The 40,904-nt window shown below is 70.1% G+C and carries 31 protein-coding genes; 25 read left to right on the top strand and 6 right to left on the bottom strand.

The window, feature by feature from the left end; all coding sequences use genetic code 11:
• Window positions 1-211 precede the first annotated feature (211 nt).
• On the bottom strand, window positions 212-694 hold the full coding sequence (locus ACZ5PB_RS41515; protein ID WP_468698741.1) for a MarR family winged helix-turn-helix transcriptional regulator: 483 nt from the start codon (window positions 692-694) through the stop codon (window positions 212-214).
• A 163-nt stretch (window positions 695-857) separates the two neighbouring features.
• Between ACZ5PB_RS41515 and ACZ5PB_RS41510 the strand changes: the two genes are divergently transcribed.
• The gene (locus tag ACZ5PB_RS41510; protein ID WP_468698740.1) at window positions 858-1,679 is read left to right on the top strand and encodes a lysozyme; all 822 of its coding nucleotides are present in this window, start codon (window positions 858-860) and stop codon (window positions 1,677-1,679) included.
• A gap of 100 nt (window positions 1,680-1,779) precedes the next feature.
• Here ACZ5PB_RS41510 and ACZ5PB_RS41505 read toward each other — a convergent pair whose 3' ends face one another.
• Complete coding sequence (locus tag ACZ5PB_RS41505; RefSeq protein WP_468698738.1) at window positions 1,780-4,653, bottom strand: M4 family metallopeptidase; 2,874 nt, start codon at window positions 4,651-4,653, stop codon at window positions 1,780-1,782.
• Window positions 4,654-4,817: 164 nt separating this feature from the next.
• On the opposite strand from ACZ5PB_RS41505, the gene ACZ5PB_RS41500 reads away from it, so the two are divergent.
• Together ACZ5PB_RS41500 and ACZ5PB_RS41495 are read left to right on the top strand one after the other, a co-directional pair.
• A complete protein-coding gene (locus tag ACZ5PB_RS41500; RefSeq protein WP_468698737.1) occupies window positions 4,818-5,825 on the top strand; it encodes a TrmB family transcriptional regulator in 1,008 nt (335 codons plus the stop codon).
• Window positions 5,826-5,947: 122 nt separating this feature from the next.
• Entirely contained in the window at window positions 5,948-6,337 is a 390-nt protein-coding gene (locus tag ACZ5PB_RS41495) for a VOC family protein (protein WP_468698734.1), read from the top strand.
• Between the two features lie 116 nt (window positions 6,338-6,453).
• Here the strand turns inward: ACZ5PB_RS41495 and ACZ5PB_RS41490 are convergent, their stop codons facing one another.
• A complete protein-coding gene (locus ACZ5PB_RS41490; RefSeq protein WP_468698733.1) occupies window positions 6,454-7,341 on the bottom strand; it encodes a TIGR03619 family F420-dependent LLM class oxidoreductase in 888 nt (295 codons plus the stop codon).
• Window positions 7,342-7,511: 170 nt separating this feature from the next.
• Entirely contained in the window at window positions 7,512-9,920 is a 2,409-nt protein-coding gene (gene lon / locus ACZ5PB_RS41485; RefSeq protein WP_468698731.1) for an endopeptidase La, read from the bottom strand.
• 181 nt (window positions 9,921-10,101) lie between these two features.
• Here lon and ACZ5PB_RS41480 point away from each other — a divergent pair, with 181 nt between their 5' ends.
• From ACZ5PB_RS41480 to ACZ5PB_RS41460, 5 genes are all read left to right on the top strand, one after another.
• Window positions 10,102-10,773 (top strand): GNAT family N-acetyltransferase, encoded by a 672-nt coding sequence (locus ACZ5PB_RS41480; RefSeq protein WP_468698728.1) that lies wholly within the window; start codon window positions 10,102-10,104, stop codon window positions 10,771-10,773.
• Window positions 10,774-10,940: 167 nt separating this feature from the next.
• Window positions 10,941-11,381: a hypothetical protein gene (locus tag ACZ5PB_RS41475; protein ID WP_468698726.1), complete on the top strand. Its 441-nt coding sequence runs from the start codon at window positions 10,941-10,943 to the stop codon at window positions 11,379-11,381.
• Between the two features lie 291 nt (window positions 11,382-11,672).
• Complete coding sequence (locus ACZ5PB_RS41470) at window positions 11,673-13,106, top strand: family 2B encapsulin nanocompartment shell protein (protein WP_468698725.1); 1,434 nt, start codon at window positions 11,673-11,675, stop codon at window positions 13,104-13,106.
• Window positions 13,107-13,164: 58 nt separating this feature from the next.
• Window positions 13,165-14,361: a family 2 encapsulin nanocompartment cargo protein terpene cyclase gene (locus ACZ5PB_RS41465; protein ID WP_468698724.1), complete on the top strand. Its 1,197-nt coding sequence runs from the start codon at window positions 13,165-13,167 to the stop codon at window positions 14,359-14,361.
• A 44-nt stretch (window positions 14,362-14,405) separates the two neighbouring features.
• Window positions 14,406-15,290: a geranyl diphosphate 2-C-methyltransferase gene (locus ACZ5PB_RS41460; protein ID WP_468698723.1), complete on the top strand. Its 885-nt coding sequence runs from the start codon at window positions 14,406-14,408 to the stop codon at window positions 15,288-15,290.
• 85 nt (window positions 15,291-15,375) lie between these two features.
• On the opposite strand, the gene ACZ5PB_RS41455 is transcribed toward ACZ5PB_RS41460, so the two are convergent.
• The gene (locus ACZ5PB_RS41455; RefSeq protein WP_468698722.1) at window positions 15,376-16,146 is read right to left on the bottom strand and encodes a rhomboid-like protein; all 771 of its coding nucleotides are present in this window, start codon (window positions 16,144-16,146) and stop codon (window positions 15,376-15,378) included.
• A 304-nt stretch (window positions 16,147-16,450) separates the two neighbouring features.
• Here ACZ5PB_RS41455 and ACZ5PB_RS41450 point away from each other — a divergent pair, with 304 nt between their 5' ends.
• From ACZ5PB_RS41450 to ACZ5PB_RS41430, 5 genes are all read left to right on the top strand, one after another.
• Window positions 16,451-17,062 (top strand): RNA polymerase sigma factor, encoded by a 612-nt coding sequence (locus ACZ5PB_RS41450; RefSeq protein ID WP_468698721.1) that lies wholly within the window; start codon window positions 16,451-16,453, stop codon window positions 17,060-17,062.
• A complete protein-coding gene (locus ACZ5PB_RS41445) occupies window positions 17,059-17,964 on the top strand; it encodes a zf-HC2 domain-containing protein (RefSeq protein WP_468698720.1) in 906 nt (301 codons plus the stop codon). The genes ACZ5PB_RS41450 and ACZ5PB_RS41445 overlap by 4 nt, the downstream gene beginning before the upstream one ends.
• A gap of 80 nt (window positions 17,965-18,044) precedes the next feature.
• The gene (locus ACZ5PB_RS41440) at window positions 18,045-18,818 is read left to right on the top strand and encodes an ABC transporter ATP-binding protein (RefSeq protein ID WP_468698746.1); all 774 of its coding nucleotides are present in this window, start codon (window positions 18,045-18,047) and stop codon (window positions 18,816-18,818) included.
• A complete protein-coding gene (locus ACZ5PB_RS41435) occupies window positions 18,815-20,173 on the top strand; it encodes a hypothetical protein (RefSeq protein WP_468698719.1) in 1,359 nt (452 codons plus the stop codon). Before ACZ5PB_RS41440 ends, ACZ5PB_RS41435 begins: the two co-directional genes overlap by 4 nt.
• Complete coding sequence (locus ACZ5PB_RS41430; RefSeq protein WP_468698718.1) at window positions 20,170-20,784, top strand: hypothetical protein; 615 nt, start codon at window positions 20,170-20,172, stop codon at window positions 20,782-20,784. Before ACZ5PB_RS41435 ends, ACZ5PB_RS41430 begins: the two co-directional genes overlap by 4 nt.
• A gap of 53 nt (window positions 20,785-20,837) precedes the next feature.
• Here ACZ5PB_RS41430 and ACZ5PB_RS41425 read toward each other — a convergent pair whose 3' ends face one another.
• A complete protein-coding gene (locus ACZ5PB_RS41425; protein ID WP_468698717.1) occupies window positions 20,838-21,437 on the bottom strand; it encodes a TetR/AcrR family transcriptional regulator in 600 nt (199 codons plus the stop codon).
• A 174-nt stretch (window positions 21,438-21,611) separates the two neighbouring features.
• On the opposite strand from ACZ5PB_RS41425, the gene ACZ5PB_RS41420 reads away from it, so the two are divergent.
• The 12 genes from ACZ5PB_RS41420 to ACZ5PB_RS41365 form a co-directional block, all read left to right on the top strand.
• Window positions 21,612-22,190, top strand: a complete 579-nt coding sequence (locus tag ACZ5PB_RS41420) for an MFS transporter (RefSeq protein WP_468698716.1) — start codon at window positions 21,612-21,614, stop codon at window positions 22,188-22,190.
• Between the two features lie 91 nt (window positions 22,191-22,281).
• Window positions 22,282-24,030 (top strand): glycoside hydrolase family 3 protein, encoded by a 1,749-nt coding sequence (locus ACZ5PB_RS41415; RefSeq protein ID WP_468698714.1) that lies wholly within the window; start codon window positions 22,282-22,284, stop codon window positions 24,028-24,030.
• Window positions 24,031-24,350: 320 nt separating this feature from the next.
• The gene (gene surE, locus ACZ5PB_RS41410; RefSeq protein WP_468698712.1) at window positions 24,351-25,490 is read left to right on the top strand and encodes a 5'/3'-nucleotidase SurE; all 1,140 of its coding nucleotides are present in this window, start codon (window positions 24,351-24,353) and stop codon (window positions 25,488-25,490) included.
• A 407-nt stretch (window positions 25,491-25,897) separates the two neighbouring features.
• Window positions 25,898-26,635 (top strand): response regulator transcription factor, encoded by a 738-nt coding sequence (locus ACZ5PB_RS41405; RefSeq protein ID WP_362418308.1) that lies wholly within the window; start codon window positions 25,898-25,900, stop codon window positions 26,633-26,635.
• A 179-nt stretch (window positions 26,636-26,814) separates the two neighbouring features.
• Window positions 26,815-27,870 (top strand): HAMP domain-containing sensor histidine kinase, encoded by a 1,056-nt coding sequence (locus tag ACZ5PB_RS41400; RefSeq protein ID WP_468698743.1) that lies wholly within the window; start codon window positions 26,815-26,817, stop codon window positions 27,868-27,870.
• Window positions 27,871-28,161: 291 nt separating this feature from the next.
• A complete protein-coding gene (locus ACZ5PB_RS41395) occupies window positions 28,162-32,067 on the top strand; it encodes a multifunctional oxoglutarate decarboxylase/oxoglutarate dehydrogenase thiamine pyrophosphate-binding subunit/dihydrolipoyllysine-residue succinyltransferase subunit (RefSeq protein ID WP_468698710.1) in 3,906 nt (1,301 codons plus the stop codon).
• 176 nt (window positions 32,068-32,243) lie between these two features.
• The gene (locus tag ACZ5PB_RS41390) at window positions 32,244-33,179 is read left to right on the top strand and encodes an LAETG motif-containing sortase-dependent surface protein (RefSeq protein ID WP_468698709.1); all 936 of its coding nucleotides are present in this window, start codon (window positions 32,244-32,246) and stop codon (window positions 33,177-33,179) included.
• A 690-nt stretch (window positions 33,180-33,869) separates the two neighbouring features.
• Window positions 33,870-34,403 carry a hypothetical protein gene (locus tag ACZ5PB_RS41385; RefSeq protein WP_468698707.1) on the top strand — a complete coding sequence of 178 codons (534 nt, stop codon included), beginning with the start codon at window positions 33,870-33,872 and terminating at the stop codon, window positions 34,401-34,403.
• A 274-nt stretch (window positions 34,404-34,677) separates the two neighbouring features.
• Window positions 34,678-38,208 (top strand): ALF repeat-containing protein, encoded by a 3,531-nt coding sequence (locus ACZ5PB_RS41380; RefSeq protein WP_468698706.1) that lies wholly within the window; start codon window positions 34,678-34,680, stop codon window positions 38,206-38,208.
• A 104-nt stretch (window positions 38,209-38,312) separates the two neighbouring features.
• Window positions 38,313-38,624: a hypothetical protein gene (locus tag ACZ5PB_RS41375; RefSeq protein ID WP_468698705.1), complete on the top strand. Its 312-nt coding sequence runs from the start codon at window positions 38,313-38,315 to the stop codon at window positions 38,622-38,624.
• Between the two features lie 112 nt (window positions 38,625-38,736).
• Entirely contained in the window at window positions 38,737-40,269 is a 1,533-nt protein-coding gene (locus tag ACZ5PB_RS41370; RefSeq protein WP_468698703.1) for an FG-GAP-like repeat-containing protein, read from the top strand.
• 227 nt (window positions 40,270-40,496) lie between these two features.
• The coding region (locus tag ACZ5PB_RS41365) for an acyltransferase family protein (RefSeq protein WP_468698702.1) at window positions 40,497-40,904 on the top strand (408 nt) is incomplete at its 3' end.

Raw genomic sequence — 40,904 nt, 5'->3', positions numbered from 1 at the left:
GAGGGTTCGGCTCCGCCGGGGGCCGCCCCCTTGCCCGCCCGTTCCGCCCCCGGGGGGCGGCCCCGCCGCCCAAGGGGGCGGGGCAACGGGTGGGGCGGGCCCGCCGCCCAGAGGGGGACGGGGCGGGCCGCCGCCTAGGAGGGTGGGGGCGGGGGTGGGGCCGCCGGGCGAGGGGGGTCGGCACGTGGGGCCGCCGGGCGAGGGGGCGGGGTTAGGTTTCGGGTTGGGTGTTTAGTTGGTGGAGTAGGCGGGCTAGTTCGGCTACTTCGGAGCGGTCCCAGTTGGAGAGTTTGCGGACGTAGGTGGCTCGGCGGGCGTCGCGGACCCGGCGGAAGCGGGCCCGGCCCTCTTCGGTGAGCAGTACGAGGGAGGCGCGGCCGTCGGCGGGGTCGGGCTCGCGGGCGACCAGGCCCAGTTCCTCCAGGGCGCGCAGCTGGCGGCTCATGGTGGCCTTGCCGACGCCGAACCAGGCCGCGAGTTCCGTCGCCCGCAGCCGGTCCGCCTCGTCCAGCCGTACCAGAAGGCCGTACGCGGCGGGCTCCAGGTCCGGGTGGACCTCACGGGCCAGGACGCCCGAGGACGCCCGCGCCCGGCGCAGGAAGAGCGCCAACTCCCGCTCCAGCGCGAGGAATTCCTGATCCACCCGTACATCTCCTGTCGTCCTGGACGTCAACCGCCGACCCGCCCTGGCCATTCCTGAAACTTTCAGCAAGGGACATCGCCGCAGCTCGTCCAGTATTTCGCAGGTGTGGACCAATGTCGGCACAGAGACCCTCTTCCGCCACTCGGGTCTACGTGCGTAGCTTCTCTTCGGCAAGGCAACCACAGTCGCTTTGTCGATCTTTCGGAGGCACGCAATGCACGTGCTCAGAGCAAGATCCCGCACTCTCGCCGTGACCGCCGCCGTGGCGGGCGCGGTCGCGCTGACCCTCGGCGCCGCGCCCGCTCCCGCCGCCGGCCCCGGCACTCCCCCGCCCGGCTCCGCGCACATGGGCATGGGTGTCGTCGAGCACGACGGACAGGGCCCGCTGCCGCCCGGCGCGCCCCGCGCGGTCCAGACCGAGGGCGTGGACGTCTCCAGCCACCAGGGCAACGTCAACTGGGCGTCGCTGTGGAGCAGCGGGGTGAAGTGGGCCTACACGAAGGCCACCGAGGGGACCTCGTACAAGAACCCCTACTTCGCGCAGCAGTACAACGGCGCGTACAACGTCGGGATGATCCGGGGGGCCTACCACTTCGCCCTGCCCGACAACTCCAGCGGCGCCACCCAGGCCAACTACTTCGCGAGCAACGGCGGCGGCTGGTCGCGCGACGGGCGGACCCTGCCGGGCGCGCTGGACATCGAGTGGAATCCGTACGGGGCACAGTGCTTCGGCAAGTCGCAGTCGCAGATGGTCGCCTGGATCAGGGACTTCCTGAACACCTACAAGGCGCGCACCGGCCGCGACGCCGTCATCTACACCGCGACCAGCTGGTGGAAGACCTGCACCGGCAACTACGGGGGCTTCGGCGCGAGCAACCCGCTGTGGGTGGCCCGCTACAACAGCACGGTCGGGGAACTCCCGGCCGGCTGGGGCACGTACACGATGTGGCAGTACACGTCGACGGGCCCGATCGTCGGCGACCACAACAGGTTCAACGGTGCCCTGGACCGGGTCCGCGCACTCGCCAACGGCTGAGCACGTGAAGGACCCCCGGCGCACGGGCGCCGGGGGTCCGGTTCGCGGTGTCTCACGGTGTGTTCACGGAGTAGTCCGTCACGCCGTCACCCGCAAGGTGTCAGCAGCGGCCGGCCGCACGGTCCCGTACCACCAGGTCCGTGTTGCTGGTCGTGCCGTCGATCCAGACGACGCGCTTGCCGGTGTCGGCCGACGCGTAGGACTGGTCGCCGCGGTTGCAGGACATCCGCTCGCCCTCACGGGCGCCGGAGGTCTCGAACTGCCACAGCTTCGGCAGCGTCTCGTTGCGGTACTGGGTGTCGGGCTCCTGGGAGTTGACCGTGACGGCGTCCTCGGAGGCGGTCAGGTCGAAGGCGTACAGGGCCTTGGCACCGCTCTCGGGGCTGAGGTCGAGCAGCTTGGTGCCGTCGAGGTTGGCGCGGCGCACGGCCATCGGACCGTACGCGACCTCGTCGACGAGCCAGGAGACGTGGGTCTTGGAGATGCCGGTCTGGCCGAGGCTCTCGACGGCCGCCTTCTGCGGCAGGACGTTGGTCTTCTTGGTCCTGGTGTCCAGGACCTCGACGTCCAGCTTGTACTCGCCGTTCACCGGCCACAGCTTGGCGTACGCGACCTTGCCGTCCTTGACGGAGGGCAGGGCCGAGGAGAGGTGGTAGCGACCGCCGTCGACGTACGCCTGCTCGTTGGTCTTGAGGTTCTTGTACGCGGCGTGCCGCCCGCCGAACGGGTCGTTCTCCTCCCAGACGACGACGTCGCCGTCGATGCGCAGCCCCTGGAGGCCGGTGTAGGAGGACCACACCTTCTTGATCGGGCCGCCCGCGACCGGGCGGACCAGGACGTCGATGCTGGTGGTGCCGTAGGCCGCCCAGACGACGTTCTTGCCGTCGGTCGCCGGGTAGACGTGGAACCGGCCGTCGTTCGGGCTGACCAGCTTGGATCCGCCCTTTCCGTCGGTGCGGCCCGTGTAGACGGAGTACGGCTCGGAGCCGTCGTCGTTGGACTTCGACACGGCGTACTGGCCGCCGCCCGCGCCCGCCCCGGTGCCCGAGGTGTTGAGCTTGCCGAGCAGGGTGTCGGAGTCGAGACCCATCGCGTCCTCCCAGCCCGGGATGATGCCGTGGGCGTTGAAGGAGCGCTTGATGACGTTCTGCTGCTTCGCTGTCGCGCCCAGGTCCTTGGCGGCGGCGATGACCGCGTTGCGGCCCTCGGTGAAGCCGTCCAGCGGGGTCAGGTACTCGGCGAGCGCCTTGTAGACGACGGCGTCGGTGAAGTCCTTGTCGAGGTCCTGGCGGATGTCCCACAGGGCGCCCGAGAAGATCGTCGAGTTGAGGTGCACACCGCCGTTGTCGACGTTGTACGCGACGCCGAGGAAGTCCTTGGAGGTGGTGCGGCCGTCGTTCATGTCGCGCAGCGCGCACTCGCCCTTGGGCAGGGTGCGGCAGAGGTCCTCGCCGACGAGCCCGGAGTCCGGGTCGTCCATGGCGGTGCCGGAGACGTTGGTGTCGATGGCGTTGCCGAAGTAGTCGGCGAGACCCTCGTTGAGGGCGCCGGACTGGCCGACGTACACCAGGTTGGCGGTGTTCTCGACGACGCCGTGGGTCATCTCGTGGCCGACCACGTCGACGTCGGAGGCGAGCGGCTTGTACTCGTCGTCGCCGACGCCGTACACCATCTTCTGCCCGTCCCAGAAGGCGTTGACCCACGGCTGGCCGCCGTTGGTCACGCCCACCAGGGAGTTGATGGCCATGCCGCGGCCGTCGAGGCTGTCGCGGTTGTGCTTGGTCCTGTAGTAGTCGTAGACCTGGGTGCCGGCCCACTGGGCGTCGATGGCGCCCGCGTCGGTGGCGTCCTTGCCGAACTCCTGGACCGGGGAGCCGAACTCCTTGATGCCGGACGGCCACTTGCCCGCCGCGTCCTCGGCCTCCACGCCCCGGGCGTCCCAGGTGGTAATGGAGTTCTTGCTGGTGCTCTCCATCCGGACGTAGTCCCTGAGCGTGTACTCCTTGCGGGAGGAGTCGAAGTACAGGTTCAGGTCGACCTTGGTGCCGTCGGTCTTGACGCCGGTGCCGGTGGCGTCACCCGGGCCGAGGGCGCCGGCGGCCTTCTGTGCGGCCTTCTGGCCCTTCAGTCCCTTGGGCGCGGAGCCCTTGGCGGCCTTGTTGCCGAAGGTCTTGATGCTGCTGTACTGGAGGACCGGGAAACCGGCCTTGGCGTCGATGTAGACCTGGCGCAGCACGGGCTCGCCGGTCACCGGGTGGTTGCCCTTGACCGTGACCTGTCGGGTCAGGACGCCCTTGCCCTGCGGGAGGACGACGAGCTTTCCGGCGGTGCCGGTGAGCGCGGTGGCGGCCGGGGACTTCTGCCCCTCGGCCTTGCGCAGGTCCTTCTTGCTGAGGTTCTTGCCGTTCAGCTCGCGGCCCACGGCGGCGACGGCGCGCTCGACGGCGGTCTTCTCGGAGACCGTGGCGGTGGTGGGCGCCGCCAGCTCGGTGAAGTACTTGCCGGAGGTGCCGACGACGGAACGCTTGCCGTCCTTGTTCTGCATGCGGACGACGTACTCGCCGCCGAGGACGTCGAGTCCCTTGTACTTCTGCTGGAGGCGGACGGTCTCGGTGCCGCCCTTGCCGGACTGCGCGGAGACGGCCTTGAGGTTGGCGCCCGGGTTGCCGATGCGGTAGCGGCTCTGCTTTTCGGCCAAGTGCCCGACGGCCGCGGAAGCGGCGCTGCCGGTCGCTTTGGCGGGCTCGTTGATGCCGTCGACCAGGGCGGGGGTCGCGGTGTCGGTGCCCGGGATCACCTCGGCGGCGGGCGCCGCGGGTGCGGCCGGGACGGCTGCCTGGGCTGCGGGTACGACGCCGGCGAGCAGGGCTGCCGCGCCGATCAGGGCGGCAACTCCCTTGCCGCCCCTGGATATACCGGTGGTTGTGCCGGAGCCGGTGGCGGTGTTGTCGCCGTCCTGTCTTGCTGCACGCACTCGGGTCTTGTGCACGCTTTCCCTCCCACGGTACGGACGCTCTTCGGGCCTGTTGGGCAGGGCCATGCAAGTCGTTGTGTGTTCAAGTCGGCAATGTTTCCCGTGTGTTCAGATGTGGACACGCACACTTGTGTGCATGCTGTGGTCACGAAAGAATCCGGCCCATGATCGAGGGGGAAGAACTGCACAGCCTCGGCCTGGGGGAGGTCGAGGGACGTGTCTACGAGGCGCTTTTGAAGGAATGCGCCGACAGCACAAGGGACTTGGCGGATGTACTGGAACTCCCCGTTCCACGGATCGAAGAGGCACTGACCAGCCTCGAAGAGTCCGGCTTCACCGTTTCGGCCCAGGACGGCACCCCGCACCCCGCCGCCCCGGCCGCCGCCATCCGCACATTGATCCACCGCCGTCAAGCGGAACTCCACATCCGGTCAGCGGAGTTGGAGCGGCTGATGATGTCGGCAGACCGCATCGCGGGCCGGCTCACCGCGAAATCTCCGTCCGCCTCGGAGGGCGGCATCGAGATCGTGACGGGCCCGCGCCAGATCGGCGAGCGGGCGGAGTCGCTGCTCGCCTCGGCCGAACACGAGGTGGTGATCCTGGACCGTCCTCCGTACGCGAAGACCGACGCGGCCGACCCGCAGCGCCCACCGGCCCTGGACATCGAGGCCCTGCTCGACCGGGGGATCACGGTGCGCGCGGTGATAGACCGCGAGGGCCTGTCGTACCCGGGCCGGATGCACTCACTGGCCGCCCTGGCGGAGCGCGGGCTGCGCGCCAGGGTCACGACGGGCGTCCCGACCAAGCTGATCGGCGTGGACCGCCGGGTCACCCTGCTCCCGCCCACGGAGTCCGCCGACCCGACCGCCTCCGCACTCGTGGTGGGCGACGCCCTGCTCCGCAACGCCCTGCTGCCGCTCTTCGAGACGGTCTGGGACCGCTCCATCCCGCTGAGCGGTACGACCGAGCCGCCGGCCGACCCCGTACCCGGCCAACAGCGGGAACTTCTCGGCCTGTTGGCGGCCGGACTGAAGGACGAGGCGATAGCCCGCCGCCTCGGCGTCCACGTCCACACGGCCCGGCGCCGGATCTCCCGGCTGCTGGAGGCACTGAACGCGGAGACCCGCTTCCAGGCGGGCGCGCAGGCGGCCACGAGGGGGTGGCTGGCGTGACGCACGACACCCTGGACGGACCACGGACGCATCACCTACGGTCTGCTTGACGGCATCGCGTGTCGGCCACCGGCAGGGTGGGACATGGAGGTAGCCCGAAAGTGACCTTTACGGAGGCCACCATGGCTGTACAGCTCAACCACACGATCGTCCTCTCCCGGAACTCACGGGAAGCCGCCGACTTCCTGGCGGAGATCTACGGACTGGAAGCCGGAGCCCAGTGGGGCCCCTTCATCCCGGTCGAACTCTCCAACGGCGTGACCCTGGACTACGCGCAGCTCCCGCCGGAGCAGGAAGTCGTGCCGCAGCACTACGCCTTCCTGGTGTCGGAGGAGGAGTTCGACGGCATCTACGCACGGGTGCGGGCGAAGGGCCTGAAGTACTGGGGGGATCCGCACGGCAAGATGCCGATGGAGATCAACCACAACGACGGCGGCCGGGGAATGTACTTCGAGGACCCGTCGGGGCACTACCTGGAGGCCATCACCAGGCCTTACGGAAGCGGTAGCTGACCCACTTCATGCGCTGACACCGGGGAGCCCCGCAACTCGTGACGAGTTGCGGGGCTCCCCGCTTCGTACGGGCCCTTCGTGCGGGCCCTTCGTGCGGGCCCTGCGGCCTCGGGCGGTCAGCCCGCCAGGACCAAGTCCCGTATCTTCGCGCCCAGTTCGAGCGCCTCGGCGGGCTCGCGGACCGCCTGCTGGAGTTCGACGAAGGCGCCGTCCGCACCCCAGGCCCGGACGGCACGGAGCTTGGCGGCGACCTCCTCCGCCGACTGGTCCGGTGTCACGTTGACGCGGATCTGCTGGCGCAGCGCGTCGGGGTCCCGGCCCGCCTCCTCGGCCGCCCCGCGCGCCATCCCCCACAGCGCGGCATGCGCCTCGTCCGGGAGGAACACGCCCGCCCAGCCCGCCGCCCTGCGGCCGATCCGGCGCATCGCCGCCGGGGTGAAGCCGCCGAGGAGCACCGGCGGGCCGCCCGGCTGGACCGGGCGAAGGTCCACGTGGGAGAGCGGAACGGTCCACTCAGCGCCCTGGTGCTCGAAGGGGTTCCGGGTCCAGATCGCGGCCAGCAGGTCGAGGATCTCGTCCAGGTGCTTGCCGCGCTTGGTCCACTCCGCGTTGACCGAGGTGTACTCGTCGCGCAGCCAGCCGACGCCGAAGCCCGGCTCCAGGCGGCCGCCGCTGAGCCGGTCGAGCGAGGTGAGGCTGCGGGCCAGCAGCAGCGGCGGGTACCAGGGGGCGTTGAGCGTGCTGGTGCCAAGGCGGGGGCGGGTGGTGGCGGTGGCCGCGACCGTGAGGACCGTGAGCGGGTCCAGGAAGTTGGTGTACTCGCGGGGGTACGGGTTCTCGGGCGTGTGGCCCGGGTAGACGTCGCTCGGCTCGACCGGGGTGAGGGCGCGGTCGCCCACCCAGAAGGAGTCGAAGCCGATCTGCTCGGCGTCGCGGGCGAACGAGGCGATGAGTTCGGCGCGGGCGTGGCTGCCGTACTGGGGCAGGGCAATTCCGATGTCCATGCCATCTATCCTCGGCCCGCCCCCGCCCGCGACGCGCGGGGCCCGCACGGTGACGCGCGCCACATGCGCGTGCGCGGCAGGGGCCGTACGGGAGCAACTCCCGTACGGCCCCTGCCTTCTGACGCGGCGGCTGGTACTGCCCGGCCGCCGGTGTCACGCGACTGACGGTGTTACGCGGCGACCTTCTCCGCCGCCCCCACCCGTGCCGGAGCCAGCGCGATCTCCAGTACCTGGCGGACGTCCGTCACCGGGTGCACCTCCAGCTTTTCGAGGATCTCGGCCGGGACGTCGTCCAGGTCGGGCTCGTTCCGCTTGGGGATGACCACCGTGGTGGTACCGGCCCGGTGGGCGGCGAGCAGCTTCTGCTTCAGGCCGCCGATCGGGAGCACCCGGCCGGTCAGGGAGACCTCGCCGGTCATGGCCACGTCCGTGCGGACCAGGCGGCCCGAGAGGAGCGAGGCCAGGGCCGTCGTCATGGTGATGCCGGCGCTCGGGCCGTCCTTGGGGACCGCGCCCGCCGGGAAGTGGATGTGGACTCCCCGGTCCTTCAGGTCGGCGACCGGCAGCTCCAGTTCGGCGCCGTGCGAGCGCAGGAAGGAGAGCGCGATCTGCGCGGACTCCTTCATCACGTCGCCCAGCTGACCGGTGAGGGTCAGGCCCGCGCCGCCCGTCTCCGCGTCGGCGAGGGACGCCTCGACGAAGAGGACGTCGCCGCCCGCTCCGGTGACGGCGAGCCCGGTCGCCACACCCGGCACCGCCGTGCGCCGCTCCGCCGGGTCCTGGGCGGACTCCGGGACGTGGTGCGGGCGGCCGATCAGATCCCGCAGGTCGTCCGCTCCAATCGCGAACGGCAGCTCGCGGTCGCCGAGTTCGTGCTGTGCGGCCACCTTGCGCAGCAGCCTGGCGACCGCGCGCTCCAGGTTCCGTACGCCCGCCTCCCTGGTGTACTCGCCCGCCAGCTTGCGCAGCGCGGACTCCTCCAGGGTGACCTCGCCCTCCGCCAGGCCGGCCCGGTCGAGCTGGCGCGGCAGGAGGTGGTCACGGGCGATGACGACCTTCTCGTCCTCGGTGTAGCCGTCGAGGCGGACCAGCTCCATGCGGTCGAGCAGGGCCTCCGGGATGGCTTCCAGGACGTTGGCCGTGGCGAGGAAGACCACGTCGGAGAGGTCGAGTTCGACCTCCAGGTAGTGGTCGCGGAAGGTGTGGTTCTGGGCCGGGTCGAGGACTTCGAGGAGTGCCGCGGCGGGGTCGCCGCGGAAGTCGGAGCCGACCTTGTCGATCTCGTCGAGGAGGACGACCGGGTTCATCGACCCGGCCTCCTTGATGGCGCGGACGATACGGCCCGGGAGTGCGCCGACGTACGTACGCCGGTGGCCCCGGATCTCCGCCTCGTCGCGTACGCCGCCGAGCGCGACCCGGACGAACTTGCGGCCCATCGCGTGGGCCACGGACTCGCCGAGCGAGGTCTTGCCGACGCCGGGCGGGCCGACCAGGGCCAGCACCGCGCCGCCGCGACGGCCGCCGACGACCCCCAGGCCCCGGTCCGCACGGCGCTTGCGCACCGCCAGGTACTCGGTGATGCGCTCCTTGACGTCGTCCAGGCCCGCGTGCTCGGCGTCCAGGATCTCCTTGGCGCCCTTGATGTCGTACTGGTCCTCGGTGGTCTCGTTCCAGGGGAGTTCCAGGACGGTGTCCAGCCAGGTGCGGATCCACGACCCTTCCGGGGACTGGTCGCTGGAGCGCTCCAGCTTCTCGACCTCCTTGAGGGCGGCCTCGCGCACCTTCTCGGGCAGGTCGGCGGCCTCGACGCGGGCCCGGTAGTCGTCGGACTCCTCGCCCTCGGCCTCGCCGTTCAGGTCCCGCAGCTCCTTGCGCACGGCGTCGAGCTGCTTGCGCAGCAGGAACTCGCGCTGCTGCTTGTCCACACCCTCCTGGACGTCCTTGGCGATGGTCTCGGCGACGTCCTGCTCGGCGAGGTGCTCGCTGAGGGCGGCCAGCGCCAGGCGCAGCCGGGCCACCGGGTCGGCGGTCTCCAGGAGCTCCACCTTCTGGGCGGTGGTGAGGAAGGGCGAGTAGCCGGAGTTGTCGGCGAGCGCGGAGACGCCCTCGATCTGCTGGACGCGGTCCACGACCTGCCAGGCGCCGCGCTTCTTCAGCCAGGTGGTGGCGAGCGCCTTGTACTCCTTGACCAGCTCGGCGACCGCGCCGGGCAGCGGGTCGGGGTCGGCCTCGTCGACGCGGACGCCCTCCACCCACAGGGCGGCGCCGGGTCCTGTCGTACCCGCGCCGATCTTCACTCGGCCGCGGGCCCTGATGAGGGCGCCGGGGTCGCCGTCGGAGAGACGGCCGACCTGCTCGACGGTGCCGAGCACGCCGGTACCGGCGTACGTCCCGTCGACGCGTGGAACAAGGAGTACCTGTGGCTTGCTGCTACTGGAATGCGCGGCGGCCTGTGCGGCCTCCACCGCGGCGCGTACGTCGGTGTCGGACAGGTCCAGCGGCACCACCATTCCGGGCAGCACGACCTCGTCGTCGAGCGGCAGCACGGGCAGGGTGAGCGGTGTGGACGTCGATGCCATGATCTCCCCTAGGGCAGTGAAGTTGAGCTATACCGACTCAATGCATCTGAGCCCTCTGGTGTTCCCGAAGCCCCCCTGGTTCGTGTTCGCTCTGAGCGATCAGGCATCGACGGCACCCCACCTCGCCGGATGTAATAGCCCCTATCAATAAGAGACCATTACTCGCGCAGGGGGAACCACCATGGCTTTCGCCACCACCACCGATGCCGTCCGCGCCTGGACCGACGGCTGGGCCCTCTCGCGCGGGGCGGCGGACCCGGTGCCGCAGCCGTGGGGCGTGACCATCGACATCGGGCTGCCGAAGGCGGTCACCCGGCACGTCCTCTTCGACCGGTACGCCTCGGACGAGGCCACGGTCCGCAAGCTGCTGCGCACGGACACCGCGCCCGGCACCTGGATCAAGTTCGTGGAACCGCCGGAGGCCGTCGCCCCGTGGCTGGTCGACGGCTGGGAGTACGACACCCCCGGCCACCTCATGACCCTCCCGCTCACCCCCGACATGGCCGCCCCCGACCTCCCGACCGGCTTCACCCGCCGCAGCTGGACCCGGGCGGGGCTGACCCGGGTGGTGGTGCTCGCCGCCGACGGCGGTCTCGGGGTGCGCGGCCAGGTCGCGGTGACCGGCCGCACCGCCGTCATCGACCAGGTGGAGACCAATCCGGTGCACCGCCGCAAGGGCCTGGGCACGCTGGTCATGCGCACCCTCCAGGCGTACGCGGCCGAGCAGGGCGCCCGGGACTGTGTGCTCGGCGCGACGGACGACGGCCACGCGCTCTACTCGACGCTGGGGTGGCAGACCCTGTCCCCGCTGACGGGCGTCTTCCGTTCGGTCCCGGAACCTGATTCCCACTGACCCCGTCACACCCGTGAGCAGCGGTACGACCGACAGCACACGACGGGAGCATCATGCGACGCGGTGGGGCAGTAGCGGCAGCAGTTCTGTGCGGGACTCTTGTGGTGGCGGGGTGCGGCGCGAGCGGGACCCCCGTGGGGGGCGAGTCGCCCGGCCCCGGCACGTCGGTGTCACCCACTGACGGCGGTGGTACGCCGTCGGCGCCGGCCACCACCCCGCCTCCCGCCACTCCCCCGCCCGCCACCACAGCTCCGCCCACCGACTCCGTCCCGCCCAAGGGCAAGCGCCTCGTCGCCGCCACCACCAGCGGCGGCATCGACGGCCGGCACCGCAGCGTGCTGGTGAACGACGACGGCACGTACACCACCCTCGACCGGAAGAAGCCGCCGAAGAAGGGCCGGATGAGCTCCGCCCAGCTCGCCGAACTCCGGTCGGCACTCGCCGAGTCGGACTTCGGTTCGCTCCCCCGGGTCTCGGCCGCCAAGCCCCCGGTGGCGGACGGGATCATGACGGCGGTGGTCTACGAGGGGCACGAGGTCGCCACGGACGGGATGAAGAAGGTCCCGAAGCTGGACCGGGTCATCGCGGCCCTGCCGGGCCTCAACTGACCACTGGACGATGGCCCTTCAGGGGCCCCGGGGGCTCGGCGACCCGGGCCCCCGGCGGCGCCCGGCGGGCCCCCGGCGGACCCCCGGCGGGGGCCTCTCCATGTACCGCCCATTAGTCGGATAAACCTGATGCGCAGCAAGATCGCTGCATCGAATTAACTCAACGGCCTTTCCGGGCGAGCCAGGCACACCCGCGCTTAGCGTTCCGGTGGATCTGGCCCGTGGATCCAGCACGTCCCGTCCGGTCCGCCGGACGGATTCCCCTGCGATCCGCCGAGGAGTAGTCCCCCGATGACCGTTGAGACCGGTGAGACCGGCCCGGAAGCACCGCAGGCAGCACGGACGGCGCTGCCCCCGCAGTCCAGCCTGAGCACCGCTGCCGCCCGCAAGCTGGCGCACACGGCCAAGTCCGCACCGCAGATGCAGGAGATCACCTCGCGGTGGCTGCTGCGGATGCTTCCGTGGGTGGAGACCACGGGCGGCACCTACCGGGTGAACCGCCGGCTCAACTACACGGTGGGCGACGGCAGCATCGAGTTCGTCCAGGACGGTGCCGACGTCCGCGTCATCCCCCGCGAGCTGGGCGAACTCGCCCTGCTGCGCGGCTTCGACGACGAGGCGGTGCTCGGCGCGCTCGCCGACCGGTGCGTCCAGCGCGACTTCCGCGCCGGTGACGTACTGGCCGAACGGGGCGCCCCCGCCGAGCACATCCAGCTGATCGCGCACGGCCGGATCGCCCGTACCTCTGTGGGCAAGTACGGCGACGAGACCACCGTCGCGGTGCTCGCCGACGGCGCCCACTTCGGCGAACACGCGCTGCGCGGCACCGATCCCACCTGGGACGCGACCGCCACCGCCGAGACCTCCGGCACCCTGCTCACCCTGTCCCGCGCCGACTTCGACGCCGTACGGGACTCCTCGCAGGCCCTCCGCGACCACCTCGCCGGGTTCGACGAGCGCGCGCGGCAGCCGCAGACCCGGCACGGCGAGGCCGAGATCGCGATGTCCGCCGGGCACGTCGGCGAGGCCCTGATCCCCGGCGCCTTCGTCGACTACGAGCTCCGGCCGCGCGAGTACGAACTCTCGGTCGCCCAGACGATCCTGCGCGTCCACTCCCGCGTCGCGGACCTCTACAACGGTCCGATGAACCAGACCGAGGAGCAACTCAGGCTCACCATCGAGGCGTTGCGCGAGCGCCAGGAGCACGAGCTGATCAACAACCGGGAGTTCGGCCTCCTGCACAACGCCAGCTTCAAGCAGCGCATCGAGACCCACTCCGGCCCGCCCACCCCGGACGACCTCGACGACCTGCTCTGCCGCCGCCGCGGCACCAGGCTGTTCCTCGCCCATCCCCTGACGATCGCCGCCATCGGCCGGGGGTTCAACGCGTACGGCCTCTACCCGGACCACGTGGACCTCGGCGGCCAGCAGGTCCCGGCCTGGCGCGGGGTGCCGATCCTGCCCTGCAACAAGATCCCGATCAGCAAGGAGGGCACCAGCTCGATCCTCGCGATGCGTACGGGTGAGGAGAACCAGGGCGTCATCGGCCTGCGCCAGACGGGCCTGCCGGAGGAGTACGAACCGGGCCTGTCGGTCCGCTTCATGGGCATGAGCGAGCAGTCGATCATCTCGTACCTGGTGACCACGTACTACTCGGCCGCGGTCCTGCTGCCCGACGCACTGGGCGTGCTGGAGAACGTGCAGATCGTCCGCCGCCGCGGCTGAGCACGTACGGCCAGGCCAGAGCCACCTCCAACTCATCGAGTGCGCGAAGGAGTTACGCATGCCCGACTCCGGGCTGTCACCACTGTCGGCCCCGCCTGCCCCACCGCCGACCCCCTCGCCGAACCCCGCGCTGGACCGCCTCCTGCGCGGCCCCAGCGGCCTCGGCACGGCGGGCCTGCGCCTGGGAGGCGGTCTCCCCGAGGCACGCCCCGAGCAACTCCCCGTCCCCTCGGACACGGACACGGCCCCCGCACCGCAGGACGGCCCGCCCCCCGAGGGCGCCCCCATCCCCGGCCTCTACCACCACCCCGTACCGCCCCCCGACCAGGCCCGCGTCGAGGAGGTCAGCCGCCGGATCAAGCGGTGGGCGGTGGACGAGGTCCAGGCGTACCCGCCGGAGTGGGAGGACCAGTTCGACGGCTTCTCCGTCGGCCGCTACATGGTGGCCTGCCACCCGGACGCCCCCACCGTCGACCACCTGATGATCGCCACCCGCCTGATGGTCGCGGAGAACGCGGTCGACGACTGCTACTGCGAGGACCACGGCGGCTCCCCCATCGGCCTCGGCAGCCGCCTCCTGCTCGCCCACACCACGCTCGACCCGGTCCACACGACGAAGGAGTACGAGCCCCCATGGACCCAGTCGCTCGCTTCGGACCCGCCCCGCCGCGCCTACCACTCGGCCATGACGTACTTCCGCCAACAGGCGAGCGCCTCGCAGGCCGACCGGTACCGGCACGACATGGCGCGGCTGCACATGGGCTACCTCGCCGAGGCCGCGTGGGCGGAGACGGACCACGTGCCCGAGGTGTGGGAGTACCTGGCGATGCGCCAGTTCAACAACTTCCGCCCCTGCCCCACCATCACCGACACCGTCGGCGGTTACGAACTCCCGGCCGACCTGCACTCGCGGCCGGACACCCAGCGGGTCATCGCGCTCGCCGGCAATGCCACCACCCTCGTCAACGACCTCTACTCCTACACCAAGGAGCTCGCCAGCCCCGGGGTCCACCTCAACCTCCCCGTGGTGCTCGCCGAACGGGAGGGCCTGTCCGAACGGGACGCCTACCTGAAGGCGATCGAGGTCCACAACGAACTCATGCACGCCTTCGAGGCCGAGGCCGCCGAACTGGCCGCCGCCTGCCCCGTCCCGAGCCTGCTCCGCTTCCTGCGCGGCGTGGCCGTATGGGTCGACGGCAACCACTACTGGCACCAGACCAACACGTTCCGCTACAGCCTGCCGGACTTCTGGTAACCCGCCCCACCCCCCTTCTTTTCCTGCAAGGAGCACACACCACTGTGACCAGCACCGACCTCGCCAACGGCACGGCCGCCTCGCTCTCCGTCCCCGGCCCTTCCTCCCCGTACCAGGGCGACATCGCCCGCTACTGGGACCAGGAAGCCAGGCCCGTCAACCTCCGCCTCGGCGACGTCGACGGGCTGTACCACCACCACTACGGGATCGGCGACGTCGACCACGCCGCTCTCGGGAACACCGAGGACAGTTCGTACGAGAAGCGGCTGATCGCCGAGCTGCACCGGCTGGAGTCGGCCCAGACCGACGTCCTCCTGGACCACCTCGGCGACCTGGGCCCGGCGGACACGGTCGTGGACGCGGGCTGCGGGCGCGGCGGCTCCTCGGTCATGGCCCACCAGCGCTTCGGCTGCCGCGCGGAGGGCGTCACCCTCTCCGCCAAGCAGGCCGAGTTCGCCAACCGGCGGGCCCGCGAACTGGGCATCGACAGCCACGTCCGCGCCCAGGTGTGCAACATGCTCGACACCCCCTTCGGCAAGGGCACCGCCGCCGCCTCGTGGAACAACGAGTCGAGCATGTACGTGGACCTCGACGACCTCTTCGCCGAGCACTCCCGCATCCTCAAGCCGGGCGGCCGCTACGTCACCATCACCGGCTGCTGGAACCCGCGCTACGGCCAGCCCTCCAAGTGGGTCTCCCAGATCAACGCGCACTTCGAGTGCAACATCCACTCCCGCCGCGAGTACCTCAAGGCCATGGCCGACAACCGCCTGGTGCCCCAGACCATCGTCGACCTGACCCCCGAGACCCTCCCCTACTGGGAGCTCCGCGCCACGTCGTCGCTGGTCACCGGCATCGAGGACGCCTTCATCAACTCGTACAAGGACGGCTCCTTCCAGTACGTCTTGATCGCGGCCGACCGGGTCTGACGCACCGGACCCCGCCCCGACCGACGCAAAAGTGCCGCCCGGAGAACCCTCCGGGCGGCACACGCACGTATTCGAGCCATTCCCCTCACAGATAGGACGGCGCCGCCAGCCGCTCCTTCCAGCCTCGTACGAGCGGCCAGGTCGCCAGCCCGAGACCGAGCGCCAGCGGGTGCCCGAGCGCGGTCAGCGGATCGGCGTACGCCACCAGGTCCTGGAGCAGTACGAGTCCCACGCCCCCGAGCAGCCCCCACCGCAGCCACGGCAGCCGCAGCACCCCGGCCAGCGCACCCACGCACGCCATCAGCCCGAAGCTGATGCCGAAGTCGAGCCGGTGCAGGGAGGTTTCGGGCAGGAGGCCCGCCCAGACGGCGATGCCGACGGGAAGTTCGGTGGCCAGCGAAGCCACCACGTGCCCGAAGGCGAACACCCCGGCGGTGCGGAGCCCCCCGATGCGCCGCTCCAGCGCGGTGAGCACGACGAGGAACCCGATGGCGTACGGCGACGCCAGCCCGCCGGCCACCCAGAGCGCGCTGCCGACGAGGGAGAACACGGGGGTGCTGGTGAGGTGCGCGACATCGGTGCTGCTGGCCCGGAGCAACGCGTTGACCGCCGCCGCGTCGCCGAGCTGCGCGTAGAGCGAGGTGGCGACGAGGACGAGCGCGTAACAGAAGGTGAAGGGGGTGCCGGTGGGGGTGGGCAGCAGATGCCAGAGATGCCACCGCCTGCCTTCGCCGGAACCACACCGGCCGGGCACGACAACGGCCGACGCCGCCGACTCGGCGGCTGGCTCGGCCACCGGCCCGGCCACCTGCCCGCCCGCCCGGTCCTTCGACTGACCCACGGGCTGCTTCGTCATCTGTACGCGGTGCACTGCGTGAGGCCCCATTCCCCCGGGCAGCGCCCCCGAGGGGCACGCGGCCGGAATCGTCAAGCCACGCCCGTGTCCCTCGGCCGCGTCTCTCGCGTTCGCTTGCTGCTTCTGCAACGGCAATGGCAACTACCACTGCTGCTTCTACAGACAACGCTTACTTTCTGCCCCGATATCCCTTCACGTCTATGACTCACCTCACATTGCCACCTCTTAAGGCAACCTTCATCTCCCCCATCACGTCCCCCCGCTTCGCGTGAACCGCCGGAGGGCCGTCGAACGATAGAGGGGCGTGAGACTGTTGCGCCCCACGAGGGGAGACCGGGCGGCCGACCAGGAGCCCGCCGACGACGCGGCACTGCTGCGCGCCGTCGCACGCGGCGACGCCACCGCACTCGGCGCGCTCCACGACCGGCACGCGGGCTGGCTGCACGCACGGCTGACCCGGCGGTGTCCCGACCCCGAGACTGTGCGGGACGTCCTCCAGGACACCTTCGTCACCGTCTGGCAGTCCGCCGCCTCCCACCGGGGCGGCGAGGCGGGCGGCTGGCTGTGGGTGATCGCGGCACGCCGGCTGGTGGACGCCCAGCGGGTACGGGCCAGAACCGATCGCGCGGACAGGGCCGAGACCGCGCCCGCCGCGTCCTCCCCCTCGGCCGAGGAACACGTCCTGGCGGGGCTGGAGTTCGGGGAGGTCGGCACCGCGCTGGAGCGGATCTCGCCCGAGCTGCGCGAAGTGCTGCGCGCGACCGTGATCGACGGGCTCACCACCCGGGAGGCGTCCCGGCTGCTCGGCATACCGGAGGGCACCGTCAAGACCCGCGCCCTGCGCGCCCGCCGCGAACTCCGGGCCGCCCTGGCTCAACTCTCCGTCGAACAACACCCGTTGGGAGGAACCGCATGAGCTTCCAGCAGCACGCCGCCTGGCATGTGAGCGAAGCACTGGCCGCCCGGTACGCCAGCGGCAGTGCCACGGAGCCGGACGCCTGGTCGTTGGAGAAGCACGTCGAGGCGTGCGGCTCGTGCGCGGCCAGGGTGTCCCAGGCGGTACGGGCGGGGGCCGCGGGGCCGCAGCTGGCCGCGGGGCGGGAGGAGCTGCTGAGGCTGGTGGGGGCAGCTCCCGCCTCCCCCGCCGAGGCCCCTTCGCCCGCCGCCCCCGCTCCCTCCCTCCGCGTCCGTCAGCTGCTCTGGGCGCTCGGGCCCGCGCTCCGGGCCGGCTGGGTGGTGGCCGTGACGGCCGTCGGGCTCGGGGCCGTACTCCTCGCCTACGGCGGCGGGCAGGCGTCCGCGCGGCCGCTGCTGCTCGCCGTGGCGCCGCTGGTGCCACTGGCCGGGGTCGCCCTCTCGTACGGCAGGCACGCCGACGTCCTGCACGAGATCAACGCATCCACTCCGGGCGGGGGGTTGCGGCTGCTGCTCCTGCGGGCGGCCTGCGCGCTCGGGCTGAGCGTGCCGCTGCTGACCGCCGCCGGGGCCGTACTGCCCGATGCGGTGGGCGTGCCCGGGGCCGCCGCCTGGCTGCTGCCGGGGCTGGTGCTGACCCTGACCGCGCTCGCCCTCGGCAGCTGGATCGGGTGCCGGTACGCCGCCGGGGCCGTCGGCTGCGGGTGGGCGCTGGCCGTGACGGCCCCTGCACTCGGCGGGGCGGACGGCCTCGGCGGCGGCACGGCGTACGGGCTGCCGGTGTACGTCGTCCCGTACGTCGGCGACTTCGCGGCGCAGGCGGGCTGGGCCGTCGCCGCCGTGGCGTGCGCGGGGCTTCTCGCCGTGCGCCGGACCTTCTTCGACCGAATGGAGCGAGCGTGAACAGCGGCATCCTCCCGGGCGTACCGGAACGCGACGGCGCACCGGAACGCGACAGGGCAGCGGGACCCGACGGGGCAGCGGTGGCAGGGCTGACCGTGCGGCACCGGCGCACCCTCGCCCTGGACTCCGTCGACCTGGACTTCGGACCCGGAGTGCACGGGCTGCTCGGCCCGAACGGCGCGGGCAAGACCTCGCTGATCCGGATCCTGGCGACCGTGTCCGCACCCTCCTCCGGCGGGGTCCGCCTCCTGGGCCGCGATGTCTCCGGGCACCGGGAGCGGGCGGCGGTGCGGCGGCGGCTCGGCTATCTGCCGCAGGAGTTCGGGTACTACCCGGGGTTCACGGTGCGGGAGTTCGTCGCGTACGTGGCGTGGCTGAAGGAGATGCCGGGCGGGCGGGTGGCGGGGGCCGTCGAGCGGGCCGTGGACCGGGTCGGGCTCGGCGACCGGATCGACGCGAAGGTGAAGTCGCTGTCGGGCGGGATGGTGCGGCGGGTCGGCATCGCCCAGGCGCTGGTGAACGAGCCGGACCTGCTGCTGCTCGACGAACCGACCGCCGGTCTCGATCCGGAGCAGCGCTTCGAATTCCGAGCGTTGCTCCGGGAAGTGGGCACTGCTTCCACTGTGATCGTCTCGACCCATCTGGTCGAGGACGTGGCGACCGCGTGCACCCGGGTCACCCTGCTGGACGCGGGCCGCGTCGCCTACCGGGGCACCCCGGACGAGCTGAGTGCCCTGGGCCGCGACACCGCGGACCCCGACGCCACCGCGGCATCACTGGGCGACAGCCCCCTCGAACGCGGCTACACCAGCACCCTGCGCGGCCACCGTCGGCAACTGGAGGCCCGCCGATGAGCCCGGCCACCACCGCCTCCGCTCCGCCCACCGAGCCGGCCCCCGCCCCCGTATCCGTATCCGTATCCGCATCTGTCTCCGTCTCCCCCTTCCTCGCCGAACTCCGCCGTGGCCTCGCCCCCTGGGCCGGTCTCGCCGTCGCCGTACTCCTCCTGTCCGTGATGGCGGCCAAGAGTGCCCGGTGGCAGGGGAGTTGGTCCGAGACCCAGGTGTTGCTGCGGATCGCCGCCGCGCTCATCGCCGTCCCGCTGGTGCTCGCCGCCGGGTGCTGGCACGGTGGCCGCGAGCGGCGGCGCCGTACCGTCGAGCTGTTCGCGTCCGTGCCGCGCGGGCGCGCCTCGCGCACGGTGACCGCCGTCGGGCCGCTGATGCTGTGGACGGCGGCCGGTTACCTGGTCGCGCACGGCCTCGCCCTGCTGGCCTGTCTGCCGTACGCCCACTACGGGCAGCCCCTCGTGTCGTACGCACTGGCCGACGCGGTGCTGGTGGCGGCGGCGACCGGCCTGGGGTTCGTCGTCGGCCGTCTGTCGCCCTGGCGGCCGACCGCCCCGCTGCTCGCCCTGTGCGCGTACGCCGGGCTGGCTCTCCCGAACTACCTCAACACCGACGATTCGAGCCTGCATTTCCTGAGCCCCGCCCTGCGCGACTTCGCCGACTGGACCCCCGTGTGGTGGCAGGCCCCGGTGGACGCCCTGTGGACCGGCGCCCTGGCCGCCACCGCCCTGGTCGGCTACGCGGCCCGGCGCCGGTACCTGGCCGTCGTCCCCCTCGCCGTGGCGGTCGCGGCGGGCACCCTGATCTCCCAGCACGGGATCCGCATGTGGCACCAGCCGCCGCCCCGGACGGCCTCCTCCTGCACCGAGGTCGTCGACCGGCAGGTCTGCGTGGAATCCCGCGACCAGACACTCCTGCCCGAGATACGGGCCGCGTTGCACGGAACCTTCGAAAAGCTGGAGGGCGTACCGGGGGTGCCTGCCCGGTACGTGCCCGGGGACGTGGAGGCACGGCCGGGTGAGGGGGTACTGCCGTCGCTGATGTTGGGGTGGACGGTGGTCCGGGGCAAGATCGCGGACCCCGAGGAGTACGCCAGCATCATCCTGGTAGAGCTGCTCAACCCGCCGAGCAACTGCTCGGCCGAGGACCCGCCCGCCGAGTGGGAACGGCTCCAGCTGGCCGGCGACGTCGCCCGGCACTGGCTGGCCCCGCTGAACGCCGATGCCTCACAGCCCGCCGACCGACCCGACGCGCACGACCGCTTCGCCGCCCTGCCGGAGGCCGCGCGGAAGGCCTGGCTGGCCGAGTACATCGCCGCCGTCCGCAGCTGCGACATCACGAAGGTACCGGTGGCGCCATGAGCCACCACTCCCTCAATCCCCTTGTGCTGTACGGGCGTTCGCGCACCCTCCCCGGGGCCCTGGCCCTGTTCGCCGTCACCGCCGGGCTCGCGGCATGGGCGGCCGCCGGGATCGAGGCGAGCGAGTGGTTCGACCACCGGGGGCGGGTGCCCGTGGTGGTGCTGGCCCCGATGTGTGCCGCCGCAGTGCTCGGGCCGACCCTGTTCAGCCACAGCGCGGAGCTGGACCGGACCGCCGCCCTGCGCGGGCCGGTACTGCGCCTGGCGCACCTGCTGGGTCTGACCGTCCTCGCGGCGGCCCTGCTCGCGGCGGCGGTGCCGGGGCACCCCGAGGCGTTCGGCGCCCCGGCCATGGTGCGCAACGTGCTCGGCGCCACCGGTGTCGCGGCGGCGGGCGCCGTCGTGCTGGGCGCGCGGCTCAGCTGGCTGCCGGTACTCGCGTACGGGAGCGCCGCCTACCTGGCCGCGCCGCGCACCACGGGCGGTCTCGCCGCCGTCGCCATGTGGCCGGTGCAGCCGGGGCCCGAGGCGGGGGCGTGGGTGACGGCGGGGGCGGCGTTCGCGCTCGGGTCCGGGTGGTACGTGTGGAGGGGCGCCCGTACGGAGACCTGACCCCGGGGGCTCCTGGGGAACCCCCGAGGAGCCCCAGCTCCCGGAACCCCGCCCTACGGCATCTTCAGCCCCGTCCCCCGCACCGTGATGTGCCGCAGCGTCCGGTCCATGTACGCGCGCAGCCGTTCCGGCATGTCGAAGGCGGACTCGTCCAGGGCCCACTGGAACTGGAGGCCGTCCATCACCGCGATCTGCTCCTGGGCGAAGGCCCGTACGTCGATGTCCGGGCGGACCTCGCCCCGGGCGATGCCCGCCTCCAGCACGCCGACCGTGTGCGCGAGGACGCGTTCGTAGCGGCCCCGGAAGTAGGGGTGGGCGGGGTGGCCCTGGTTGCCCGCCTCGCCGACCAGGACGTTGAACATGCGGACCAGGCCGGGGCGGCGGGTGTTGGACTCGGCCAGCCGGACCACCGCCTCCATTCCCTCGGCCACCGTGGCCGGCTCGGTGGCGAAGAGCTGTTCCATGTCGTGGTGCTCGCTCTGCGCGAGGACGGACAGCAGGAGGTCCTCCTTGCTGCGGAAGTGGTGCAGCAGCCCGCCCTGTGTGATCTCGCAGTCGTGGGCGATGCGGGCCATCGAGGAGGCGTGGAAGCCCCACTTCGCGAAGTGTTCGATGGCGGTGTCGAGGATCTGTCTGCGCCGCGCCTCGCCCACCGCATAGCTACCCCGACCTGCGCTTTTTCGGGTCGCTCGGCCCGTGCTCGCTGACATGGGGCCACCCTAGGACGGTCCGGCAGGCGGGGCCGAACGGTGTGATCCACGCAACACTGCGGAAACCTAGTGGGTGCTCGGTTTTCGCGTTTAGCCTGTGCCTGCGGGTCGGCACCGATGCCGACAGCACCCCTTCCCCCGGAGTTCACGATGGTCAGCGACCACACCGAGACGGCGCACGGCGCGTCAGTTACACGTGTCACTGACGTCGGTGACTCCCCTCGCTCCCTCGTCGCCGGACTCGCCCTGGCCCAGCTCGGGCTGTATCTGACCGTACTCACGCCGGTGATCGTGACCCTCGCCCTGCGCATCGCCCAGCTGGTGCCGGAGAGCGAGCGCGGGGCGAGCCTCGGTCTGGTGCTCTCGGTCGGGGCCGTGCTCGCGATGATCGGCAATCCGCTCTTCGGCGCCCTGTCCGACCGCACCGCCGACCGCTTCGGCCGCCGCAGGCCCTGGCTGCTCGGCGGGATGACGGTGGCGCTGGGCGGGCTGGCCGTGGTCGCGCTCGGGGACTCCGTACTCGTTCTCACCCTCGGCTGGGCCGTGGCCCAGCTCGGCTGCAACGCGGCGCTCTGCGCCCTCGCCTCCTGCCTGCCGGACCTGGTGTACGCCACCGGGACCGCCATCGACCGATTCGGCGGGATCCGCGCGGCGGGCGGCGCGGTCGTGTCCCGGTTCATCAGGTCCGCCGCCTGACCCCCGCGTCCCTTCCGTGGCCCCCGTGCCCTCCATTCCCCTTCTCCCTCGGGCCAGTTCATTCCCCTTACACCTCCCAGGAGCATCGACCGTGCACCCGTACCAGGACCCCAGCCTCACCGCCGACCAGCGCGTCGACGACCTCCTCCCCCGTATGACGCTGGAGGAGAAGGCCGGCCAGATGTTCCACGACATGCTGATGATGAACGCGGACGGCACGCTGGTCACCGAGACCGACGGGTCGATGCTCCCGTACACCACCCCGGAGATGATCGAGGGCAAGCACCTCACCCACTTCAACCTCCTGGGCACCTACGGCCCCCGCGAGATGGCGCTGTGGGCCAACGCCGTGCAGGAGATGGCGGCCCGCACCCGCCTGGGCATCCCGGTCACCCTCTCCACCGACCCCCGCCACTCCTTCACCGACAACGTCGGCGCCTCCTTCAACGCCGGTGCCTTCTCCGCCTGGCCCGAGCCGCTGGGCCTGGCCGCGATCAACGACCCCGCACTGGTCGAGGAGTTCGCGGACACGGTGCGCCGCGAGTACCTGGCGGTCGGCTTCCGGGTCGCCCTGCACCCGCAGATCGACCTCGCCACCGAGCCCCGCTGGTCCCGCCAGAACGGCACCTTCGGCTCGGACGCCACCGTCACCGGCGAGCTGGTCCAGGCGTACGTACGGGGTCTCCAGGGCAAGCAGCTCGGCCCGGACTCGGTCGCCACCATGGTCAAGCACTTCCCCGGCGGCGGCCCGCAGAAGGACGGCGAGGACCCGCACTTCGCGCACGGCAAGGAGCAGGTGTACCCGGGCGGCATGCGCGAGTACCACCTGGCGCCGTTCAAGGCGGCCATCGCCGCCGGTGCGTCGCAGATGATGCCGTACTACGGGCAGCCGGTCGGCACCGACTGGGAAGAGGTCGGCTTCGGCTTCAACAAGGGCGTCGTCCAAGGCCTGTTGCGGGACGAGCTGGGCTTCGAGGGCATCGTCTGCACCGACTGGGGCCTGCTCACCGAGGCCAACATCTTCGGCGAGCCGCACCCGGCGCGCGCCTGGGGCGTCGAGCACCTGTCGCGTCCGGAGCTGGCCGCGAAGTCGATCGAGGCGGGCTGCGACCAGTTCGGCGGCGAGGCCTGCCCCGAGGTGATCGTGGAGCTGGTGCGCTCGGGGCGGATCGACGAGGAGCGGATCGACGTGTCCGTACGTCGCATCCTGCGCGAGAAGTTCGTGCTCGGGCTCTTCGACCGCCGGTACGTGGACGTGGACCTGGCCGCCGAGACGGTCGGCCGCGCCGACTTCAAGGCCGCCGGTGACGCCGCGCAGCGCCGCTCGCTGACCGTGCTGACCAACCGCGAGCTGACCCTGCCCCTGTCCGGAAGGCCGAAGCTGTACGTCGAGAACGTGGACGCGGCGGTGGCCGCCGGGTACGGCGAGGTCGTGGCCGATCCGGCGGATGCGGACTTCGCGGTGCTGCGGCTGCGCACGCCCTACGAGGAGCGGGCCAACAAGTTCGAGTCGTTCTTCCACTCGGGCACGCTCGCCTTCGAGGGCGCCGAACTGGCCCGGATCCTCGGCCTGTTGGACTCCGTACCGACCCTCGTCGGCATCAATCTGGAGCGGGCCGCCGTCATCCCCGAGATCGCGGAGCACGCCGCCGCGCTGATCGCGGACTTCGGGGCGAGCGACGCGGCCCTGCTGGACGTGGCCTTCGGGCGGGCGAAGGCACAGGGGCGGCTGCCGTTCGAGCTGCCGCGCTCGATGGCCGCCGTCGAGGCCGCCCGCCCGGACGTGCCGAACGACACCGAGAACCCGGTCTTCCCTTACGGCCACGGCCTGGAGATCTGACCGGACGCTTCTCCCCCATCTCCCCCATCTCCCCCAGACCGCGCGGGGTTCCTGAATCAGCCCCGCGCAGGGCCCGTCACCTACGAGACGGGCCCGAGGTCCGGGACCCGCCTGTGGGGGGCCGGGTCCCGGACCGCTGTTCCCTCACGCACGGTCGTGGACCGTGCGCGTCGCCCGCCACGCCACCGCCCCGGCCGGCTCGGCCGTCCCGGCCGCACTTTCCGCGTGAGTACGTCCGCGGGGGCCGCGGGCCGGGGCTCGATTCCGTACGCCTCCGTACATCCGCTCCGTACACCTGCCTGGAAAGGGACCGCCATCCCATGCGTTCCGCACATCGCAATCTCCTCGCACTGACCACCGCCGGTCTCGTGGTCGCCGGCCTCGGCACCACGGGGTACGTCACCTCGGCCCCGGACACCGCACCCGTCGCGTCCGCCGCTTCCGTCGCGTCCGCGAGCGCCGCCTCCGCCAAGCACCCCGCCAAGCCCGCCAAGCCCCTCGCCGGAATGCGCGTCCTCATCTCCAACGACGACGGCATGCAGGCCGCCAAGCCCTCGAACTCCGACGGCCTCGGCCTCTACGAGCTGCGCCGCGCCATGTGCGCGGCCGGTGCCGACGTCGTCGTCATGGCCCCCTGGCAGGTCCAGTCCGGCAAGGGCACCGCCGTCACCAACGGCGGCGTACTCACCACCCAGCAGCGCACCCGGCTGCCCCAGGGTTACGAGAAGGACTGCGCGGGCACCCCGTCCGGCTCGCCCGTCTTCGGGGTCTGCGTCGCCGACGGGCCGTGCGGCAAGGACACCCCGTCCGCCACTCCGGCCGACACCGTGAAGCTGGCGCTGCGCGGCGGGCTGAAGGCCAAGGCGGGCTGGACCGAGGACCCGGACGTCGTGCTCACCGGCATCAACTCCGGCCCCAACGTCGCCGCGAGCGTGAACGACTCCGGCACCGTGGGCGCGGCCGTGGCCGCGATCGACCAGGAGGTCCCGGCGGTCGCGTTCAGCGCCGAGGGCGACGCGACGAACACCCACTTCCCGGTCCAGACGTACCGCAGGACCGCCGAGTTCGGGGCGAAGTTCCTCGCCGGGATGCGGCAGCACCGGCTGCTCACCGGCAAGTTCGCGCTCAAGGTCGACCACCCCGACACCACCAACGGCGAGCGCACCCAGGCCCCGGTCTGGACCCGCGTCGGCAACGGTGCGGCCGTCTTCCACGACTACGAGCGCAAGAACGGCGGCGACAGCTTCGACATCACCCTCGGCCTCTGCGGGGGCAAGCCGCAGACCGGCGGCGAGTGCGACGAGTCCCGCAAGGACGCCGACCAGACGTGGCTGCTGGAGCGGAACCACATCACCGTCGCGCCGATCACCTGGGACCGCACGTACGGCACCTCCGTCGACGGCCGCCGCGAGCTGCGCGAGCTGGAGAACTACGTGCGCTACGGAACCCCGCGCGCCTGACGGACGTCCGACCGACGGCCGGGCGAAACGTCCGTGTGCGGGGCCGGCGGCCCCCGGCCCCGCACACGCGGCCCCCACCCACGAGACAACATTCACAAGTCCTTCACTCATGGCCGTACAACCATGCCCCGGGTGAACTACGCGTCACTCTCGCAACACAGCGGGACACCTTGCCTACGCAACGTCTACCTCCTTGCGCAGAGGGCGAGTTGTAGCGCCAGGACTTACGAAGAGTCATTGCGGAATGTCGTATTCAGCGAGATTCGGGCGAAGAGAGACGACTTGCCCGGCGAGTGGTGATCGGTCCCCCGCCCCGGCGTTCGCACCGCGTAGCCGGGGGCTGGTCAGTGCCCGTACGCTGCTCATCTGACCGCGAGATCTTACGAACGCACTCCAGGGGCGGGGCGATGGAGCAGACACACACCAGCCACAACGGACTCGCGGCCACGCCCGGTGCACAGCGCCGGGTACTGGTCGTCGAGGACGACTCCACGATCGTGGACAACATCGCGGCCCGGCTGCGGGCCGAGGGCTTCCAGGTGCAGACGGCCGGCGACGGCCCCGCTGCCGTGGACACGGCCGAGGCCTGGCAGCCGGACCTGATGGTCCTCGACATCATGCTGCCCGGCTTCGACGGTCTTGAGGTCTGCCGCCGGGTGCAGGCGCAGCGGCCGGTCCCGGTCCTGATGCTCACCGCCCGCGACGACGAGACCGACATGCTGGTCGGGCTCGGGGTCGGCGCGGACGACTACATGACGAAACCGTTCTCCATGCGGGAGCTGGCGGCCCGGGTGCACGTACTGCTGCGCCGGGTCGAGCGGGCGACGATCGCCGCGGCCACTCCGCGCAGCGGCATCCTGCGCCTCGGCGAGCTGGAGATCGACCACGCACAGCGCAGGGTCCGGGTGCACGGCGAGGACGTGCACCTCACCCCCACCGAGTTCGACCTCCTGGTCTGTCTGGCGAACACCCCGCGCGCGGTGCTCTCCCGCGAGCAGCTCCTCGCCGAGGTGTGGGACTGGGCGGACGCCTCGGGCACCCGCACCGTCGACAGCCACATCAAGGCACTGCGCCGGAAGATCGGCGCGGAGCGCATCCGCACCGTCCACGGCGTGGGGTACGCGCTGGAGACACCGGCGCCGTGAGCAGTGCGGTCGGGACCCAGCGAGGGCCGTCGCGGCGCCGGGTACCCGGGCAGCGGCGGGAGCCTTCGCGGCCCGCCCGCAGATGCGGCGACTGCGGGCAGCGGGTCCGCCGCCCGCTGACGGAGCGCGTCCTCGCGCACCGGCTGCTGAGCCGTCCCCTGCACAAGGGGCTCTCCGTGCTGCGGCCCTTCACGATCCGGGCGAAGCTCATCGCGCTGGTGGTCGTGTCCGTGGCGCTCACCACGGGGCTGGTCATGGTGGCGCTGGCCACCAAGACGGAGCTGCGCTTCATCACCGTCTTCTCGATCATCGCGTCGATGCTGATCACCCAGTTCGTGGCGCACAACCTCACGAAACCGCTGGACGAGATGCGGGACGTGGCCGCCGCCATGGCGGCGGGCGACTACACGGGGCGGGTCGGCGGCGAGGGCCGCCGCGACGAGCTGGGGGGCCTGGCCACCACCCTCAACCGCATGGCCCAGGAGCTCCAGGCCGTCGACCAGAACCGCAAGGAACTGGTCGCCAATGTCTCCCACGAGCTGCGCACCCCGATCGCCGCGCTGCGTGCCGTACTGGAGAACGTGGTGGACGGCGTGGTCGCCGCCGACCCGGAGACCATGCGTACGGCGCTGAAGCAGACCGAGCGCCTCGGCGGCCTGGTGGAGACCCTGCTCGACCTGGCCAGGCTGGACAACGGCGTCGTACCGCTGAAGGCGTACCGGTTCGAGGTCTGGCCGTACCTCTCGGGCGTGCTGAAGGAGGCCAATCTGGCCGCCGCGCAGCGCGGTCTGGTCTCCGGGTCCGGGCACCACACGCGCAAGGACGTCCATCTGCACCTGGACGTCTCGCCGCCCGAGCTGACCGCGCACGCGGACCAGGAGCGGCTGCACCAGGTCGTCGCCAACCTGATCGACAACGCGGTCAAGCACAGCCCTCCGCACGGCCGGGTGACGGTGATCGCGCGGCGCGGGGAGCTGCCGGAGTCGCTGGAGCTGGAAGTCCTCGACGAGGGTCCCGGTATACCCAAGTCGGAGTGGCACCGCGTTTTCGAACGCTTCAATCAGGGGAAGGCGCCTGCCAAGCCCTCGTCCGGCAGTGACGGCGGTACCGGTCTCGGTCTCGCCATCGCGCGCTGGGCGGTCGATCTGCACGGCGGTCACATCGGCGTGGCCGAATCAGAACGCGGTTGCCGGATTCAGGTCAGCCTTCCGGGGATCAGCGGCCCGCGCGGTTGACGTAGGGTTCGAACCAGAAACGGACGTTCTGCGTCCGTCCTGCCAGGATGCGGGGGCAAAGGCCGCGTCCTCGGCCGGATGCACCTGGCCCGGGGTCTCCCGTCATACGTGGTTGACGGGCGTCCACAGCGGAACCGCGCTTGTTTCCCGCCATTTCGTGCGTCGAAACCAGCTCTCCGATGTGACTTACGCGACGGATACCCCGCCCGGTCTGCATCTCGCGGCCGGGGAGGCGTAGCCTTTATTTCCGCTGTCCACCACCTTGCGAAGCGGAAGAGGGCGGTTAACGCCGTGTCGTCTCAGTCCCCCAGTAGCTCAAGTCTCTCGTCGACCGACCAGGACGGGCAGGGGAAGAACCCTGCCGCCGCCTTCGGTCCCAATGAGTGGCTCGTCGACGAGATCTACCAGCAGTACCTCCAGGACCCCAGTTCCGTCGACCGCGCCTGGTGGGACTTCTTCGCCGACTACAAGCCGGGCGCGGGTGCCTCCGGCGGTACGGGTGAGAAGTCGGCCGCGAGCGGGGGTACGGGCGAGACGCCCGGCTCCGCCCAGGCCGCCCCCACAGCGCCCGCCGCCGCACCGGCCGCGTCCGCGCAGGCCGCCGCACCCGCACAGCCCGCCCCGGGCACCCCGGCGGTTTCGGCGCAGCCCGCGGGCGCGCCGGCCACTCCCGCCGCCCGGACCGAGTCGGCTCCGGCAGCCTCCCCGGCGCCGGCCGCCGCCGCCCCGGCATCCGCCCCCGCCAAGCCCGCCGCTCAGGCATCCGCTCCCGCTCAGAAGGCCGCACCTGTGAAGCCCGCTCCCGCCGCCGAGGCGTCCACTGCCCCGGCCGGCCCGGAGTTCGTCACCCTGCGCGGTCCCTCCGCCGCCGTCGCGAAGAACATGAACGCTTCGCTTGAGGTCCCCACGGCCACGTCCGTGCGCGCGGTCCCGGTGAAGCTGCTCTTCGACAACCGCATCGTCATCAACAACCACCTGAAGCGTGCCCGGGGCGGGAAGATCTCCTTCACCCACCTCATCGGCTTCGCGATGGTGCAGGCCATCAAGGCCATGCCGTCGATGAACTACTCCTTCGCGATGAAGGACGGCAAGCCGACCCTGGTGAAGCCGGAGCACATCAACTTCGGTCTCGCGATCGACCTGGTGAAGCCCAACGGCGACCGCCAGCTCGTCGTCGCCGGCATCAAGAAGGCCGAGACGCTCGACTTCTTCGAGTTCTGGCAGGCGTACGAGGACATCGTCCGCCGCGCCCGCGACGGCAAGCTCGGCATGGACGACTTCACCGGTGTCACGGTCTCGCTGACCAACCCCGGTGGCCTCGGCACCGTCCACTCGGTCCCGCGTCTGATGCCCGGCCAGGCCGTCATCATGGGCGTCGGCTCGATGGACTACCCGGCGGAGTTCCAGGGCACCTCGCAGGACACCCTGAACAAGCTGGGCATCTCCAAGGTGATGACCCTCACCTCCACATACGACCACCGGGTGATCCAGGGCGCCGCCTCCGGCGAGTTCCTGCGCAACGTCGCGAACCTGCTGCTCGGCGAAAACGACTTCTACGACGAGATCTTCAAGGCGCTGCGCATCCCCTACGAGCCGGTCCGCTGGCTCAAGGACATCGACGCCAGCCACGACGACGACGTCACCAAGGCCGCCCGCGTCTTCGAGCTGATCCACTCCTACCGGGTGCGCGGCCACGTCATGGCCGACACCGACCCGCTGGAGTACAAGCAGCGCAAGCACCCCGACCTCGACATCAACGAGCACGGGCTGACGCTGTGGGACCTGGAGCGCGAGTTCGCCGTCGGCGGCTTCGCCTCCAAGTCGATGATGAAGCTCCGCGACATCCTCGGCGTGCTCCGTGACTCGTACTGCCGCACCACCGGCATCGAGTTCATGCACATCCAGGACCCGAAGCAGCGCAAGTGGATCCAGGACCGCGTCGAGCGCCCGCACTCCAAGCCGGAGCGCGAGGAGCAGCTGCGCATCCTCCGCCGCCTGAACGCGGCCGAGGCCTTCGAGACGTTCCTGCAGACCAAGTACGTCGGCCAGAAGCGCTTCTCCCTCGAAGGCGGCGAGTCGGTCATCCCGCTGCTCGACGCCGTCATCGACAGCGCCGCCGAGTCGCGCCTCGACGAGGTCGTCATCGGCATGGCCCACCGCGGCCGCCTCAACGTCCTGGCGAACATCGTGGGCAAGTCGTACGCCCAGATCTTCCGCGAGTTCGAGGGCAACCTCGACCCGACGTCGATGCACGGCTCCGGCGACGTGAAGTACCACCTGGGCGCCCAGGGCACCTTCACCGGTCTGGACGGTGAGCAGATCAAGGTCTCGCTCGCCGCGAACCCGTCCCACCTGGAGACGGTCGACCCGATCATCGAGGGCATCGCCCGCGCCAAGCAGGACATCATCAACAAGGGCGGTACGGACTTCACGGTCCTGCCCCTCGCGCTGCACGGCGACGCGGCCTTCGCGGGCCAGGGCGTGGTGGCCGAGACCCTGAACATGTCGCAGCTGCGCGGCTACCGCACCGGCGGCACGATCCACATCGTGATCAACAACCAGGTCGGCTTCACCGCCTCGCCGGAATCGGCCCGCTCCTCCATGTACGCCACCGACGTGGCCCGCATGATCGAGGCGCCGATCTTCCACGTGAACGGTGACGACCCGGAGGCCGTGGTCCGCGTGGCCCGCCTGGCCTTCGAGTTCCGCCAGACGTTCAACAAGGACGTCGTCATCGACCTGATCTGCTACCGCCGCCGCGGGCACAACGAGACGGACAACCCGTCCTTCACCAACCCGCAGATGTACACCCTGATCGACAAGAAGCGCTCGGTGCGCAAGCTCTACACCGAGTCCCTGATCGGTCGCGGCGACATCACCCTCGAAGAGGCGGAGCAGGCGCTCCAGGACTTCCAGGGGCAGCTGGAGAAGGTGTTCGCGGAGGTCCGCGAGGCCACCCAGGCACCGGCGGCCATGCCCGTCCCGCAGCCCGAGGCGGCCTTCCCGGTCTCCCTGGACACCGCGATCTCCCAGGAGGTCGTCAAGCGGATCGCCTCCTCGCAGGTCAACATCCCCGACAACGTCACCGTGCACCCGCGCCTCATGCCGCAGATGCAGCGCCGGATGGCGATGATCGAGGACGGCACCATCGACTGGGGCATGGGCGAGACCCTCGCCATCGGTTCGCTCCTCATGGAGGGCACCCCGGTCCGCCTCTCCGGCCAGGACTCCCGCCGGGGCACCTTCGGCCAGCGCCACGCGGTCCTGGTCGACCAGCACACCGGCGAGGACTACACCCCGCTCAACTACCTCTCCGACGAGCAGGCCCGCTACAACGTCTACGACTCCCTCCTCTCGGAGTACGCGGTCATGGGCTTCGAGTACGGCTACTCGCTGGCCCGCCCCGAGGCGCTCGTCCTCTGGGAGGCCCAGTTCGGTGACTTCGTCAACGGCGCCCAGTCCGTCGTCGACGAGTACATCTCGGCGGCCGAGCAGAAGTGGGGCCAGCACTCGGGCGTCACCCTGCTCCTCCCGCACGGTTACGAGGGCCAGGGCCCGGACCACTCGTCCGCCCGCATCGAGCGCTTCCTCCAGCTGTGCGCCCAGGACAACATGACGGTCGCCATGCCGACCCTCCCGTCCAACTACTTCCACCTCCTGCGCTGGCAGGTCCACAACCCGCACCACAAGCCGCTCATCGTCTTCACCCCGAAGTCGATGCTGCGTCTGAAGGCGGCGGCGTCGAAGGCCGAGGAGTTCACGACGGGCGGCTTCCGTCCCGTCATCGGCGACGACTCGGTGGAGGCCTCGGCCGTCCGCAAGGTCGTCTTCTGCTCCGGCAAGGTCTACTACGACCTGGAGGCCGAGCGGATCAAGCGCGGCTCCACGGACACCGCGATCATCCGCGTCGAGCGCCTGTACCCCCTCCCGGGTGCCGAGCTCCAGGCGGAGATCGCCAAGTACCCGAACGCCGAGAAGTACCTGTGGACGCAGGAGGAGCCGGCGAACCAGGGCGCCTGGCCCTTCATCGCCCTCAACCTCATCGACCACCTCGACCTGGCCGTCGGCGCGGACATCCCGCACGGCGAGCGACTGCGCCGCATCTCGCGTCCGCACTCCTCCTCCCCGGCGGTCGGCTCGGCCAAGCGCCACCAGGCGGAGCAGCAGGCCCTCGTCAACGAGGTCTTCGACGCCTAGTCACTGACTCCGGTACGTGCATGAGGGCCCGGCCCCGCGAGAAGTCCTCGCGGGGCCGGGCCCTCTTCGCTTGCCGTCCACCAACTTGGGGGCGAAGTAAGGGGAATGTGAAGCTCCACCTATGATCATGCGGCTGACCAGTTAGTTCCTGCCGTACGACCAACTCGGGGAATCGCATGAAGCGCACGCGCATATCCACTCTCGTCGCCTCCGCCGTCATCGCACCGGCCGTCCTGCTCACCTCTCCGGCATTCGCCGCCGACGCCGAGGTGCCCACCGTCTCCGCGCCCTCCGCGACCTCCGCACAGCAGGCGGAGGACGACCGGATCGAGATCCTGCGCCTGATGGCCGCCAAGGACGCGGGCCGGGGCCTCAAGGAGGCGGGCAGCAAGGCGATCGACGAAGGCCCGGCCGCCATGCGGAAGTTCCTGGAGGAGGGCCAGTTCCAGGCCCGCATCGTCGACAACCGGGTACGGACCGTCCAGATCGCCAGCGTCGGCGGCCGGGGCGTGAAGGAGGCCGCCAGGAAGGCCCTTGAGGGCACGCCCGAGGACGTCCAGGCGTTCCTCGACAAGGGCCAGTACGAAGCCCGCATCACCGACAACCGCGTGCTGACCGGCCAGATCCACAGCACCGGCGGCCCGCACGTGAAGGAAGCCGCCAAGAAGGCCCTCAAGGGCACGCCCGAGGACGTCCAGGCGTTCCTCGACAAGGGCCAGCACGAAGCCCGCAAGCTGGACGAGGCAGACGCCGCAGGCTCGAAGGACAAGGACAAGGACAAGGAGCCGGGCAAGCCCAAGCCCACCCCCTCCAAGGACACCGGCACCGAAGACACCAAGGACAAGCCCAAGCCCGACGCATCCGCCGGAACCGACAACGGCACGGGTACGGGCACAGGTACGGGCAGCGCCTCCGGCGGTACGGACGACAAGTCGGTAACCGCGCCCGGCGGCGACAAGAACACCCCGGCACCCACCTCCGGCGGCAGCGACCTCGCCGCGACCGGCGCCGGCTCCACGCTCCCCTGGGCCGCAGGCGGCACCGTACTCGCCCTCGCCGCCGGCGCGGGCATCCTCGTGGCCACCCGCCGCCGCCGCTCCACGGAGAGCTGAGCCTGCGCGGGCCTACGACACCGAGTGCCGGCTTCTCCGAATAGTTTCGGGGGGCCGGACTCGCTGGACCTGCAGAACAAAGCCCCTACCGCCCGAGGGTGGCCAGGGCCCGCTCCGGCCCAGCACCTAGCCGACCTTCACCCACTCACCATGTCGATCGCCTCACGACAGTGGTATCTGCTGCACGCCACATCCCCGAACCCCGGATACGTGACCATGTCCCCCAACGCAGCACCAAGCCAGCGTCGTTGCCCTCAGCATCCACCCCCATTGGCCCACCGCCATTCCGCCGCTGCACGTCGATGACACCCGGCACCCGGGCCCAACACCACGGAATAGTCGCTCATTGTGGCCGTCACAGGAGTAGCTGTGCACCCCGGGATGGACCGCACCGTGTTCCGGACCGGGGAGCAAGGACTACGTGGGCGAATCCGCCAATCTGGCGGGAGGTGACTTGCACGGGTCATGGCGGGATGCACACAAAGAGACAACTCGCCCCATTTGCCATTCTATTTGATATTTAGTACAGCAAATGCTGCGCATACTCGCCAAGTTGCCAGAACTATCAATTCAAGCCACTTGCAGGTCACGAGACTTGACCACGCCCCTCCTCGGCTTTTGCATATGATTTACTTCCGTGAATAAAGTGTGTGGCATCTCCACGCACCCCTCCACATTTCGGATGGTTTCGTGACTCTCTCCCGTGCTCGCAAGATGCTCTATGGCGGTGCCGTGGCCATAACAACAGTGGGTGCCGCACTGGCAACACTGACCTTGGCCCAGGCCGCACCCGCTCCGGCTCCGAAGCCGGTCCCGGATGCTGCGGGTGTCCAGGCAGACGCGCCCATGCCTCCCGCGATTGAAGACTTCGCGTACCCGAATGCCGCACAAATCCTGCTGGAGAAGAACATCGTCCTCAAACGCGGCGACGGGCACATCACCCTGGCCGACTGTGCGGGTGGCACTGATCTCCTGGTGGTCGAAGCTCGGGACAAGAAGGCCCAGACCTGCTTCAAGGTGGTAGGCAAATCCGGCTGGTTGTCCCTGGAGATGCCCGCGGTCTTCTTGGTCAAGGGCAACAGCTACACGACCAAAGTCGACATGACCGTGGATAGCGAGGAAAAGTCGTTCAACGTGCCCAAGAACGCCTGGACCTCGGTGGGTGAGCCCATGGACCCAGAGCACCGCGATCACACGCTTGTCGAGATCAGGGCCTCCAAGTAACTGCAGGCCCACACCGACGCGCTGGCCGCTCCGCGGTTTGGCGCCCACGGGACGTGCGGCCCTCGTGTCTAGGAGATCGCTGTTCGTGCACCTTTCCAGATGCCCCTCGTTTCCTCGCGGCCTGGAACCGACCTCGGTCTACGAGGTGCGGATCTACCGTGCACGACAGTCAGCCGATGGTCGAGGCAGATGGACGAGGTCTGCGTGCAGCGCATGCCGCACCACTCGGGCTAGTACGGATCGAAAGACACAATGAGAGTAGAAAGGAGTCGTGATGCTTCAGCATTCACGACGGGCGTTAAGCAGGCGTCAGACACTTGCCATTTTCACCGGGGTGGCAGCCGGTAGCGCGCTGTCCAGTGGGATATTCGGGGCTCGCACGGTTTACGCGGCGAGCGGTACGGGAGTCACGGCAATGCCGGAGGGTTCCGGTCTGCCGAATACCGACCGCGGCAAGGTGGTCTTGGCGTACAGATCGGGCGGCCGGGCCGTCCGCGCCGCGGCAGCCGCGGCGCTGGCAGGCACTGCGGCGGACGTGACGGTGTTCCTCAACCAGAAGGCATCCCTGGCCCGGGCCGAGGACAACAGGTTCACGCTTGCGGAGTCCTTGGCCACGGCGGGCAAGGCGACCCGCGAGGGTATCGGTGGGGCGTTGTCCGGCGGAGACGCGGCGGTCGAGACCTTCCTGAAGGATGGTTTCCAAGCCGCCGTGGACGAGGACCTCAAAGTGGCCGTCAGCACGGTTTTGGGCCATGGCGCAAGGGCGGTGAAGCGCGAGGCGTCCGCCGCGCTGGCGGTCGGTTCCTCCTTCGCGCTGCGTGCCTTCCTCAGCGGTGGGCAGTTCTCCGCGCAGGAGGAAGACGACCGTGTACAGGTGTCTTACATCCTCGCGGCGGCATCACCACAGGTACGTGAGTACGCGGGTCGGGCCCTGGACGACGGATCGGCCAGGGCAATCCGGTGGTTCCTGGAGTCGGGCCAGCACATAGCCCGGGCACGTGACGAGGAATCGGCGACAATCCAGCAGCTGGTCGAAGTTGTGGACAAGGAAGGACGCCGCGCCGGCCTGAAGAGCGATGAGGCCGTCGAGCTGTCCGACCAAGCGGTCAAGGCTGCCGAGAAGGCGAAGAGCGCGGCGCTGGAGGCCAAGGCCGAGGCTTTGGCTGCCGAGCGAGATGTCGCACGCTCGGCCAAGGCTGCAGGCAAAGCAGCACAAGCAGCCAAGGGCGCGGCCCTAGCCGCGTCGACTGCGGTGTCGGCCTCGCGGACCGCCCAGGCTGCCGCACAGCGTTCAGTGTCTGCCGCCAATGCCGCTGCTGCCGCCGCAGCATCGGCGGGACGCGCCGCGTCAAATGCGTATCGCGCGGCGATCGCCGCTTCCAGGGACAGAGCGATGGCAGGCGCGGCCACAGCAGCGGCAGAGGTCGCACTGAAGGTGGTCAGCTTCGTCCGTACTGTGGCGGCGAAAGCATATCTCGCGGCAAAGGCTTCCGAAGCGGCAATGCTGGCGGGGGACGCCGCCGCCAGGTCGGCGAACAACGCGGCCGCAGCCGCTCGCGCGTCGGCCGAAGCGGCCGTGGCTTCCGGTGCTGCTAAGTCCGAGTCCGCCGCCGCACAGCAGGCCGCCGCCGTGGCGGAAACCGCCGCGACCAGGGCGACTCAGGCCGCGAGCAGGGCGCGGAACCTGGCCGGGCAAGCGGCTGCCGCTGCCCACACGGCACGTAATGCGGCCAACAGTGCCGCCGATCATGCCGAGAAGGCAGCCGCCGCTGCCAAGGAAGCGGCGGCCCATGCCGGCGAGTCGGTCGACTACGCCAACCGGTCCACGCTCGCCGCCAACGCCGCGGTCGAGGCAGCGAACGCCGCCGCCGACGCAGTCGTCAAGGCGCGGGAGGTCGAACAGGCGGCCCGTAAAGCCGAGACCGAGAGCCTCGCCGAAGAGACCAGCGAGGCGATCGAGGCAGCACGGCTTGCTGCGACCTCTGAGTCGAACCAGCTCGAACGCTTCAACCGGGAGCGGACCCAGGAGGCTCGCCTCTCGGAAGAGCTCCGGACCTTCATCAGCGCCGCGGAGTCGGTGTTGCGGAACGGGACCATCGAGCAGGCTGCAACGGCGGGGCGCAGGGCGGCAGTCCGGCTCCTCGAGGGTCCAGGGACCTGGACCCGACAGGCCGCGCAGTTCGCGCTGGCTGGTTCGGACCAGGACGTCGTCAACTGGATCGAGACCGACCGTGTCATCGCGCAACAGCAGGACAACGTGGAAAATGTCGCGGCCATCGCCGCGATGTCGACGAAGGCCGTAGCCACGGCGGCCGCAGCAGCTCTCAAGACTGAGAACCCCGCCAAGATCAAGGAGTTTCTGGAAACCGGGGCGGTCGAGGCGGCTGCGGAGGACAACCGGGTCGAGGTGGCCAGGATCCTGGGTGGCGCCAACACCGGCGCCCGGGTGCGGCGCGAGGCGTCGGCCGCGCTGGACGCGGGAACCGCCGAGGCACTGCACACCTTTCTGCACGTCAGCCTAGACGCGGCTGTACGCGAGGACGACCGAGTGGCGGCAGCGACCATCCTGGCGAACGGTGGCCCATACTCCAGGGCGGCGGCCCAGATCGCGCTTGAGGGCGATACTCACATGCTCCGCCAGCTCATCGGGACGACGCAGTACGAATTCGCGCGTATCGACCACGATCGCGCCACGCATATCAGCGCAGTCCTTGCGTCGATCGCGCGCGCAGCCAAGATCGCCGCGAACGCGCAGGAGGATGCGGCCCGGGCTTCCGAGGCAGCAGCCACCGCACGCAAGGCTGCTGCCGAAGCCACCACTTGGGCCAATCGCGCCAAAGGCTATGCGGCTGACGCCGCGAACTCAGCCCAGGAAGCACGTGACAACGCCAGCGCCGCCGAGAAGTCCGCGGCTGCGGCGACGAAGTCCGCCGAAACCGCAAGCAAGGCGGCCGCAGCGGCACTCAGGGCGAGCGGCGTGGCCAGACAGGCTGCCACGCGATCTGTACGGTCAGCTGGAGCGGCCGCGTCCTACGCCGCAGACGCGGCGGTCTCGGCGGCGGCTGCCCGAAAGGCATCACTCGACGCCGGAAAGGACGCCGCCACCGCTGCCAAGGCCGCGACTCAGGCCTTGATCCTCGTTGTCCAGGCCGCGCTGCGCGAGGCAGTCCAGGCAGCGACCGACAACGCAAACGCTCCCATCGACCCCAGCAAACAGGACCTTCCAGCTGGCGCTGAGAGCTGTCTGACCCCGTTCGGCAAGACCGTAGAGTCCGGCAACAGCACCAACCCGTGGGAACTGGGGTGGAGCTGGCTCACCGGAAGCGGCCCTCAGTCCCAATGCTTCGGCCCAAACGATGAGTTCACCCGCATCTATCGTGAGCACGAGCACACCAAGAGCGTCATCGACTACTACACCGCTCTCACTAAGTCCGGGAACTACCAGCTGGGTGAGACCCTCAAGAAGAACTACTCACTCAGCGGTTCCGACGGTCCCAGGAAGTACCTCATCGACTACGGGACACTCTCGACGGCCGGGCTCACCGGAAACCTCGCGTACACGTTCCTGGGCTCGCACCAGGTCAGGATGACTCCCATCCGGAAGAACGCGGACGGCTCGGTGGTATGGCGGTACACCGCATACAACGTGTCGACTATTGAGTCCGCAACCCACCCGCCCGTCATTGGTTACACGGAATGGTGGAGTAATAGTGTCGGTTCGTTCGTCGAAAAAGTCGTTGGCGACTCCGGACCGATGTCACCCAAAACTCAGCTCATCGAGTTCGACGTCACACTGAAGCCGTGATGAGTAACAGGACTGTCAAGCGATGGGTTATCGCTGCCTTGGCCGCTTCTGCGGTACTCGCCTCCGGATGCACGGCCCCACCCGACACCAAAAAGGTGCCCGGTGTGTACCGCAACGAGGCAACCGGCGGTGAAATCCGGCTCAATTCTGACAGAACGTTCACCGCCACGGACGTGGACATCGATGCCACGAACGGGGACGGCGACCATCCCTCCGGCTCCGCCGACTTCAGTGGTCGATGGGAGTTCACCGATCGTCAGAAGTTCAGCGAATTCATCTACCTGCTGGTCGATGACGGTGAACCCGGAACGACCTCAGGCGTCCAGCTCTACGCGAAGGGTCAGGAGACGCTGTACTTCCACGAAGATCCGGACGGGCCGGACGGCCTCTACTTCACCAAGGTGCACGCGCCGTAGACCCTGCGCGCCGAGTCCGGCGGGGTCACCCTCCTGCCCAAACTGTCGCAGCGGATTTCGCATCCGTTGCTCGTCACCCTTTTGGCATTCCGAAAACAAAGGAACGAAGAACGTGCACGGCAAATATTCCCGCGCCGCTTTGATGAGCGGCCTCATAGCCGCCCTTGCTATCCCGCTGGCCAGCACCCCGGCAAGCGCTCTCGAAGGGGCACCGGCGGCAGCTACGGCACACCCCTTCACCGCCCAGATCGACATCGGCGGCAACCAGCAGGCGTGCACCGGCGCGTTGGTGGCCCCACAGTGGGTCATGACGGCAAGCACCTGTTTCGTGACCACGCCTGGAGGTGGCCTCGCAAACGGTAAGCCCACGCTGAAGACCGTGGTGAAGGTCGGCGGGGCCGATCTGGCCTCCAGCACTGTGCAGACCCGAGAGGTCACCAACCTGGTGACGAGCGAAGATCGCAATGTGGTGCTGGCCAAACTCTCCACCCGAGTTCAGGGCATCACGCCGATCAAGATAAGCTCCACCGCCCCGGTAGCCGGCGAGACGCTCCAAGCCGCGGGCTTCGGTCGTACGGCCACGGAGTGGGTACCTGACTACCTGCACACAAGCCCGTTCACCGTCGACTACGTAAACGGTGTCGCACTCGGCCTCAACGGCGTCGGCAAGTCCGTGCTCTGCAAGGGCGATACCGGCGGACCGACCTTCCGGGTGAAGAACGGCGTCCCCGAGCTGGTCGGCGTCAACAGCCGATCCTGGCAGGGAGGTTGCCTGGGTACGGACAAGGCCGAGACGCGCACGAATGCCGTTGCCTCCCGCACTGACGACCTTGCTGCCTGGGTACAGAAGACCACCTTTCTGTCCCATGACGACCTGACCGGTGACGGCAAGGCCGACTTCACCGCGGTCTGGTACGACGGCACCCTGCATACCCACCACGGCAACGGAACCGGCGGCCTCGCTGGGACGAACATCAAGCTGCCGGGCACGACGAACTGGGGCAGTCTCCAGCAGATGATGGTCGGCGAGTTCACCGGCGACCAGGCCGCCGACCTCATGGCCGTCTGGAACGACGGCACCTTGCACCTCTACAAGGGCGACGGCAAGGGCGGCATCGGCAACCCCACCACCGTCTCCGACAACAACAACTGGGGCTCAATGAAGCAGATCGTCGCCGGTGACTTCACCGGCGACGGCATCGCCGACCTCGGGGGTGTCTGGTACGACGGCAGCTTCCACGTCCACCCCGGCAACGGCGAAGGCGGACTCACGGGCAAGAACATCACCCAGCCCGTCGGCAACACCTGGGACACCATGCGGATCATCGCCGCCGATGACTTCACCGGCGACGGCATCGCTGACGTGGCAAGCATCTGGTACGACGGCACCCTGCACGTCCACACCAGTAACCCGGCCGGCGGGCTCAGCGGATCCCATGTCGCCCAGCCCGGTGGTGCCAACTGGGGCAACATGAAGTTCCTCGTGGCCGGCGACTTCACCAGCGACGGCATTGCCGACCTCCTCGCCGTCTGGCCCGACGGCACCCTTCACCACTACAAGGGCGAAGGCGGCGGCAAGATCTCCAGCAGCCACACCACCCTCCCCGGTAACACCTGGAACACTCTCAAGCGCGCCACCGCCTGACCCTGGAACATTCGGCCGCTGCCTGTCCTCATGTACATGGGGGCAGGCAGCGACGCTTCGCGACCAGGGAGTCGCCACTCTGAATCACACCACTGCGCAACCGATTTGACGGCATATCAGATCAGACCGCGCGTGCGAGTTGCGCACTCTTTCCTTACATTCTCACTACCCCTACCGATGCTTCTCCCGCGCACGCGGGCCACCCTCCGGCACAGCAAAGGCACGACATGACCGAACGCCGGACGGCGCCCCCCAGGAGCAGGCTCAGTGCATTGGACGGGCTGCGGTTAGTTGCCGCCCTGATAGTGGTGCTCTACCACTACGTGGCACTGAGCCACGCCTGGGGACACAAACCCGCCACGATCTTCCCGACCCTCTTCGACTTCGCCCAGTTCGGCTGGCTCGGCGTCGAACTCTTCTTCCTCATCAGCGGATTCGTCATCCCCATGAGTCTGTGGGGGCGCACCGTCGGTGAGTTCGCGGTCTCCCGGGTCACACGGATCTTCCCCGCGTACTGGGTCGCTGTGCCCGTCACCGCGTTGTTCCTGAAGGCGTGGCCGGAGGTGTTTCCCATCAAGGGGTGGGACCACGTCATCGTGAACATGACGATGCTGCAGGCGGGCAACGGGACACCG

Source organism: Streptomyces sp. NPDC032721, from assembly GCF_055579625.1.
This window is presented reverse-complemented; position numbering and strand designations above follow the sequence as displayed.

Coding starts and splice junctions, on each gene's coding strand:
- ACZ5PB_RS41390 (WP_468698709.1), top strand. CDS start 32,244: ATGAAGCGCACGCGCATATCCACTCTCGTCGCCTCCGCCGTCATCGCA.
- ACZ5PB_RS41480 (WP_468698728.1), top strand. CDS start 10,102: ATGGCTTTCGCCACCACCACCGATGCCGTCCGCGCCTGGACCGACGGC.
- ACZ5PB_RS41495 (WP_468698734.1), top strand. CDS start 5,948: ATGGCTGTACAGCTCAACCACACGATCGTCCTCTCCCGGAACTCACGG.
- ACZ5PB_RS41510 (WP_468698740.1), top strand. CDS start 858: ATGCACGTGCTCAGAGCAAGATCCCGCACTCTCGCCGTGACCGCCGCC.
- ACZ5PB_RS41500 (WP_468698737.1), top strand. CDS start 4,818: ATGATCGAGGGGGAAGAACTGCACAGCCTCGGCCTGGGGGAGGTCGAG.
- ACZ5PB_RS41515 (WP_468698741.1), bottom strand. CDS start 694: ATGGCCAGGGCGGGTCGGCGGTTGACGTCCAGGACGACAGGAGATGTA.
- ACZ5PB_RS41430 (WP_468698718.1), top strand. CDS start 20,170: ATGAGCCACCACTCCCTCAATCCCCTTGTGCTGTACGGGCGTTCGCGC.
- ACZ5PB_RS41435 (WP_468698719.1), top strand. CDS start 18,815: ATGAGCCCGGCCACCACCGCCTCCGCTCCGCCCACCGAGCCGGCCCCC.
- ACZ5PB_RS41380 (WP_468698706.1), top strand. CDS start 34,678: ATGCTTCAGCATTCACGACGGGCGTTAAGCAGGCGTCAGACACTTGCC.
- ACZ5PB_RS41465 (WP_468698724.1), top strand. CDS start 13,165: ATGCCCGACTCCGGGCTGTCACCACTGTCGGCCCCGCCTGCCCCACCG.
- ACZ5PB_RS41405 (WP_362418308.1), top strand. CDS start 25,898: ATGGAGCAGACACACACCAGCCACAACGGACTCGCGGCCACGCCCGGT.
- ACZ5PB_RS41445 (WP_468698720.1), top strand. CDS start 17,059: ATGAGCTTCCAGCAGCACGCCGCCTGGCATGTGAGCGAAGCACTGGCC.
- surE (WP_468698712.1), top strand. CDS start 24,351: ATGCGTTCCGCACATCGCAATCTCCTCGCACTGACCACCGCCGGTCTC.
- ACZ5PB_RS41490 (WP_468698733.1), bottom strand. CDS start 7,341: ATGGACATCGGAATTGCCCTGCCCCAGTACGGCAGCCACGCCCGCGCC.
- ACZ5PB_RS41420 (WP_468698716.1), top strand. CDS start 21,612: ATGCCGACAGCACCCCTTCCCCCGGAGTTCACGATGGTCAGCGACCAC.
- ACZ5PB_RS41455 (WP_468698722.1), bottom strand. CDS start 16,146: ATGACGAAGCAGCCCGTGGGTCAGTCGAAGGACCGGGCGGGCGGGCAG.
- ACZ5PB_RS41470 (WP_468698725.1), top strand. CDS start 11,673: ATGACCGTTGAGACCGGTGAGACCGGCCCGGAAGCACCGCAGGCAGCA.
- lon (WP_468698731.1), bottom strand. CDS start 9,920: ATGGCATCGACGTCCACACCGCTCACCCTGCCCGTGCTGCCGCTCGAC.